The sequence below is a fragment of the Streptococcus oralis genome, from assembly GCF_016127915.1.
In the GTDB taxonomy this organism is placed as follows: domain Bacteria; phylum Bacillota; class Bacilli; order Lactobacillales; family Streptococcaceae; genus Streptococcus; species Streptococcus oralis_BO.
In genome coordinates, this window is sequence record NZ_CP066059.1 from 634,387 (window position 1) to 692,057 (window position 57,671).

The window sequence follows — 57,671 nt, forward strand, 5'->3', positions numbered from 1 at the left end:
CCCCAGCTGCGACGGCTTATCTTTACGCTAATAGCCTAAAGAGCATGATTTTCCTTTCATCAAGTCTAGGGGCTCTGGCTTCTGTTGTGGGACTCCTTATCGGCTATAGCTTCAATCTCGCAGCAGGATCCAGCATCGTGCTCACATCTGCTAGTTTTTTTCTCATTAGCTTCTTTATCGCTCCAAAACAACGATATTTGAAACTGAAAAATAAAAAAATCAATAAATAAGGGGAGACCCTTTCTGGAGGAATCTAATGAAAAAATTAGGTACATTGCTTGTACTCTTTCTTTCCGTCATTGCACTGGTAGCATGTGCTAGCGGAAAAAAAGATGCTACTTCTGGTCAAAAACTAAAAGTTGTTGCTACAAACTCAATCATCGCTGATATTACCAAAAATATCGCTGGTGACAAGATTGATCTTCACAGTATCGTTCCTGTTGGTCAAGACCCACACGAATACGAACCACTTCCTGAAGACGTTAAGAAAACTTCTCAAGCTGACTTGATTTTCTATAACGGTATCAACCTTGAAACAGGTGGCAATGCTTGGTTTACCAAATTGGTCGAAAATGCCAAGAAAACTGAAAACAAAGACTACTTTGCAGTCAGCGAAGGCGTTGATGTTATCTACCTTGAAGGCCAAAACGAGAAGGGCAAAGAAGACCCACACGCTTGGCTCAACCTTGAAAATGGGATGATTTATGCTAAAAATATCGCTAAACAGCTGATCGCTAAGGACCCAAGCAACAAGGAATTCTACGAAAAAAATCTCAAAGACTATACTGAAAAACTAGACAAACTGGACAAGGAAGCCAAAGAGAAATTTAACAATATACCTGCTGAGAAGAAACTCATCGTAACCAGCGAAGGATGCTTCAAATACTTCTCTAAAGCCTACGGTGTCCCAAGTGCCTACATCTGGGAAATCAACACGGAAGAAGAAGGAACACCTGACCAAATCAAGACCTTGGTTGAAAAACTTCGCCAAACAAAAGTTCCATCCCTCTTTGTTGAATCAAGTGTCGATGACCGTCCAATGAAGACTGTTTCACAAGACACAAATATCCCAATTTACGCACAAATCTTTACTGACTCAATCGCTGAAGAAGGTAAAGAAGGTGACAGCTACTACAACATGATGAAATACAACCTTGACAAGATTGCTGAAGGTTTGTCTAAGTAAGCCATTAAAAACGTCGTTCTCACATGAACGGTCGTTTTTTTCTCTTTTAATTTCCAGTCAAATCATTGGAAAAATCTGACAATTCTCGGTAAAATAAAAGAAAAAAGAATGGAGTAGTTTCATGACCACTTTTCTCGGAAATCCTGTAACCTTTACAGGTAAACAACTGCAAGTCGGAGACAAGGCACTTGACTTTTCTCTCACTACAACAGATCTCTCTAAAAAAACGCTAGCTGACTTTGATGGAAAGAAAAAAGTCTTGAGTGTTGTCCCTTCTATCGATACCGGTATCTGCTCAACGCAAACACGTCGATTCAACCAAGAACTAGCCAACCTCGACAATACCGTCGTTCTTACTGTTTCTATGGACCTACCATTTGCCCAAGGACGCTGGTGTGGGGCTGAAGGTCTTGACAATGCCATCATGCTCTCAGACTACTTCGACCATTCTTTCGGGCGCGATTATGCCCTCTTGATCAACGAATGGCATCTCCTTGCACGTGCTGTCTTTGTTCTCGACACTGATAATGTCATCCGTTACGTAGAATACGTTGATAACATCAACACGGAACCAGACTTTGAAGCTGCTATTGCTGCAGTGAAAGAACTGGACTAAAATCAAAGCCATTAGGGCAGAGGCTAGAGAAATCTAGCTTTTTTTGATATACTAGATGGAGAGAAAAGACAAGAGGAAACGAATGACGCCAAATAAAGAAGACTACCTAAAATGTATTTATGAAATCGGTACGGAAATGCAAAAAATCACCAATAAGGAAATTGCTGCCCGTATGCAAGTCTCTCCACCTGCCGTAACAGAGATGATCAAACGCATGAAAAGTGAAAATCTCATCCTCAAGGACAAGGAGAATGGCTATCTATTGACAGATATTGGGCTCAAACTAGTCTCCGAGCTCTATCGCAAACACCGGTTGATTGAAGTCTTTCTAGTTCACCATCTCGACTATACCAGTGACCAGATCCACGAAGAAGCTGAGGTCCTAGAGCACACTGTATCCGATCTCTTCGTAGAGAGACTGGATAAACTGCTTGGCTTCCCTAAAACCTGCCCCCACGGAGGAACCATCCCAGCTAAGGGAGAGCTCCTGGTCGAAATCAACAACCTACCTCTAGCAGATACCAAAGAAGCCGGTACCTATCTCCTGACTCGGGTTCACGATAGCTTTGATTTGCTCAAATACTTAGAAAAGCATGAGATTCATATCGGTGACCAAGTCAAAGTCAAGCAATTTGATAATTTTTCCAATACTTTTACACTGGTCAACAAAGGTGAAGACCTCCAAGTTAGCATCGATATCGCCAAACAACTCTATGTCGAAAAAATCAACTAAGCCCTTATTCCTGAAAGAAATTCCTTTCAGGGATTTTTTATTATTTTAGTTGTAAGTTCCATTCGTTTGGTGTAGAATGAAGCTAGATAAAAGAGGGAGGTCTTCCTATGAAAAAGCTCTTTAGAATCCATTTTGCAGCCATTGTAGTCAGCGATTTGCTACTGTTGGTAACTTTCAGACCCCGATACGAACTTTCTTTGGAGAGAGGCCTGATTTTTTGCTTCATTTTCATCCTTGCTCAGGGACTACTGCTATTTCGCTTGGTCAATCGACTCAAAAAACAGTTCTCTGAGATTTATCCTCAGATAAACAAAAAAATTCGCTTCTACTATTTAGGAGTGCTCATCAGCGATTTTCTATTATTTGTCTTTTTATCCATCACTGGCTCTCAATATTTCTACTCTCTTACTCCAGTCTTTACTTCCTGTCATTCTACTTTATATTATATGACGGCTAGCCACCTAAGAGAAAACTATCCAGACTTTTACAACAAACACATCACCTTCTGGGAGTGTCTATAAACAAAAACCAAGCCAACTGGGCTTGGTTTTCTTATCTACTTTTAGTATCAAAAATGATGGTAACTGGCCCATCATTTACCAGCTCCACCTGCATATCCGCTCCAAAGATGCCTGTCTGAACAGGGACTTCCTGAGCCAGCTTTTGGTTGAAAGCCTCATAGAAGGCAGCTGCCATATCCGGCTTGGCTGCTCCTGTAAAGGCGGGACGGTTGCCTTTCTTGGTATCCGCAAAGAGGGTAAACTGGGAAATAGAAAGGATTTCCCCTTCAATATCCTTGACAGACAGATTCATCTTGCCTTCTGCATCAGAAAAAATCCGCATGTTGACGAGCTTTCTCACAGCATAGTTCAAATCTTCCTCTTGGTCCTCTGGGCCAACACCGACCAGCAATAAGAGTCCCTGATTGATCTTTCCATGAACCTGACCTTCGATACTGACTTGAGCTTTTTTAACCCGTTGGATAATGATTTTCATAATAGCCTTTCTAGTGACTGAAGGAAGAATTAGCCGTTGGTCCTTTTGACGGAGTAAACCTCTGGCACACTCTTAATCTTGTCCACAACTGTGGTCAGTGTAGAGAGGTTGGAAATACCAAAGGAGACATGGATATTAGCAAATTTCATATCCTTAGTTGGTTGAGCATTAACGGTTGAGATATTCTTGGTTGTGTTTGAGAGAACTTGTAAAACATCATTTAAGAGCCCTGTACGGTTGAGACCATAGATATCGATGTGGGCAGTGTATTCCTTGCTTGAGAATTGATCTTCCCACTCCACATCAAGGAGACGTTGCTCGTAGTTTTCTTGGGCGCGGAGATTCATACAGTCCACACGGTGAATAGCCACACCGCGTCCCTTAGTAATGTAACCGACAATGTCGTCACCCGGAACTGGATTGCAACACTTAGCAATCCGAACTAGGAGACCTGAAGCCCCTTCAATGACCACACCACCCTCATGCTTAACCTTGAGGGCTTCTTTGTTCTCGACTTTAACTTCGCCACCTTTGACAAGCTCTTCTGCTTCCGCCTTGGCCTTGGCACGCTCTTCCTCACGGCGTTCCTTTTCGGTCAAACGGTTAAAGACGGTAATAGCACCAATTTCTCCAAAACCAATGGCTGCGTAGAGAGCTTCCTCTGTCTTGTAGCTGGTCTTTTGAAGGACCTCGTCCATATGACGCTTGTCCATAAACTTATTGGCTACATAGCCGTTTTCTTGGAACTGGGCCATCAACATTTCACGGCCCTTGTTAACGGATAATTCCTTGTCTTGATTTTTAAAGAACTGACGAATCTTGTTGCGCGCCTTGCTGGTCTTGACCATGTTGAGCCAGTCACGACTCGGACCAAAGGAGTTGGGATTGGTGATAATTTCAACCTGATCCCCTGTCTTGAGCTTGGTTGTCAGCGGAACCATACGGCCATTGACCTTGGCACCAGTCGCTTTTTCACCGACTTTGGTATGGATTTCATAGGCAAAGTCAATCGGTCCTGAATCTTTTGGAAGGGAGCGAACCGCACCATCTGGAGTAAAGACGTAAATCTCCTCCGCCAGATAGTTTTCTTTAACAGAGTCCACAAATTCCTTGGCATCATCAGCCTGGTCTTGGAGCTCCATCATCTCCTTAATCCAGTTCATCCCAATAGCAGATTCCTTGCTGTTGACCTGCCCTTTAATGCCTTTCTTATAAGCCCAGTGAGCTGCTACCCCGTACTCAGCCACCTCATGCATTTCCTTAGTCCGAATCTGGAATTCAATCGGCCCTTTTGGTCCATAAACGGTCGTATGGATAGACTGATATCCATTGGCCTTACGATTAGCGATATAGTCTTTGAAGCGGCCTGGCATAGGTTTCCAAAGTTCATGCACATAACCCAGCATGGCGTAAACATCACTCTGGGTATCTAAGATACAGCGAATGGCAATCAGGTCATAAATCTCCTCAAAGCGTTTCTTCTTATCCTGCATCTTGCGATAGATCGAATAGATATGCTTAGGACGACCATAGATTTTCCCTTCGAGATTGCGTTCGGTAGCATAGTCCTCCAACTTGGTTACGACTTCGTCGACCAGAGCCTCACGTTCTCTGCGTTTTTCCTTCATCATGTGGGTGATCTTGTAAAACTCAGTTGGATTGAGGTAACGGAAAGATAGATCTTCCAACTCCCACTTGACACTGGAAATCCCTAGACGATGAGCAAGTGGTGCGTAAATTTCCATGGTTTCTCTGGAAATCCGTTCTTGCTTGTCCTTTCGAAGGTGTTTGAGAGTCCGCATATTGTGCAAACGGTCCGATAATTTAACCAAGATAACACGGATATCCTCTGACATGGCCATAAGCATCTTGCGGTGATTTTCAGCCAATTGTTCCTCGAGTGATTTGTACTCAACCTTGCCAAGCTTGGTCACCCCATCAACGATAATCCGAACATCATGACCGAACTCTCTCTCCAGATCATCCAGTGTCGCATCTGTGTCCTCAACCACGTCATGCAAAAAACCACAGGCAACGGTTACGGCATCCAGCTTGAGCTTAGCCAGAATTCCTGCTACCTGAATGGGATGGATAATATAGGGCTCACCTGATTTCCGAAACTGCCCACTATGACAATCAACTGCGTAAATCAATGCTTTTTGTACAAAAGCAACATCTTCCTTTGTTAAATATTCTTTCGTTAAAGCGACTACCTGATCGCCCGTCAAATTCACTTCTTTCGGCATCTATACTCTCCAATTCTTCCTACCATTTTATCACTTTTTTAAGGATATGAAAACTAGAAAAGCTCTGCAGTTCTATAATTTACTCCATTCCTTACAAGGATCTCAAAAAGAACAATAAACTTTAAACTGTTTTATTATTTCTATTTACTTTTATAATTAATGAGTGGATTTTATAAACAAACTAGCTATTTCTTATCATTTTAAACAAATTTTATAAAAAACATTCGTATTTAACTTGATTGATTGGCTTCCATCCTGTATAATAGAGTGAAACTATTTTTGAGGAGATTTTTATGTCATCATTTCGTAAACAAGCAGCCCTTTTAGGTCTGACTGCAGCTATATTTGCAGCTTCTACTGCACAAGCAGATGAAAAAGCTACAAATCTAGATACTAGCACAACACCTACACCAGTAGCAAATCAATCAGAGAAATCTGTTGCAGCTACTGGAAATGAAAAGGAAACGGCATCTGAAAAAACGGACGCCCCTGCTAAGCAAGATGAAAATGCTACTCCAGTAGCAAGCACTGAAACAACCCCTTCTAAAGAAGGAAGCCTTGCAGACGACAAAGCCCTTCAACCAACAGAAGGACAGGAAGTCGATGTCCGCATCCTTGCAACAACTGACCTTCACACCAATTTAGTTAACTATGATTATTACCAAGACAAACCCGCTGAGAACGTTGGACTAGCAAAGACTGCTGTTCTCATCGAAGAAGCTAAAAAAGAAAATAGCAATACACTTCTCGTAGATAATGGAGACACCATCCAAGGAACGCCACTTGGAACTTACAAGGCCATCGTTAACCCTGTCAAAGAAGGAGAACAACACCCTATGTATGCAGCCCTTCAAAAGCTCGGTTTTGAAGCTGGTACACTAGGAAATCATGAGTTTAACTATGGTTTAGACTACCTCAAACGTGTCATTGATACAGCTGGAATGCCGATTGTCAACGCCAATGTTGTAGATCCTAAAACGGGCGCTTATGTCTATGACCCCTATAAAATCATCAGCAAAACCTTTGTTGATAAAACTGGTCGCAAAACGACCGTCAAAATTGGGGTGACTGGAATTGTTCCCCCTCAAATTCTCAGCTGGGATAAGGCCAACCTCGAAGGAAAGATTCAGGTCAATGACTCTGTAGAAGCTATTCAAAAAATTATCCCTGAAATGCGCAAAGCAGGTGCAGACATCACTCTCGTACTCTCTCACTCAGGTATCGGAGATGATAAGTACGAAAAAGGAGAAGAAAACGAAGGCTATCAAATTGCAAGTCTACCCGGTGTGGATGCAGTTGTAACAGGGCATTCTCACGCTGAATTTCCAAGTGGAAATGGCACTGGCTTTTATGAAAAATATACTGGTGTTGATGGCGTAAATGGTAAGATTAATGGTACTCCTGTAACCATGGCTGGAAAATATGGGGATCACCTCGGCATTATCGACCTCAACCTTATCTACAAAAACGGAAAATGGACTGTTGCCAACAGCAAAGGCTCTATTCGTAAGATTCACACTAAGTCCAAAGAGGCTGATGAACGAATCAAAGAAATTGCCAAAACAGCTCACGAAGGAACCATCCAATACGTTCGCCAACAAGTCGGAACAACAACCGCACCAATCACAAGTTATTTTGCCCTTGTCAAGGATGATCCATCTGTTCAAATCGTCAATAACGCGCAAATCTGGTATGCTAAGAAAGAACTAGCAGGAACTCCTGAAGGAGATCTTCCTATTCTCTCGGCTGCGGCACCATTTAAGGCGGGAACCCGTGGAGATGCTACTGCCTATACAGATATTCCAGCTGGCCCAATCGCCATCAAAAACGTAGCCGATCTCTACCTCTACGACAATGTCACGGCTATCCTAAAAGTCACTGGAGCTCAACTCAAAGAATGGTTGGAAATGTCTGCTGGTCAGTTCAACACGATTGATCCAACTAAAAAAGAAGCGCAACAGCTCATCAATCCAAGCTACCGTACTTATAATTTTGATGTGATTGACGGTGTAACTTATGAGTACGATGTCACCCAACCAAATAAATACGACCGCGAAGGTAAGTTGATCCACCCAGATGCTAGTCGTGTCCGCAATCTAAAATACCAAGGAAATGATGTCCGTCCAGATCAGGAATTCATCGTGGTAACCAACAATTATCGCGCAAATGGTAAATTCCCTGGTGTTCGTGATGCTAGTCTCAATCGTCTCCTCGGACTTGAAAATCGCCAGGTTATCATTAACTATATCCTCGATGTAAAAAATATCAACCCAAGTGCAGATAAAAACTGGCACTTCACAAATAGCATAAAAGGGTTGGATGTTCGCTTCTTGACAGCTGATAAGGCCAAAGACTTGGTTGGCACAGATGGTGACATTCAATATCTAGCTAGCTCCGACCAAGAAGGGTTCGGCGAATACCGCCTTCTCTATGTAGAGCCTAAGACTGAACCTGCAGAAACAAATCACCACGAAGTCCAAGATACGCAGGGACAAAATCAAGGCGATGCAATCACTCTTTCAAACGGTGGGCAAACTATTATTTTACCAAGCGCTCATAATCCAGTAGCTACTACGCTACCAAATACAGGTGAGAAAACGTCTATCCTAACTTTCCTAGGTGTCATTCTAGCAGGGCTTGGACTTTCTCTCAAGAAAAAGGAAGAATAACACAATAGAAGCAAGGCGAGACTCGTCCTGCTTCTTTTTAACCACCAAAAACACTGCCAGATTTCTCTAGCAGTGTTTTGACATTTCATTTGCTTAGTAGACTGTTTTTTCAGTTTCTACGTCGAAGAAGTGTGCTTTGTTCAAGTCAAATCCAAGTTCAACTGTTGCACCTGTTTGCAAGTAGTCACGAGCATCCACTTTTGCAACAAATTCGTCTTTACCAACTTGGCAGTAAAGGTGAGATTCTGAACCAAGCAATTCTGATACTGAGATAGTTGCTTTAACCACTGATTCTGGGAATGTTTCAAGGAAAGCAGGTTCTGCATTCACATCTTCTGGACGGATACCGAAAATCAATTCTTTTCCTTCGTAGCCTTTGTCACGAAGAACTTTCAAAGCACCTTCTGGCACTTTCAAACGGAAACCGTCAGAAACAATTTCGCTACCAACCAATTTCACATTGATGAAGTTCATAGCTGGGCTTCCGATAAATCCTGCTACAAATTTGTTAACTGGGTTTTTGTAAACTTCTTGAGGGGTACCGATTTGTTCAACACGTCCGATAGTACCTGTACCAGCAGGGTTCTTAGTTGCTGACATGATAACGATACGGTCTGCAAGTGTCATCGCTTCTGTTTGGTCGTGCGTTACGTAGATAGTTGTAGCTCCGATACGACGGTGGATTTTCGCGATTTCAGCACGCATAGATACACGAAGTTTGGCATCCAAGTTTGACAAAGGTTCGTCCATCAAGAACACTTTTGCATCACGGACGATGGCACGACCCATGGCAACACGTTGACGTTGACCACCAGAAAGGTCAGCAGGTTTACGATCCAAGAACTCTTTCAAGCCAAGGATTGCTGCTGCTTCTTGCACACGTTTATCGATGTCTTCCTTGCTGTATTTACGTAATTTTAAACCGAAAGCCATGTTGTCATATACAGTCATGTGTGGGTAAAGAGCGTAGTTTTGGAATACCATGGCGATGTCACGGTCTTTTGGAGCTACGTCGTTGACAACCACGCCATCGATAGATGCAGTACCTTCTGTGATGTCTTCAAGACCAGCAATCATACGAAGAGTTGTTGATTTACCACATCCTGAAGGACCTACGAAAACGATAAATTCCTTATCTTTGATGTCCAAGTTGAAGTCTTCAACTGAGTAGTGTTCGCTGTTTGGATATTTTTTGTAAATATTTTTAAGATTCAATTCTACCATGAGGTAAACTCCTTTTGTCTTTTGATAGTTTTATTATAGATGAAAACGCTTTACTTTTCTATGGCAAGGTGACCAAAAAAACAAAAAAGTTCTGTGCAACTTGCACAAAACTTTAGAGAATATCTGGTAAAATCAACTGATAACACAAGGTCAGGTCGGTCAATTCCTTCAACTGTAGCCCTGTCAATTCTTCCCATCTATCAATCTTGTATTGGAGAGAATTGCGATGCAGATAGAGTTGCTGGGCTGTTTTAGTCAGAACAGCACTGTTTTCCCAAAGAGAGAGAATGATTTCCTGAATCTGGTCTTGATCCAAAATCATCTGATGCAGGCATTCTTTAATGACTATCAGGTCCACCAGTCTTTCTCCCATACTCCACAGATAGAGTTGTGAAAAGGTGTGTACACCTTGATGACCTTGACGCCACCAAGCCTTAAACAAGTCCCGCTCCGCTTGGATTAAATCTGACAAAGCCTGATAGCCAGTCTGTGACCAGACCTGCCCCAACATGATAGACAGACGAAGACCGAAGTCATACTCCACTGCCTCAATCGTATCGGATAAGATTGAGCGAACAGAACTGTATTTATCTTGCTGGAGAACAAAAACATAGTCCTGAACTCCGACCTGCAACACTGTCTGGCAGCTAGGAAAGAGGGTCTGCATCATATCTAGCCAAGAGGCTAAATTCTCCTGTTGATAATAGGATAGATGGCAATAAACCAGTTGTATCTTTTTAAAAGTTTGAGGCGCCTGCCCCTTACCCTCAATCAGATAGGGATACCAAGGATTGAGCGAACGAGCCTGCTCCTGCTGGGTCAAAAGGGCAACCAACTGCTTTTCACGCTCGCTGAGCCCAGCTTCCTCCAGTAAAATCCACTGCTGAGAAGATAGTGGGAGGGTGAGAAAACCTATTTTATCTATTGGCTGATCTGAAATCTGAGCGTCAGGAAACCAGTCTAGTAATTCTTTTGCAAGCATTTCTAGTCCTCCACTTTTTGGATGCACCAAGAAATTAAGGTCTCAAGACGTTCCAGATTTTCTGTCATATGAAGATAGCCCATGACTGCTTCAAAACCTGTAGACATGCGGTAGGTCACCACATCAGCATTTTTAGCCTTTGTATGGCTATTGGTATTGCGACCACGTTTATAGATTTCTTCTTCCTTTTCCGTCAGAACTTGCTCCTCCAACATGAGGGCAATCAGGCGGGCTTGAGCCTTGGCGGATACATACTTAGTCGCCTCTTGGTGAAGTTTATTGGGTTTGGTCATGCCTTTGAGGATGAGGTGGCGGCGAATATACATGGAATAAACCGCATCCCCCTCAAAAGCTAGCGCAATCCCGTTAATGAGATTGACATCAATCACGAGTCCACCTCACTCCATCCTTGGTGTCAAGGAGCTTAATTCCTTGAGCAGCCAATTGGTCACGAATTTGGTCTGCTGTCGCAAAGTCACGATTAGCACGCGCTTCTTGACGTTTTTGGATCAAGGCTTCAATGTCTGCATCCAAAACTTCCTCAACAAAGACAATCCCAAAGACTTCCAATATAGCCGCAAGAGCTTCCTTAACCGCTGCATCATAGTTACCTGAGTTAATCCATTTGGCCATTTCAAAGACAACTGTGATACCATTTGCGGAGTTGAAATCCTCATCCATAGCGGCAACAAACTTATCTTTAAAAGCCTGTAACTCTTGAGCATCTACAGTCCCAGAAAATGGTTGCTCGTAAGTGTTCTTTAGATACTTGAGATTGGTCTCGGCGTCTCGCACTGCTTTTTCGGTAAAGTTGATTGGTTTACGGTAATGCTGAGTCGCAAAGAAGAATCGAAGCACTTGGCCATCAAGAGTTTTAAGAGCGTCGTGCACTGTAATAAAGTTGCCCAAGGACTTAGACATCTTGACATTATCGATGTTGACAAAGCCATTGTGCATCCAGTAGTTGGCGAAAGTCTTGCCTGTTTTAGCTTCAGACTGGGCAATTTCATTGGTATGGTGAGGAAACTCCAGATCAGCTCCACCACCGTGGATATCAATAGTATCTCCCAAAATCTCTGTCGACATGACTGAACATTCAATATGCCAACCCGGACGACCAGGTCCCCAAGGACTGTCCCAAGAAATCTCGCCTGGTTTTGCAGCTTTCCAAAGGGCAAAGTCTACAGGATTTTCCTTGCGAGCCGTTTCTTCATCGGTACGACCTGAAGCACCCAGCTCCAAATCTTCCAAGGTTTTATTGGCCAATTTAGCATAGTTGTGAGATTTTTCCACGCGGAAGTAAACATCTCCTTGACTCTCGTAAGCATAACCTTTTTCAATCAAGTCAGCGACAAAACGAATGATGTCCGCCATAAACTCTACTACACGCGGATGGCGAGTCGCAGGTTTCACGCCTAAGGCCGTCACGTCTTCACGAAAGGCAGCGATGTACTTGTCCGCAACCTCTTGAGGCGTGATGCCTTCTTCCTTGGCACGGTGGATAATCCTATCATCTACATCGGTAAAATTGGAAATATAGTTGACTTCAAATCCCCGATACTCAAAATAACGGCGAATGGTATCAAAAGCTATTGTTGAGCGGGCATTGCCCACGTGGATATAGTTGTAGACCGTTGGCCCACAGACATACATCTTAACCTTGCCATCCTCAATAGGTACAAATTCTCGCAAATCACGAGACATGGTGTCGTAAATTTTAATCATGCGGTCCACTCCCTTCTCTATTTCTGACTTTTTCGGCTGAAAACCAGCTCTGCAAATGGGCCAAATTGTCTGAGGCTATCCAGTTGGTAAAAGCGCTGCCCTTCCTCTTGGGTAAAGAGGGGAACCCCCTTTCCTAGGATAAGGGGCGCTATCTGAATAATGAGGTGGTCGAAAAGATCCGCATCCAAGAGCGGTCCTACCAAGGAATTACCACCAATCACAAAGACATTTTTACCCTTGTCAATCTGGCGAACAAAGTCCACCACATCCCCAGCTACTGGCTGATAATTGCTGACAGGCAGGTGCCTATCATGCGTAAAGACATAGTTTTCCGTAGCTTGATAAAAACTTTCTACATCTTGCAAATCTTGGATTTCCTCAAAGGTCCGCTTGCCCATGATGGTGATATCCATTTGCCTGTAAAAGTCATCATAGCCTGTATCCTCTACAGAACCAAGCTGATGCAGCCAGTCTATCCTGTGCTGGCTGTCTGCCAAGTAGCCATCCATGGTGATACAGCCGTAAAAATATACTGCCATTCTTGTAGTTACCTTTCTAGTTCCTTGGCTATTGTCAAAGCGATAGTGAAAAAAGTCATGGCATCAGCTGTCCGCTCTTCATGGCGGGCATCCCAGGTTCGGTTATGATGATCCACATAGTCAGCTGTGTAGAAGAACTGATAGACTTTACTCTTGCGAAATTGACTCCAAGCCATGATAGCTGAAGCTTCCATATCCACCACTTGTGCACCAGCAGCCAAGCGACGCTTGACCTTATCAGGCGTTTCTCGATAAAAGGCATCAGTCGTCCAAGACTTGGTGCGGATATGCTCGATATTGTGCTTGTCAAAGATGGCTTCCAGCTCGATCAGCAGAGACTCGTCATAGGCGACTTCGTCACCCGGTGGGGCATAGTGATAGCTAGTTCCTTCATCTCGCAATGCAGCCGCAGGCAGGATAATTTTATCCGCCTCAATTGAGCGGTCCAAAACGCCACAGGAACCTAAAATGATAAAATTTTTGAAGCCTCTGGCCGCCAACTCCTCCAGCTGGCCGACTATCATGGGAGCCCCAATTGGAGCCAACGTAACTGCTAGCTTGCTAGGTCCTTGGCCATAAATATACCATGGATGATGGCCGTTTATGCTTTTCAAATAGCCTCCCGGATAGACATCTTCTGACTCAATCAAACGTTTCAGAATTTCGCCATTAAAGGACAGAATGATGGTTTCGCATACCTCTCCCTTGTCATGGACTGGCTTTTCAGTTGGCTCAATAACTGCTGCTACATCTTCAAATTCCTCTAATAGCATAACTTCTCTTTCTTTAAGGCTCCAGCAAATCCGCCTTCATTTTATTTAGACGGCGCAGTTTGGTCTCATCTTTTTTGGCTTCACTGATATAATGAGCCCATTCACGCTGGTGGCTAGGTGGCAGTTTAATAAAGCGCTCCTTAGCAAGACCATCCAAGCGTTCTTGCAACTCAAGAACTGCCTGATTCAAAATTGCGTCTGATAAATCTGACATAGTTCTTACCTCCTGTCATACTTCACCTCGATAACTTTGCTACCCTATCCTACAACCCTGACGATCTGTGACTGGCTTCTCTAGCCTGCTCTAGTTTATTGACGTAGTACTCTCGTTTTTCTTCGACTTCGTGGATCGTTGGTTCATCCTTCTGTCCATGAACTCGGACGATCTTAGCTGGAATACCGACAACCGTCACATCACTAGGTACATCTGCCACGACTACTGCAGCAGCACCGACTTTGGCATTTTCACCTATTTCTACCGGTCCGATGACTTGGGCATGGGCCGATATGAGAGCTCCTTTACGCACAGTCGGATGGCGTTTGCCAACATCCTTCCCTGTCCCACCAAGAGTCACTCCGTGATAGAGAAGAACGCCTTTTTCAACAATCGCCGTCTCTCCAATCACCAGACCTGAACCATGGTCAATAAAAACACCTGATTCTATCTGGGCACCCGGATGAATCTCGATTTGAGTCCAAAAGCGCCAAAACTGACTGTGCATCCGAGCTAGGAGTTTGAAGCCGTGCTTCCATAGAAAATGCGAGAGACGGTGGGCAGCTAAGGCCTTGACACCTGGATAAGTCAGCAAAACTTCCAAACTGTTGCGTGCCGCTGGATCATTTTCTTTTACAATATCAATGGTTTCGCGCCACCATCCCATACATTTCTCCTTTTCTTATTCTGAATCTTTTGGTGTTTCTGTAAATTCTTTCTTAGGTTTGTGGTCCTTGTGATGACGTGGACGGTGAGGTCGCTCAGACTTTTCACCTTTTTCATCATGCTCAGGTTTTGGAGGACGAGGAAGAAGAACTTTCATAGAGGCATCGATACGGCCTTTTTCATCAATCTTGATAACCTTAACATCGACTTCATCACCGATAGCTACCAAGTCTTCTACACGGTTGGTACGCGTCCAAGCCATTTCCGAAATGTGAACGAGGGCATCTGTCTTGTCAAAGAGGTTGACAAAGGCACCAAATTTCTCGATACGAACAACCTTGGCATGGTAAACTTCATCTACTTTAGCCTCACGGACCAAGCCAGCGATGATTTCTTTGGTTCGGTTAATGGCATCTTGGTCGCTAGAGTAGATAGAAACATTACCTTCTTCGTCGATATCAATCTTAACGCCTGTTTCAGCGATAATCTTGTCGATGGTTTCTCCACCCTTACCGATGACAATCTTAATCTTGTCGACATCGATCTTGATGGTATCAATTTTCGGTGCAGTTGGAGCCAATTCTGGACGAACTTCTGGAATCGTTGCTTCAATCACATCAAGGATTTCAAAACGCGCTTTCTTGGCTTGGGCAAGGGCCTCAGTCAAGATTTCTGCAGTAATTCCTTGGATCTTGATATCCATTTGAAGGGCTGTAATCCCGTCACGAGTTCCTGCAACCTTAAAGTCCATGTCTCCAAAGTGGTCTTCCAAACCTTGTATATCTGTCAATACTGTATAGTTATTTCCATCTGAGATGAGACCCATGGCAATACCAGCTACTGGTGCCTTGATTGGCACACCACCAGCCATAAGGGCAAGCGTTCCCGCACAGATAGATGCTTGAGAAGATGAACCGTTTGATTCCAAGACCTCTGCTACCAAGCGGATCGCATATGGGAATTCTTCCAAGCTTGGCAATACTTGAGCAAGAGCACGCTCACCGAGAGCACCGTGACCGATTTCACGACGACCTGGTGCACCATAACGACCAGTTTCCCCTACAGAATATTGAGGGAAGTTATAGTGGTGCATAAAGCGTTTCTTGTACTCTGGATCCAAACCATCAATGATTTGAGTTTCACCCATTGGAGCCAAGGTCAAGACTGAAAGAGCTTGAGTTTGTCCACGAGTGAAAAGGCCAGAACCATGTACACGAGGAAGATAGTCAACCTGCGCATCCAAAGGACGGATTTCATCGACCTTACGCCCGTCAGGACGTACCTTGTCTTCTGTGATCAAACGGCGCACTTCAGCGTGTTCCATTTGTTCCAAGATTTCAGCCACATCACGCATGATACGATCACATTCTTCGTGGTCCGCATATTTTTCTTCGTAAACAGCAGTCACTTGGTCTTTAACTGCTTGAGTTGCAGCTTCACGAGCCAATTTTTCTTCTACTTGAACCGCTTTTTGGAGGTCACTGTTGTAGGCTGCGATGATTTCAGCTTGCAAGTCCGCATCCACATGAAGCAGTTCCACTTCTGCTTTTTCTTTACCAACTGTAGCAACTATTTCTTCTTGGAAGGCAATCAATTCTTTGACCGCTTCATGCCCTTTAAGAAGGGCTTCCAACATGATTTCTTCTGACAATTCTTTGGCACCAGACTCTACCATGTTGATAGCGTGCTTGGTACCAGCTACTGTTAATTCAAGAAGAGATTGCTCTGCTTGTTCTTGACTTGGGTTGATGATGATTTCACCATCTACATAACCCACTTGTACCCCAGCGATTGGTCCGTCAAATGGAATATCTGAGATAGACAATGCCAATGATGATCCAAACATAGCCGCCATTGGAGCAGAGGCATTTTCATCATAAGAAAGGACGGTGTTGATCACTTGCACTTCGTTACGGAAACCTTCCGCAAACATAGGGCGGATTGGACGGTCAATCAAACGCGCTGTCAAAGTCGCATCTGTTGAAGGACGTCCTTCACGTTTCATAAAGCCACCAGGAAACTTCCCAGCCGCATACATTTTTTCTTCGTAGTTGACTTGAAGTGGGAAGAAATCCCCAGTTGCCATTTTCTTAGACATAACGGCCGCAGTCAAGACAGTTGACTCACCGTAACGCACGACAACAGCGCCATTTGCTTGCTTAGCAACCTGACCAGTCTCTACAACCAACTCACGACCCGCAAAAGTCGTTTGAAACACTTGTTTTGTCATTTTAATCCCCTTTGGATTGATGAAATTATACGCCTTGCCTACAAAAATCAGGATACAAAGGGCGTAAAGAATCCCGTATGAAAATAGGAGATTGACGCAGTGTGCGATGCACACCAGGAAATCTATCTTTTTCACTAGGGATTTAGCCCGTGTTCAACTACCTAAATACCTTGAAAAGTTTAAAAATATTATTCTTTAGCATTTGTATCTTTTATAGCATAGCAGATTTGAATAGCTAAGAATATGTTTATACCCTCATCTTTGTATCAAGTACGTACAGAGTCTATTTTATCATATTTTTCTTAAAAAGTGCGGGCTTTTCTATTAAAAAGGAACCATTCCCCCATAAAAGAGGAATGGTTTGTTGTTTATTTTATTTAGCAAATCCTTCGGCTTTCGCAACTGTCATTTTTCATTTAAAAACAAGTAAATGACAAGCTGTCGTCTCAGTGGTTAAAGAATCGATTACCCTAAAGACTGATGATTAAACAAGGCATGGGTTGCTTGGTGGATGTATTTGGCTGTTTCAGCATTGTTCATGGTGTAGAGATGCACACCTGCGACATCTTGAGTTACCAAGTCCACGATCTGATCCACTGCATAGGCAAGTCCTGCTGCTCTGAGCGACTCAGGGTCATGCTCATACTTGTCCAAGATGGCCTTAAATTTACGTGGAAGATGGATATTCTCACATGTTTTCAAGAGACGAAGCGCTTGGTTACGGTTAAGAATGGGCATGATCCCCGCATGAATGGGAACATCAATCCCTGCCAAGGTACACTTGTCTTGGAAATCGTAGAAACGCTCATTGTCAAAGAAAAGCTGCGTTACGAGGCTGGAACAGCCTGCATCCACTTTCTTCTTGAGATTTTGAATATCTGAGATTTGGTTTGGCGAGTCAGGGTGCCCCTCTGGGTAGCAAGCGCCAATAATATCAAAGTGAGGAGCTTGTTCCTTGATGAACTCGATCAAATCCGTTGCGTAGCGGAAATCCTTTTGTGGTTCCACATCAGGGATAATATCCCCACGCAAGGCCAAGATTTTCTGTACCCCAACCTTATCCAAGTCTGCAATTGTTTCAGCAACCTTGTCCTTAGTCAGATAGATGGCTGGCAAGTGGGCAATGGTTGGAATCGCCAAGTCATTCTGGATAAAGTCAGCCAAACGAACCGTTGTTTCCTTGATATTAAATTTATTATTGCTGGCAGTCACACTGATAAAGTGCGGTGTTAGCTCCCGCATATCCTGCAAAGCTGAAATAATTTTATCATTACCCACAGCTGGGTTTGGAGGGAACACTTCAAATGAAAGTGACGGTGTTTGGCGTGACATATATATTAACCTTTTCTAGTTGATTTCTTACTGATCAACCGTGTAGGGAGAAATGGGTTCTTACAATTTCTCACGCGCAGCTTTAGCTGCTTCTACAAGGCGGATCAAGCTTTCTTTTGTTTCTGGAATACCGCGTGTTTTCAAACCACAGTCAGGGTTGATCCAAACTTTCTTGCTTGGTACTTTGGCAAGAATAGCATCGATCGTGTGGTCGATTTCGCCTTCATTAGGCACACGAGGAGAGTGGATATCGTAAACCCCAGGTCCCACTTCTGTTTGGAAGTTTTTCGCTTTGAGTTCGTCCAAGATTTCAAGGTTTGAACGGCTTGCTTCAAAGGAAATAACGTCCGCATCCATGTTGTCGATAGCTGGGATGATATCTGTAAATTCTGAGTAACACATGTGAGTGTGGATTTGAGTATCTGGTGCAACTGTAGAGTGTACCAAGCGGAAGGCTGGAATAGCCCAGTCAAGGTAGTCTTCATACCAGTCGCTACGACGGAGTGGCAATTTCTCACGAAGAGCAGCTTCGTCGATTTGGATGATTTTCACACCTGCAGCTTCAAGGTCAAGAACTTCATCCTTGATAGCAAGAGCGATTTGAAGAGTTGAGTCCTTGATAGAAATGTCTTCACGTGGGAATGACCAGTTAAGGATGGTAACAGGTCCAGTCAACATACCCTTAACAGGTTTGTCAGTACGGCTTTGAGCATAGCTAGACCATTTGACAGTAATTGGGTTAAGACGAGTGACATCACCCCAGATGATTGGTGGTTTCACCCCACGCATACCGTATGATTGTACCCAACCATTCTTAGAGAAGAGGTAACCGGACAAGTTTTGACCGAAGTACTCAACCATGTCGTTACGCTCGAACTCACCGTGTACAAGCACGTCAAACCCAACTTCTTCTTGCCATTTGATCCATTCGTCGATGGTTTCAGCAAGGAAAGCATCGTACTCTTCTTGAGACAATTCACCTTTACGGTAAGCCAAACGTTTAGCACGAACTTCTTTTGTTTGAGGGAATGAACCAATAGTTGTTGTTGGAAGAGCTGGAAGTTTGAAAGCTTCTTCTTGGATAGCTTCACGTTCAGCAAAGGCTGGCAAACGAGTGTAGTCAGCATCTGTCAAACCAGCGATACGCGCACGAAGTTCTGCATTTTCACCAACACGTTCAGTCGCAAAGAGTTCTTTGTTAGCTGCAAGAGCTTCTGCGCCTTGACCGTTGCGGATAGCATCCAAATCACGAATTTCATCCAATTTTTCAACTGCAAAAGCAAAGTGGTTCAAGATAGCTGGTTCAAATTCTTCATTAGCAGTTGTAAATGGCACATGAAGAAGTGAGCATGAGCTAGTCAAAACAATGTTTTCAGCTGGGATTTGCTCAAGAACAGCCAAGCTCTTTTCGTAGTTGTTGCGCCAGATGTTTTTACCATTGACGATACCTGCATAGAGAGTCTTGTCAGCTGGGAAACCACCTTTAACGAGTTCAAGAGTTTTCTTACCTTCAACGAAGTCAAGACCGATGGCATCTACTGGCAAGTTCACAAGATCAGCGTAGACGTCACGAACGTCACCAAAGTAAGTTTGAAGCAAGACTTCAAGACCTTTTTTATCAGCCAAGAGTTTGTTGTAGATGTTCAAGAAGAGAGCTTTTTCTTCTTCTGTCAAGTCTTTGACAAGAGCCGCTTCGTCAAGTTGGATACGAGTCGCACCAAGCTCCGCCAATTTAGCAAAAACTTCTTGGTAAGCAGCCACTAAGCTGTCTACGAAGTCTTCTGCTTTCACGCCTTCTTCAAAGTCTGACAATTGAAGGAAAGTGAATGGACCTACAAGGACAGGACGAGTGTTCAATCCAAGTTCTTTGGCTTCTTGGAACTCATCGAAGATCTTGTGACCAGCAAGTTTGACTTGAGTGTCTTTTTCAAACTTAGGCACGATGTAGTGGTAGTTGGTGTTGAACCATTTCTTCATCGGAAGGGCACGCACGTCCCCTTTTTCACCTTGGTAACCACGTCCCAAAGCAAAGTAGCGCTCAAGGTCAGACAAGTCCAAGTTTTGAACAGAAGCAGGCACCACGTTGAAGAGGAAGGCTGCATCGAGGAAGTTGTCATAGTGAGAAAAGTCATTTGATGGGATTTCAGTGATACCTTTTTCTTTGACAATGTTCCAGTGTTTCGCACGCAATTCTTTTGCTGCTGCCAAGAGTTCTTCTTCTGAGATTTCTTTTCTAAAGTATTTTTCAGTTGTAAATTTTAATTCGCGGAATTCGCCCAAACGAGGGAAACCGATGATCGTAGTTGACATGATGTGTCCTCCAAAATTTGTTGTTGAAACTATCTTAACAGAAAAGAAACTGTCTGTATAATTGTAAATAATTAGGCTTTGATATAGTTTGAAACTATATCACTCTTTTGGACAAAAGAAAAAGACTTGAGACCAGTGTCTCAAATCCTTTGTATTGCTTGTTTTGTGGCTGTATTTTAGTTGGAAAGCTCAAACGAGCCATTGACGATTCTCATCAGTGACTATGCCATGCTATTAGAAAAGACTATAGCTCAATCCCCTTCTCTCGAAGATTAGCCAGACATTCCTCATAGTATTCTGCATCATGCTCACTATAGATGGGAGTGGTCAGCTTCTCCTCAGACAAATCCTCATAAGCGGAGCAGATTTTCCCACGGTAGTTCTTGTCCAACCACTCTGGACTGACATTATAGCCACGGTTAGCCATCTCCTCCATGATCAAGCGATGATAGGCATAGAGACGATAGGGCGAGTGGGTAAAGACATAGTTCACTGTCGCATGCTTTCTGCCCCAACCATTGCCACGCAGGGCGCAGCACTCTCGATGTTGCCCCAAAAGTTGAGGACGGGGAAGTTGTGAAATCAAAGCCTCATGCCAAAGTCTCATGGGAGTCTCCTTTCAGTAAAGTCGAATGTTGCAAGTAGGTATTGGGATAGCGATCAAGCAACTCTCTAGTCTTAGCAATCAAGTCTTCCTTAGAAGCCTGACCAAAGCGGTAGCGATCCAGTAAGAGCATATAGTCCTTACGCTCAACATCTGTCGCTTTCTTTTTGAAATAGCCCCAAATATGCTGAAAAGCGTTGCAAACCTGACCTCTATGCTCAGGGATTTGACAGGCACGGTCGATCAGTTCTTGAACATGACTCAGCTCCACCTGTTCATTCTTCAAATATTGGCGAATCTCATTGTAAATATTGCTGGAATGGCTCAAAACGAGGTATTTGTTTCTAGCCCAGAGTTGTTGGCACTGGGATTTTTGGTTAATTTGTTCCATGTTTCTCCTTGTTTTCTATCAGTTTCCAGGAAATATGGAAACAAAGCTGTATTTTAATCTCTTTCAAAAAATGTATTATTATTTCTATTTTATCATATTTCAAGAAAAACCACTCGAACTAGGGAGGACGAGTGGGGTATAAACTATTCTTAACTTTATTAAGGTAGTAGAACTTCTTTCATACTATCCTTATCATCACTCTTTATAAATACAACATTCCGTTTCCCTGTTAACTCTATCATTTTTTCCTTACCAAGAATGATTGCGAGATTCTTAATAATCGAACGTTTAGCTGGTTCATCAAAATAAGTGAAAATAAATCTATATGGATAGCCACCTTCCTCAGCTAATGCAAAACTCTTTTGAAATATCTCTTTATCTAAAGGATCTACTGAATGACCAAAAATAATTATATTTTTGGCCACTTTACGTTCGTGAGGGAAACTTTTTTCTATGGCCGATACATGTAAATTTTCAACAAAATAGTTTGATAGAAAGAACATCTCAAATTTATTTCCGGTCTCTTTAACAACTCTTTGGTAATACTTCTGATAAGGAATTAGGTCGCTGTTGATATCATTTTCCTTATCCTCGATTCCAAAGACCATGGTATTAATCCTATTAAACGTTCTTTCTAAATCAATTCGGCCATGTATGAAATGAGTTTTCTTCTCAGAAGTTACGTAGAGATGACCTGATGTGTTGGTATAATTAAAATTTAAAACATAGGTATGTGATAAATTAGGTACTACATCTAAAGCTGTTGGTCTTGGTTCAATCCCTCGAATCTCAAAGTCTATATAATCCAAATACGACAGATAAATTTCCAATAGTTCAATTAATACATCAAGTTGCCTAATAAATTCGTTATTTAATTCATCCAATGCAACTTCTCTTTCTAAAGAACTCCAGCCTTTTTCATCGAATAGGGTGAGAAAAGTGTCTGCAATATATAATTTTGAACTGTAATTAACACCCCTACGCCAATCAAGCTTATGTTGCTTTATAATACTTGCTAGCGGCCTATTAAATTGATTAGAGTACAACAAGCTACTGTTTTCTTTAAAATATACTATTGCATCTGCAAGTTGAGAAATCATGGTTTCAAGATTAGACCAATTTTCTCCAAGTTTATCCCTATTTTCATTAATAAATTTCAAATACAAATTATCCTTGTATTTCTCAATCCTTATATTTTTAACTTTTAGGAACTCCAGTAACTCCTCATTTGGATTAGAGAATAATTGTTTTTCAAAGTCAATAAAATCTGTATACTTTGTTTTTCGCCCCATTGCAATATCAAAGCCATTACCTAAAATTAAAATTGTATCTGCCATAATTCTCTCCGCTATCTAAAGATTATTATCTTTTCAATAATTACATTAATTTTCTCTGTTTCTTCATCAATCATTTTTATAAAATCATCAAAACTCATTTCTACATAACTCTCAATAACTGCTCTGAAATAATATTTGTATCTTAAAAAATTTTTACTAGAAATTTCTGTAAGAGAATAGTGAAAAATGTTGTTTCGAAATTGAGTATTCTCCAAAAAGTATTTCTCCTTACATTCAATAATTTCTTCTATATTTTTCCCTAAAAGAGGATTTAAAAGTTTTGAGAATCTCTTATAAAAATTTTTTATAGTATTGACACTAACTAAATAAGTTTGTAACTTTAAACGATATAATAAACTACCTGTTTTCATAAATATTTCAGGAACTACAATATTGATGAAATTATTTTGACATAAAACATTAAATAACTGCAATTGAGCTTCCAGAGGCACTTTACCCAGTAAGATATTGCGCCTTTTTGTATCCATTAAAAATTTATCCATATAACTTAACTTACAATTTGTGACGTTAATTTCCAAAGTTGGATCAATTAAGAATTTTTCTTCAAATTCTATCGTAATAGAATTAATAAATGTTGTTAATGTTCTAGAATAATCAATAAGAAACTCCCTATTATTTAACACCCATTTATTTAGAGTATCAAAATTATTCTGGACAAATATTTCTTCCAGATAAATACTTAACTGACTGGTGTTCCCATAGGGAATATCGTCAATCGTAAATATTCCTAAATCTTTTTGACCAACAATACTAATGACAAATTTCTGGAAAAAATTATAATCAGTTTCTAATATTTTTTTTCGTTTTTCTGCACTATTATTTAGCATTTTAAAAGCTCTTAGAACTCTTTTATCTGAATATAATTTAAAACTAATTCGAACTTTTTTTAATAATGTGACAAAATCAATACCTTTAATATCTGGTAAATTTACTATTTCTTTATGTTTCTCAAATTTTTCCACCCAAGCTAAACAGATGGATGATAAAATAGGGAGAAATGGTATAGATATTTCAAATCTATCAAAATCATCATTAGAATTGTTTAGCTGATATAACATTTGTTTTAACTCCATAGTTTCTTGCAATAAAATCAAAAAGGATAATTCATCTAATTTTTTATCATCATTCAAATCCGCACCCCTATCTAATGTTTTTAATTAGCCAAACAAAATTATTATATCATTTAAATTATACCACGAAACTACAGAAATCCCCTTAGAAATCAATTCCTAAGGGGTTGTTTTTATCCTGCAACTGTTGCTGCTTCTTCTGTTTTCACTTTCTTCTCCTTCTTATTGAAACCAGTCAATCGTCGCTTACTATCTCGGATTGTATTCAGATCTTTAAGGAGTTGGGTCAGGTGTTCCTTTTCAGGATAGGCTTCTGCACTGGTTGCGGTATAGCGCATAAAGAGGTCATAGATGCTGGTTAGTTCGGTGCGGACTTGTCTGGTCTTGCCGACTTCCTTGGCAGACTTATGCGCACGTGCCTGACTTTCCACCTTATCATACTCCTCTTGAGCACTGATCACCGCCGTCAGCATAGGGGTCAATCCTAGACTAGTCACTGCTGTCTGGTAGGGTTCCTCACTCAGGGTTTTGAGCAGGCTCTTGATTTCTGCCGTTTCCACATCATTGCTGTGCTTGGTGATATCCTTGTACTTGGCAAAGACTGGTTTCAAGGTCTCATTGGCTTCTTTGAGTTTGGTTTCCTTGATCTTAGCAAATCCTCGATGAAGGGTAAAGAGACCGACTAGGGCACTGTCACGATTGCGATCGACTTCGGTCAGGTTCGTCGCCTCTTTCTTTTCCACTGTAGCTAGTTGGGCTTGAAAGTCTGCTAGTCTACTCTTGAAGGAATCGAGATGTTTGCTATACATAGGTTCGTCCTTATGCGCCTTAGCAAAAACTTCTAGTAGTTGACCCGTGTCTACCATGAGACTTTCAAACTCACGGTTGGTAAAGTTGGTATAGCTTAGCGGATGGATAGTGAATGTTTTTGTCATGATGATAACCTTTCTTTTTTCATTATTTCAAAAAGGAGTTTCCCCTTAAATTTATAAATCCATTCTAACAGTTACTTTAAAAGATTTGTCCCACTTCCTCTCAACTGTCAATATTTCCATCTAAAATGTACTTCTCAGGGCAAATCTTTTATTTCTAAAATAAAAAATCCCTATCTGACTGAAAACATATCCGTCTGCCAGCTAGAGATTCTTACTATTTTTAGATTTTAACTTTTCTTGCTTTAGAATACATCTAAACTTTAGGAAAGACGACTATTCGAAAGCTCGAAGACCTCAAAACTTTCTCAGATAGACCATTCGAAGGTTAGAATACTCATAAATTTATGTATTTCTTATCATTCTAAGTTTAGAATACATCTAAACTTTAGGGAACTGACTCATCCGATACTTAGAATAAGGTCTAAAATATCTAGAACTTAGATTAGTCTTTATTATCAAAATATGGTATAGTAGAATCATACTATCTATGAGGAGTTTACATGTCACAGGATAAGCAAATGAAAGCTGTTTCTCCCCTTCTACAGCAAGTCATCAATATTTCATCTATCGTTGGGGGAGTCGGCACCTTGATTTTCTGTATTTGGGCCTATCAAGCAGGAGTCTTACAGTCCAAGGAAACCCTATCAGCCTTTATCCAGCAAGCTGGGGTTTGGGGGCCACCACTCTTTATCTTTTTACAGATTCTACAAACCGTCGTTCCGATCATTCCGGGAGCTTTGACCTCAGTGGCTGGGGTCTTTATTTACGGCCACATCATCGGAACCATCTATAACTATGTCGGCATCGTGATTGGCTGTGCCATTATCTTTTACCTGGTACGTCTCTATGGAGCTGCCTTTGTTCAGTCGGTCGTCAGCAAGCGCACCTATGACAAGTACATCGGTTGGCTAGATAAAGGCAATCGTTTCGAACGGTTCTTTATCTTTATGATGATCTGGCCAGTTAGCCCGGCTGACTTTCTCTGTATGCTGGCTGCCCTGACCAAGATGACCTTCAAACGCTATATGATTATCATCGTTTTGACCAAGCCCTTTACCCTAGTGGTTTATACATATGGCTTGACCTATATCATTGATTTCTTCTGGCAGATGTTTTGAGAATAGAAAAATCCGTTTGGTTTCCCAAGCGGATGTTTTGTTTATTTTATTTTGCGACACTCTTAGCGAGGACAAAGTTTCCAAGTGTTGCGGAACCATTACCAGCGACTGCTGGAGTCACGATGTAGTCACGCACGTCTGGTACTGGTAGGTAGCCATTGAGAAGAGCTGTGAATTTCTCACGCACACGGTCCAGCATGTGTTGTTGGGCCATAACCCCACCACCAAAGACGATAACGTCTGGACGGAACGTCACGGTAGCATTGACCGCAGCCTGAGCGATATAGTAGGCTTGAACATCCCAGACAGAACTGTTGAGTTCGATGTTTTCACCACGAATACCTGTACGAGCTTCAAGACTTGGACCAGCCGCAAAGCCTTCCAAACAACCCTTGTGGAAAGGACAAACGCCGTTAAATTCTTTTTCTACATCCATTGGGTGTTTAGCCACATAGTAGTGCCCCATTTCAGGGTGACCGACACCACCGATAAACTCACCACGTTGGATAACACCTGCACCAATCCCTGTACCGATCGTGTAGTAAACCAAGTTTTCGATACGGCCACCAGCATTGTTACGAGCAACCACTTCACCATAGGCAGAGCTATTTACGTCAGTGGTGAAATACATGGGTACGTTGAGGGCACGACGTAGGGCACCAAGTAGGTCTACATTTGCCCAGTGAGGTTTTGGAGTCGTTGTGATAAAGCCATAGGTTTTTGAGTTTTTGTCGATATCGATCGGACCAAAGGAACCGACAGCAAGGCCTGCAAGATTATCGAATTTTGAAAAGAATTCGATGGTTTTATCGATCGTCTCGATAGGAGTTGTTGTTGGAAATTGTGTTTTTTCCACAACATTAAAGTTTTCATCACCGACAGCACAGACAAACTTTGTACCGCCCGCTTCTAAGCTTCCATATAATTTTGTCATGATAAACCTCTTGTTTTTATTTTCTTTATTATAGCATATTTTGAAAGTCTAGATTTCTCTATATTTTAGATTTTCCTCTGTAAATCTTACCATCCAAGTAAAAACGAACAAACATGATATTTGTTCGTTTTGTTTTTAGATTTGATTTTTGAAGAGGATTAGGCTTTCACTTCGATGATCGCGTCGCCCTTGACAACTGAACCACTTGCGACTGGTGTCACAGAAGCGTAGTCAGCCGTGTTTGTAACGATAACCATTGTTGTATCATCAAGACCTGCAGCAGCGATTTTGTTTGAGTCAAAGGTTCCAAGAACATCACCAGCTTTAACCTTGTCGCCTTGAGAAACTTTTTGTTCAAATCCTTCACCGTTCATAGTCACCGTATCGATACCAACGTGGATCAAGATTTCAGCTCCGTTTGCTGTCTTCAAACCGTAAGCATGTCCTGTAGCAAAAGCAATCGATACTTCTGCATCAGCTGGTGCGTAAACCACGCCTTGGCTTGGTTTCACTGCAATCCCTTGTCCCATTGCACCACTTGAAAAGACTGGGTCATTAACATTCTCAAGAGCAACTACGTCCCCAACGATTGGAGTTTGGATTGTTTCATTTTGAGGAGCTACTGGAATGTTACCAGTTGTTTCTTCTTGAACCAAACGTTCTGTCGCTACTTCAGAAGCAACTTCTTTTTCGTCCTCGTAACCAAACATGTAAGTAAGGGCAAAACCAAGAACGAATGATACAGCTACCATAAGAAGGTATTGGAACAATTGACCATTCCCAACGTACAACATTGTACCAGGGATGATGGTGATACCATTACCAGTACCAGCAAGTCCAAGGATTGAAGCCAATCCACCACCGATAGCACCAGCAATCAATGAAAGGAAGAATGGTTTACGGAAACGTAAGTTTACCCCGAAGATAGCAGGCTCAGTAATACCGAGGAAGGCAGAAAGAGCAGCCGGGAAAGCAAGTGTTTTTAGTTTAGGATTCTTCGTTTTAACACCAACGGCAACAGTTGCAGCCCCTTGAGCTGTCATAGCAGCAGTGATGATAGCGTTGAATGGGTTGGCATGGTCGGCAGCAAGCAATTGTACTTCAAGCAAGTTGAAGATGTGGTGTACACCTGATACGACGATCAATTGATGAACCCCACCGATGACCAAACCACCAAGACCAAATGGCAAGGCAAGAATCGCTTTTGTTCCAAGAAGGATGTAGTTTTCAACGACGTGGAAGACTGGTCCGATGACAAAGAGTCCAAGGATAGACATGACCAAAAGTGTCACGAACGGTGTCACCAAGAGATCCAAGACATCTGGAACCACTTTGCGGAGAGCTTTTTCAAACTTGGCTCCGACCACCCCAATGATAAAGGCTGGAAGAACGGAACCTTGCAAACCAACAACAGGTATGAAGCCAAAGAAATTCATAGCTGTTACTTCACCACCTGATGCTACTGCCCAAGCGTTTGGAAGCGAACCAGAAACCAGCATCATACCGAGGACGATACCAACAGCTGGGTTACCACCGAATACGCGGAAGGTTGACCATACAACTAAACCTGGCAGGATGATGAAGGCTGTATCTGTGAGGATTTGGCTGTAAATGGTAACATCTTCTGGAAGTGTCATCCCAAGAGCGTTCATGAGACCACGAAGACCCATGAAGAGACCAGTTGCTACGATAACTGGGATGATTGGCACGAAGACGTCACCGAAAGTACGGATAGCACGTTGGAACCAGTTTCCTTGTTTAGCAGCTTCTGCTTTCATGTCTTCTTTAGAAGATGTTGGCAAACCGAGTGCAACCACTTCGTCGTACATCTTGTTTACTGTACCAGTACCAAAGATGATTTGGTATTGACCTGAGTTAAAGAAAGCTCCTTGAACTTTATCCAAGTTCTCAATCACTTCCTTATTGATTTTCCCTTCATCTTTGACCATGACACGTAGACGAGTCGCACAGTGGGCTACACTGTTGACATTTTCACGTCCGCCAAGGGCTTCGATGACCTTTTTTGCAATATCCTGATTGTTCATTTGCAAAAATCTCCTTATAAAATTTTGTTCTTGTTTGAAAGCGATTTTATTCGCCCTACGACTATTATTTTATCACGTTTCCAAAATATGTCAAGCGTTTTGCAGAATTTTTTATTCCCTTTCTTTTTTCTCTGATTAATTTTGCTCGTTTTTGAGGGATATTCTCTTTTTCCTCAAAAAAATATCTTAATACTTGAGGAATCAAGGCTTTTATTTACATTTTCTTTCATTTTTTCGTGAAAATTTGCCAGATTTCCTTTACTTGATTTCTGGCAATCGTTTGACATATTTTTCTCTTTTTTAACATAAAAGACTTGCTTTTTTTGTCGAAAACGTTTACTATTATTATAGAATAGAACTTATGGAGGAAAGATAAAATGGAATGGACAACTGAGCGCCGTTACAGACGCTATGAAGACTGGTCTAGTGATGAAATCAAGCAAATTAAGGAAAAGATGGCACAATCTCCTTGGCATACTCGTTACCATGTCGAGCCTAAAATGGGGCTTCTCAATGATCCAAATGGCTTTTCTTATTTTGATGGCAAATGGATTCTCTTTTACCAGAACTTCCCTTTTGGCGCAGCCCATGGGTTGAAGTCTTGGGTGCAGCTTGAAAGTGATGATTTAGTGCGCTTTACAGAAACTGGAGTCAAAGTTTTGCCAGATACTCCATTGGATAGCCACGGTGCCTACTCTGGTTCTGCCATGCAGTTTGGCGATCAGTTGTTCCTATTTTATACTGGAAATGTCCGTGATGAAAACTGGATCCGTCACCCATACCAGATTGGCGCTTTGATGGACAAGGATGGCAAGATTACAAAGATTGACAAGATCTTGATTGACCAGCCAGCAGACTCTACTGACCACTTCCGCGACCCACAAATTTTTAACTTTAAAGGTCAATATTTTGCCATCGTAGGTGGACAGGACTTGGAGAAAAAAGGCTTCGTCCGTCTCTACAAGGCTGTGGACAATGATTATACAAACTGGCAAGCAGTTGGCGACCTTAACTTTGCTAACGACCGCACTGCCTACATGATGGAATGTCCAAATCTAGTCTTTGTAGGGGAGCAACCTGTCCTTCTCTACTGCCCACAAGGATTGGATAAGGCTGTTCTAGACTATGACAATATCTATCCAAACATGTACAAAATCGGGGCTTCCTTTGATCCTGAAAATGCTAAAATGGTAGATGTGTCTCCATTGCAAAATCTAGACTATGGTTTTGAAGCCTATGCAACTCAAGCATTTAACGCTCCAGATGGACGTGCACTAGCAGTAAGTTGGCTTGGGTTGCCAGATGTTTCTTACCCATCTGACCGTTTTGACCACCAAGGAACCTTCTCATTAGTCAAAGAACTCACTATCAAAGATGGCAAACTATACCAATATCCTGTCTCAGCCGTCAAAGAACTTCGTTCTTCTGAAGAGGTCTTCTCAAATCATACCCAAACCAATAACACCTATGAACTGGAGCTCAACTTGGAGGCCAATAGCCAAAGCGAGATTGTCTTACTTGCTGATAAAGAAGGCAAGGGGCTTTCAATCAACTTTGACCTTGTCAATGGACAGGTGACAGTGGATCGTAGTCAGGCTGGTGAACAGTACGCCCAAGAATTTGGTACGACTCGTTCTTGCCCTATCGAAAACCAAACTACTACTGCCACTATCTTCATTGACAAGTCAGTCTTTGAAATTTTCATCAATAAAGGAGAAAAAGTATTTTCTGGTCGTGTCTTCCCACATGCGGACCAAAATGGTATCCTCATCAAATCTGGAAACCCAACTGGAACTTACTATGAATTAGATTATGGTCGCAAAACTAACTGATGTCGCAAAACTTGCAGGCGTCAGCCCCACTACCGTCTCACGGGTCATCAATAAAAAGGGGTATCTATCTGAGAAAACCATTCAAAAGGTTAATGAAGCCATGCGAGAATTGGGCTACAAACCCAACAATCTGGCTCGAAGCCTCCAAGGAAAATCTGCCAAGTTGATTGGACTTATTTTTCCAAACATCAGTCATGTCTTTTATGCGGAGTTGATTGACAAGTTGGAACACCAACTCTTCAAGAATGGCTACAAGACCATCATCTGTAACAGCGAACATGACTCTGAAAAAGAACGGGAGTACATTGAAATGCTGGAGGCCAATCAGGTCGACGGTATCATTTCTGGAAGTCACAACTTGGGAATCGAAGACTACAATCGTGTGACGGCACCGATCATTTCCTTTGACCGAAACTTGTCACCAGACATCCCTGTCGTCTCCTCTGATAACTACGGTGGCGGAGTCCTCGCCGCCCAAACCTTAGTCAAGACAGGAGCTCAGTCTATCATCATGATTACAGGAAATGATAACTCGAATTCACCGACTGGACTGCGCCACGCTGGTTTTGCATCTGTTCTCCCAAAAGCGCCTATTATCAATGTTTCGAGTGACTTTTCTCCCGTCCGAAAAGAAATGGAAATCAAGAATATCTTGACCCATCAGAAACCAGATGCGATTTTTGCTTCGGATGATTTGACAGCTATCCTAGTGATTAAAATCGCTCAGGAGCTGGGAATTTCTGTTCCTGATGAGCTCAAGGTCATCGGCTATGATGGGACTTACTTTATCGAAAACTACTATCCTCACCTGACAACGATTAAGCAACCTATGAAAGAGATTGCCCAACTCACTGTTGATCTTCTCTTGCAGAAGATTGAAGGCAAGGAAGTAGCGACAACTGGTTACTTCTTACCAGTCACCCTATTACCAGGAAAAAGTATTTAATACTCTTCGAAAATCTAAAAGCACAAGAAAACTCAGACGAATTCGTCTGAGTTTTTTTATGATCTTAAGTTTTCAAGATAGCGCTGAGCTGTCTCTAGGTTAAAGGTTTTGTCTGCAATAAGGCGCTCAACGAGGGGAGCAACCTCGGACTCACTAGCACCTGCTAGGAGAGCTAGGGATTTGGCAGAAGGATTTTAGTCTCGTTTTTCCAATCAAAAAATGTTGAACATTTAGTTCTGAAACACTCTAAGGCAACAGATACAAGAAAAATTTTCTTATGCTCTTCTACAAGTTTTTTACCCAACTGATGTTATTGTTACCAAATGTCTCCATGATGACTTCATTCGATTTACTTGTCTTCTCCTTTGTTATGTAAGATATCTTCATTTACACAGAATATGCTTTTTCCCTATATTAAAACACTCCTATCTCTAATTTATCAGTTTTCAATAGGGATATTTTTCTTATATCTCATTTTATGTAGTCAATCTCCTACGTATGCGGGAAAAACAACTCTCAAATCGAGCAATTCGGAAAGATGCGGGGATCACACCCGCTTGTGCGGGAAAAACAATGTGTTTAAGTCTTTATCAGTCATGCTGATAGGATCACACCCGCGTGTGCGGAAAAAACGGGCTGTAATCTGTCATTAAGCGGAAGGTCACGGGATCACACCCGCGTGTGCGGGAAAAACTAATGCAGATAATAATAAAGCAAATCCATAATGGGATCACCCCCGCGTGTGCGGGAAAAACTTCCTAAATGTTTTTGAAATTGCTTTAGGCTCAGGATCACCCCCGCGTGTGCGGGAAAAACACCAGGTCTTTTTTTGAGACCGCAAAAGACTACGGATCACCCCCGCGTGTGCGGGAAAAACGGATTTTAAATTTAAGCGTTTATGTCGCGAAAGGGATCACCCCCGCGTGTGCGGGAAAAACTTTTTCAAAATGACCAAGCGGACGGCTCCGCCAGGATCACCCCCGCGTGTGCGGGAAAAACCACTTGAAGCTGGAGCAGTTCCTGATGTAGCTGGGATCACCCCCGCGTGTGCGGGAAAAACTCACTGAGGCCCCACTTAGCCCCCAACTCTTCCAGGATCACCCCCGCGTGTGCGGGAAAAACTTGACGAAATCAATACAGCTTTACCTGAGTTTGGGATCACCCCCGCGTGTGCGGGAAAAACAAACGCCTTTGAGAGCTTGATGTCAAGGCAAGAGGATCACCCCCGCGTGTGCGGGAAAAACACTTTTGCCGTCATCTCTTGTCCATTGACAATAGGATCACACCCGCGTGTGCGGGAAAAACTCAGGCAGTCAAAAAAACACTATGACTTTGACAGAATCACACCCGCGTGTGCGGGAAAAACTTTGACTTGTAGCGACGGTCTGAGATTTCTTTAGGATCACACCCGCGTATGCGGGAAAAACTTAGGACTTGAGAGCAAACCTGCCTCAAGCTCAGGATCACACCCGCATGTGCGGGAAAAACGTGGGTTACACGGAAAGTTACGCTTGTGGACTGGGATCACACCCGCGTGTGCGGGAAAAACTTAAAAATAGAAAGGAAAATTTCTAAAATATTGGGATCACACCCGCGTGTGCGGGAAAAACGGCTTCAAGCGCCTTATTTTGCGTTTTAAGACGGGATCACACCCGCGTGTGCGGGAAAAACCGTTCATGAAATCCTTGAAAGACTTTCGGGGCAGGATCACCCCCGCGTGTGCGGGAAAAACGTAAGGATTGCAGCACTTGAAACGTCTTGCGTAGGATCACCCCCGCGTATGCGGGAAAAACTCACCCTCATGGTCATTGATAGTCATAATCATGGGATCACCCCCGCGTGTGCGGGAAAAACCTACCGTCATTCTTACCGATGACCAAGCCCTCAGGATCACCCCAGCATGTGCGGGAAAAACAAAGGCATTAAAAAGCCCTCTTTACTATACCCAGGATCACCCCCGCTTCTGCGGGAAAAACCACGGTTTCTATTTCAACGGTCAGAAGCAAATGGGATCAATCCCACGTCTGCGGGAAAAACACAACCATTCAAAAGGTCATTTTCTTAGACCCAGGATCACCCTCGCATATGCGGGAAAAACTTACTTGTTTCTTTCTTATTATCTTCAATCGTAGAATCACCCCCGCGTGTGCGGGAAAAACTTCAAGTGCCTTGATTTGCTTATCCTGGTCTTGGGATCATCCCCGCGTGTGCGGGAAAAATATATCAGACATCTTGAAGATGGTAAGAGTCTTGGGATCACCCCCGCTTCTGCGGGAAAAACGGATATCCACCCCGTTCGTACAAGTGAATTGTGGGATCACTCCCGCGTGTGCGGGAAAAACATTTGACTCAATATGGGAATGTCAATCGTGTTAGGATTACCCCCGCTTCTGCGGGAAAAAACCTGCCAAAATGACAAGGATGCTGACTGCACCGGGATCACCCCCGCGTGTGCGGGAAAAATAGGCTATAATCAGTCACCAAACGGAAAGTCACGGGATCACCCCCGCGTATGCGGGAAAAACAGATTGGCAAAGAATATCGCAAGAGCAGTGGTAGGATCACCCCCGCGTATGCGGGAAAAACGTGGTACAGAATACGTCGCTGAAAAAGATTTGGGGATCACCCCCGCGTGTGCGGGAAAAACTGTTCTACGTAAATAAAGCTGACACGATCACTTATTTTAGGAAGTTCTCGCAGAGATGTTTTCTTCGTTCCACTTTTTTTTACCATGATTCGTTTCCCAATGGAATAACGGTCATTAAACCAAAACCGTATGCTTTTTTCTTTCCCATTCCTTCAGTCAAAAGCTTCTTAAAAAGATCTGCATCACTAACTGTTAAGACCCCTTCATAAACAACCTTTATCAATCGGATAGGTTTAACAGCTTTTTTAAACACCTCATAACCACGTTCAACGATTGAAAAATCTTCTTTTATCAGTGAGAATCCATTTTTGTCAGAGCGTTCTACTAGATAATTCATCTGATGTTCACTCGTAATATGAGGTTTTACAATACCTCTTTTAAGATTATCTGGTGATACTAAGGAAATAACTGGATTAAGCACCACTCGAAATTTCATTCGGCTACCAGTATAGATGTTATCTAAAAATTGTTGATAATCCTTGGTTTGAGCACTACCAGCAACCCCATATTTTTCTAATCCTTGTAAATCAGGTTTATTTTTACTAACAATAATCAGGTAATCTTTATCTTGGATACGATCTATACGCCATAATTTTCTTGTTCGAATAGATTGTTCCATTTCTTCTGGAAAACTCTCTTCTACCCAAGCATGATATGCGCCTATATGTGTTAAGCGCCTAATTTTTCGGCGATTGGTCCGATCAATTTCTACTCTTGAGATATACATACCATCAATCTCCTATACTCTTAAAAACATCATGTGCCGTATTTTTATCTCGAAACGAATTCCGAACTTGAACCAGTTCTCTAGTTTCATACCTATAGCCAAATCTTCTCCCCTTTTGTGAAAAAGACTTGACAACATCTTGTCTCAATTGATAAATACCTCTATCGGTTAAATGTCTATCAGAATAGATTTCTAAAGTTACGGCATCCATAAACTTTCTCTTCATAAACCATGGTGAAGCTTGCCATTCAAGAGTTCTCAAACTTTCAACTGCTCCAATCTCAGTTTCACCTAAGATAAAATCTGCAGTCAACGGCAGAGCCCTTCTTCCCATAAATGGTTGGAAATAGGGATTTCTCAAAGCTTGTAAAATCATTTCCAAAAACTGCTCATTATTATGAGAAAGAGCCACTACAAAAACAGCATCTTCTAAATAATAACGATTTGTGACATAATTTCGTTCAAACTTTCCTTTTTCTGTATACTTCTGTGCAATATGAAAATCTCTGAGTAAATTTCCTTGTTGATCCACTCGAACTGCAAAATCCAGCTCGTTTAAACGAACAATTTTTTCATCATCGTCTCGACGATATCCTAGACTTGAAGCAATCAACCCAATAACAGAACTCTTAGAAGGATAAAAATCCGTATGTCTTGTTTCGAAATGTGAACTTGTCCCCCAAGATTGCAAAGGACCAGCAAATTTCAACAAAATAGTCTTCATGCCATTCACCTATTTTTTGAGGAATTGTTCTAAGGTTTCCGAAAAATCTTTTAATAATTCTGAAACTGAATATTTTTCCTCACCAATTTGTTTTAAACTCTCATTTTCATCCAAAGTCACATAGAAAGTCAAAAGTGGTTTATTCACGAATTTTTCAACTCTTGTATACTCTTTAGACAGTTTTTCAATAGATTTCGCCACATAACCATCCGTTGATTTAACTGGTTCTTCAAAAGCACTGACAAGATTAACAGGACGATCATCACGCAAAGAAACGATTAGAGCCTGCGGTAAAGTTTGATTGGCAAAAGTATTCACTTTTCCTGTCGGGAGGGAATTTGCAAATGCTTCGATGAATAAATTCAAACTGTTCTTTAAGGATTTCTCATCCTCTAGTTGTTTTGATAATTCATGAATCGCAACATTGGCATAACGATAGAGCGTAGAAGAGTTAAATTCGATGGTTCCCAGCATACCTGCACCTGCATTATCCTCTGGAGCTAAATCATCAATAGCAGTAAAGAAATCAAATTCAGTTTGTACAGCATGTGTTGAAATAGCATGAGCAACTTGAGAGGAAGCATCCTCGTTTAGAACTGGATCTTCAGCTACCATTCGACCGAACATAGCAACATCAATGGCTGGATTTGAGTTAGCTAGTTTTTGAAGTTCCTTTTTATCAGTCAGATTTTCATAGGCTGCTTGAGCTAATTTCTCAGCTTGTCTATCCCCCATAAAGTAAAGTGCCTTGACTTTACCTTTTTTCTTAATTCCAGTAGCTATCAAGACTGTATCTGCTTTGGTTAGTGCATCTTCAAAACTGATAGAATTATCTAGTTCTACAATTTTACCCGCAACATACCTTACAATGTCTTTTGTTCGGACACCGACATTTGACTGTTCTCCATAAGTATTAAAATAGTCTCTTATAGCTCTCTTCCAAGCTTGAGAACTCACGCGCGATCTTTTTACGCCACCGTACTGAGCAGTCTTTGGGCTACCTGTATCATCTCTATTCATATTTGAAGGTGGCAAGGTTTGTATAGCATGAATATCTAAAAATAAGCGTTGGTTAGTTGTCATTGTGTTTTTCTCCTTTGATTTGTTTATAATATGATCTTGCCCAATTTAGGCGAAGATTTTCTTGTACATTTTTTAAAAACCAATACAAGTCTTCAGCTAACTTAGCATAATCAACCTTTGTAGCAGGAGACTTTGTTTTGAGCAACATCATCATGTGGCGTAAATGGTAGATCAACTCTTCAAAAGTTGATGATGTAATCATAACATTGAACCTTCTGTCAATGGCTGTCGTGTCATCTCCTTTTCGAAGTTGACTAAGAGCAGAACCGATATTTTGATAAGTATCGGGCTCATCTAACATCACACTGGTTGAAGTTCCTTGTTGATGTAAGGCGTAAAATTGGATAGCTGTATAAATCGCTAACTCCTCATAGCTAGGCTGCTGGTATGAATTGACGAACTCCTCTGGTAAATGCTCAAATAAAATCGGCCAGATATCTGTTGCATCGCTCAAGGGTTTACCCAACGTTTTTCTAATTTTGGCCAGTGCGGCTTTACTCAATGGTGACTCCAACTCATAACTCAATTGTCTAATAATTCTTTTTGTGACAGAACCAACTGTCTGTTTGGATTGTTCCAACACACACACCTCCTATTTTAATTGTTGATGAAGCAAATATTCAAATGAATTATAGGCAGTTGCAATATTTTTTATTCGACCATCTTTTTCAATGCCGAGGTAGTCCCTAGTTCCTCCGTGACCTAAGATGCTCTTTGCTTCAGCTTTAACCATTTTTTTCAGCAAATCTCTCCATTCTTTGATTTTAGGATCCTTTTCATCATCTGGTAGGATACTGGATAACCATTCTCGAAAAGGGTGATCGATTTTGAAATAGAGCATTTCAACCATCTGATTAGTATAATTGTTGTTTGAGATATTCCTGATTTCTTTTAGTTCCTCTATATAGCGTTTATATACTTTGGAAATGACAGTTTTTGTTTCTTCTACCACCTCATTAATACGTGGTACCCAACCACTCTCATTAAAATCCGCCAAAACTAAATCATTGATAAGTATAGAGTCAATAACTTCATCAGTTGGAAGCCATGAAGTAGCATTTCCATCATCCTGCATACTAATGGAAATAATATTAAATAATCTATTTCCTATTATGTCACCTATATCTCCGAGCCAATCAATAATTCCCGGTTTTCTAAAGTGCCCTGTTCTATCTTCTACTGCTAGCAAACCAAATGACCGCCACAACGATTGATTCAAGAGATGTTTCCTAGGAGTATAGCTATCTTTATTTTCTCCTGTAGTATTATATTTCCATGTTGTCATCGGCTCTAAAAAATTGTCCCGATGATTAATTTCGGGTAATTTTACAATCTCAAAAGAGAAAGGCTTATTTAAATCATATTCTGGATCAATATAAATCCCTCTGCTCCAAATCGTATACAGATTAGCTAAATCTGTACATTCACTACCAAACAAATAGCGATTAATATTATCAGAACTAGCAAATTCCCAACAGGGACATTGAATACTTTCTAAATTACCATGATCATAGAATGGCAAGATACAATTTAGTAACAGCGTTTCAAATAAAGAAGTTCCCTGTATAAAAACTGCCCCGATATCAAACAACCAGCCCTTTGACACTTTATATTTTTCTTTTCCAAAAATAACTTTATCGGATAATCCTGAGTACCCTTGAAAAGTTAAAAGCCATCGTGTAACTTCGGAAGCAGTCAGTTGTTCTTTATTTTTACTATTCTTTGGGGAAAATAAGGCTAACTTATTCTCACTCTCTGAAATCGTTCTATTGATATTTTTCCCAGAGATACTGCTTGCTTTTGCTTTACTAATTTTGTCTGCTACAATATCCTCTTTTCTAACTTGAAAAAATGGATATTCCTTATCAAATAAGTAGAAGCGATCCCGCCATTTTTCTAGGTAATGACTAACAATGTCTGGGAACTTACCACTTTCCCAAAGATCTATCCATGTATCATATAAATCATCCTGATAGTCAGCAATATCAGATTCTTCCACAGGCTCAATTTGTTTAAACCGCTCATCTACTGCCAGATACTCATAGACATTACCATCTGCATCAAAGCGTGAAAAGACAGTATGTAACACAGCCAGCAAAACTCGCAGCACAGCAAAATCTTGCGTTTTTGTATCTCCTGCTAAATCTTTGTACTGATGAGCATTTATAAATAATTCCTGCAAGGAAACTTCTTTTGTTGTTCCTTTTTCATCATAAACGACAGAAATCCAGGGTTCATCTAGTAAATTAAATCGACTCATTCTTATTTAACCTCTCCGTTGTAATCCCATATTTTTTATCATATAAGAGTTTAAACCCATTGAGAATAAACTCATTGTTTTCATCAAAAATAATCCCGAGAGCTCCTTTTAACCATGATGAATTTCGCCATTGACTTAAATAGCTGTTGTTATACCTTTCAAGCTCTTCAATAGTTTGATCGATATTATAGCCCTTGGATAAACTCATAGGAAGTCGTAAAGTATTTTGTGCTACTTTTTTAGCGACCAAAGGATTATCAATATTCTGAGATATATCTTGATTTTCAATAAATAAGCTATAGCCATCAGACATTTTTTTTAAAGCAATCACTTCAATTGTATCTTCAACATCACGAACCTGAGCATTAGATTTTTCTTCACTATCGTTTGGATGCAGGTTCTTCAACCAACCAATCAGACTATTGTTTCTATGTCTCGATATTTTTAAGACAGGATCATTGATACGGTATGTTCTTGCCTTTGTTTCCTTATTCTTAATCGTGACATCATGCTCCGTCTTAGCATCTAAATATTTTTGCTGAAATTCCTGACTTGAAAACTCAATTGTAAAATCTGGACTATAAACTTTCTGGACTAATGGTGAAATATCATCTGGTAATCTCATGATATCTGGTAAAAAGTGCTGAGTTCTGGCTAACAGATAATCACCATAAACAAAACTACTTCCTTCTTCAAAATCCAACTCTTGGGAAGTTCCTAAAACGTAAAACCTAGCTATTTTATGCTTTTGAGGTCGGTCTATTTGGTGTCGATGAAGTCGTCCAATACGTTGTATTAGCAAGTCCATAGGTGCCAGATCACTTATCATCACATCGAAATCAATATCCAAGGATTGCTCAATCACCTGAGTTCCAATGATAACTTTCTTATGTGGACGGTCTACATTTTTTCCGATTTGTTGTAATAATTCTTTCTCTTTTTGGATTCTTTCGGTCGCAATAAAACTGGAATGAAGTAATTCCACCATATCATCTCCAAAAATTTCCGAAAAGTTTCTTGCCAACTCTTGGGATCTTCTCACTGTATTGACAATGATTCCAACTACTCCACCGCCCTCAAGGGCATCTTTAACAGTTCCCAATAACTGCTCTTCTTGTAAACGAATGATGTGAATGTCTTTTATGTTTTGCTTATTGAATGTTGTAACTTGATAAATCTCTGAGCCATCATTATAAGTGATTAAAGGATAAACGTCTGTCTTTAATTGGTCCGTATTTTCAATATCTCGCCATTTGATCCCCATCCCAGACATATAGCTTTTAAGGATATTTTCTCTTTGTTGAGAAGGTAATGTCGCTGACAAAATGACTACTGGAACACCATAGGCTCCCATCCATTTTATCGCCTCCATCAAATATTGACTCATATAAGCATCATAGGCGTGAACTTCATCAATAATAACAACCTTTTTACTAAAACCTAGATGACGCAAAGCTAAATGTTTTTGTTTCAATGCTAACATTAAGAACTGATCAACAGTCCCCACTACAAAATCATCTAAAGCCGAAGTCTTTCTCCCAGAAAACCATCCATTAATGATAACGCTACCATTTTCTACATCGTCAAAATTAAATGTATTAGCTTTAAGTTTTAAAAAATCTTCGTTTAGAGCTGCTTTCCCGTGTACCAACTGAATAGATAGTATGTCTTCAGAATCATCTTTTAAACTTTCAACCCATTTTTCAATACGATTAAAAATCCCATTCGATGTCGCCTGAGTTGGTAAACCAAAAAAAAGACCGCTTCTTCCCGTCTTAGTAGCTAACTGCTCTGCTGTAATCAATGAAGCTTCTGTCTTCCCTAACCCCATTGGTGCTTCTAGAACTACAATCCCAGGTTTAGATATTTGAGTAATAACATGAGATAAGGTTGATTGAACATTATTAGGTTCAAATCCAAATCTTTCCTTATAGAGACTATCTGGTTTTGAGATATATTTAGGTTGCCACAAACTAGTTTTTTTCCACCTTTCAAACCCATCTTGAAGGCGTCTTAACTTATCTACCTCCTCTTTTTCATTGACACTCAATAAAGGAAAGTAGTGCTCGTTACTAGCGATCCAGTCAGCCATAATCAGCAATCCTGATAAGATAACTTGAGCTGGCTGTTTAATTTTAGGAAGCTCTCTCACAGAGTCAAACCCCAACTCATCTAAAGCACAGTTGAAGATTTCTTTTTGAACCAAATCCCAATTCTTATGGATAGCACTCTCCTTACTTTCATTTTGAAAATAGTTTGAAAGATAGCTCCCTTGATTTTTTACATCCTCAATCGTATCAATCGGTCGTCCATGGTGTCCACCAATAATAGTCGAAATATCCTCTTGAACACCATAACTAGATAGCAAATATTGACCTGCAAGGCTGTGATGACTCTTTTTTGGTGATGATAGTTGAAGTGAACTAATTTTAGTAAATCCTGACTGCTCCAATTTTTCTAATAGTTGAATATCCAAATCATCTGAATTTGCAAATCCTCTTTGAGTTTGAAAAGCTGGAGTTGCTTTCCCGATATCATGAACAGCAGCTAAAAATTGTGCAAGTCGTTTCCCTAAACCGCCATCATGTGTTACTGAATCCAGAGAATCCTCAATCAGTTTTTTTTGCCCCTCACTTAACCAATGCTCCCAGAGAAGTCCAATTATATTTTTTGTATCTTCTAGATGCTGAGACAAGGGTAACCAAAAAAATCTACCATTTTCTTCCTTTTTCTTAGCCCAAAGAGTATCGGACTTTTTCTTAGACATGATTCATCCCCTCTTCATCCCATTTTATATATTTCCATTTTATACCTAAAAGTTTTAAAATACAACAACAAACATGGAAGGGGTTACAAAAACATGCTGTTTTCTAAAGTAGTGTAAACATAAGAATGGGAAAATCCCTTTTAGAGGAGTTTTAAAACATTACTAGAATGATCTTTATTACTATAAAACCATTCACCATAGAATTGCTTCACTTCCATACCCTAAAGTAAGAAATGGATGATATTTCCCTTAAATTAACTGTAAAGGATTGTATTGTTGAAAATGGGTACATTCTCTGTGATTCAAATATCAAAAAAGAGAGAATAATGTAATCCTCTCCTGTTCTTCGTTCTATGTGAGACTTTTCAATTGACAATGAACTTGTTTTCCTTATGTTTCATTTTTTGAGACTAATACCACGGTTTCAACTGGTTAAGACCGCCAGACTTTTAAATATTGCTGGGCTGTCTCTAAGTTAAAGGTTTTATCTGCGATGAGGCGCTCAACGAGGGGAGCAACCTCGGACTCACTAGCACCTGCTAGGAGCGCTAGGGATTTGGCCTGTAATTTCATGTGACCTTGCTGGATTCCCGTACTTACCAAGGCTTTGAGGGCCGCAAAGTTTTGGGCAAGGCCGATGGACACGATAATCTGAGCTAATTCTTTGGCAGAAGGATTTCCTAGTAGTTCATGACTGAGGGCTACACGAGGGTTGAGTCCGATAGAGCCACCCTTTGTCGCTACCGGCATGGGCAGGGTCATCTCACCGACCAATTCTTCTGTGTCCCTATCTAGACTCCATCGACTGAGACCTTGATAGTGTCCATCTCGACTGGCAAAGGCATGGGCCCCAGCTTCGATGGCACGCCAGTCATTACCAGTGGCAATCAAAATGGCATCAATACCGTTAAAAATCCCTTTATTATGAGTAGCCGCTCGGTAAGGATCAGCCTGCGCAAACTGGCTAGCCAAGGCTATTTTCTCCGCAATTTCTCGTCCTTGGTCCCTTTGGGGACTCAAGTAGCGAAAGGCGATACGACAACTTGCTGTCACCAGAGAATCAGTCGCGTAGTTGGACAAAATTCCCATAAGACTCTGTCCTTGACTGAGTTCTTCTAAGACTGGCTTCAAGGCTTCCAGCATGGTGTTGAGCATATTGGCTCCCATAGCTTCCTGGGTATCGACATGGAGATAGACAACGAGAAAGTCTGTTTCACCTTTGATCTGCTCTACATGCAAATCACGCGCCCCGCCACCACGTTTGACGATGGAGGGATAGGCTTGATTGGCAAGTTCCAAGAGTTCGGCTCTCTTGCTGGCAATCTTCTCTTGCGCTTGTTCAGGGTCAGCAACTTGATAAAGGGCTACCTGACCAATCATCTGGCGCTCATGTACTTGAGCAGTAAAGCCACCTGCTCGCTTGATGATTTTGCTGGCATAGCTGGCCGCAGCAACCACAGACGGTTCTTCTGTCACATAGGGAACTGTGTAGTCCTGACCGTTCACCAAAAGCTCTGGAATGATGGAATAAGGCAGAGAAAAAGTTCCTACCACATTCTCACTCAGCTGATCTGCAACTGCCAAGCTAATTTGTTCATCCTGCTCCAGACTGGTTTGCTTTTCAGGACTAAGGAGCGCCTGAGCTCGCAACAACTCCAGGCGCTCTTGATATGATTTTTTAGAAAATCCATTCCAACTTATCTTCATTATTTTTCAACCTTGCTATAACGGCGTTGGTGGTCGACAATTTCAACCAAGGCATAGTCTTGATGTTCATAACCTGCAAATTGAGCTGAGCCAGACTCATCCAACTGCAATTCTTCGAAGAAGACTTTTTCATAGTCTGTAACAGACAATGCTGTACGTTGCTTGAGCTTGCTCAAGCGATCCTTATCAAGGTAAGCCTCATAGCCTTCGACCAGCTCTCCACTAAAGAACTCTGAAACCGCTCCACTTCCGTAACTGTAGAGGGCAATTTTATCTCCAGCCTTCAAAGTCTCTGCATTTTCCAAAAGAGAGAGGAGGCCGAGGAAGAGGGAACCTGTGTAGATATTCCCAATCATCTGACTGTAGAGAATTGATTTGTCAAAGTTTTCTTGCAAACTATCCTGTTTTTCTTTAGACAAAGTTTTGTCCATCATCTTGCGCAAGCCTTTTAGGGCCAACTTAGGATAAGGCAAGTGGAAGCAGATAGCTGCAAAGTCATCCATAGTCCAATCATAGCGTTTCTTGTATTCATCCCAAGTCGTTGTCAGGCAATCAAGATACTGTTGGGTCGAGTACATGCCGTTTACATAAGGAGTACTTGAATAGTTCGGACGCCAGAAATCCATGATGTCTCTCGTTTGGGCAACATTATCATTGTTAAAGGTCATGATGCGTGGATTTTGAGTGATTAGCATCGCTACACTTCCAGCACCCTGAGTTGGTTCACCTGGAGTTCCCACACCATACTTGGCAATATCACTGGCAATTACCAAAACCTTAGACTCTGGAGAATTTTCTACATGCAATTTAGCATAATGAAGGGCAGCTGTCGCTCCATAGCAGGCTTCTTTGATTTCAAAGCTACGGGCGAAAGGCTGAATGCCTAATAGGCCATGAACAAAGACTGCCGCTGCCTTACTCTGGTCAATCCCTGACTCGGTCGCCACGATGACCATATCGATTTCTTCTTTTTCTTTGTCTGTTAAAATAGAGTTGCTTGCACTAGCTGCCAAGGTAACAATGTCCTCAGTCAGTGGCGCAATACTAATTTCATTTAACAAGAGTCCCTTGCTAAATTTTTCGGGGTCAACTCCCCTCGCTTCTGCTAAGTCTTGTAATTTCAAGACATATTGACTGGTCGCAAAACCAATCTTATCAATACCGATTGTCATATTTACCTCTGTTTTTTCATTCATTGTAAAAAATCGTTTCATTCTATTTTATCACAAATAGGAACAAAAGAGAGAAAAAAGACTTGATTCAACAAATCAAGTCTTTGCTTTGATTGTATTAGGAAGAGATTCCTCGTTGTTTTCGGATGTAGTAATAAAGCTTTAGAATTACCGTTCCACTTGCCATTCCAATAGAAATAACAAGAGCTAACATAACCACCAAAGTCGCGCTAGCAATTGCATGGCTGTAATCGCCTGTCACAAAGAAAGCTGTCGTTCGATAGGATAAATAACCTGGCACCAAGGGGGCAAGAATGGCCAAGACAAAGACCACCGCTGGTGTCTTGTAGACAATACTTAAAATCTGACTGATGCAAGAGCCAATTACTGCTGCGATAAAGGTCGCGACAATAACATTGGTTGGTTCTTTGAGGACGAGATAGAGGAGCCAAACACCCATTCCCAAAATACCACCAGGTAGGAGCATGGAGCGTTGAACATTCAGTACGATTAGAAAGGTGATAATGGCGAGTAAACTCGCCACTGCTTGGAGCAAAATACTTGTTAGAGTCATCTTATGTCATCAAAACCAGGGCGACAGAGGTGCCTGCCCCTAAAGCAAGGGTAATGAGCAGAGATTCAAACATCTTGCTCATACCAGAGTTGATATGGTTGGTCATGATATCCCGTACCGCATTTGTCAGAGCAATCCCTGGAACAAAGGGCATGACCGCTCCTGCTATAATCAGGTCTGCCGTCGAAGGAAATCCTGTATAGCGGGCCCAGAACTGGGCGATCAATCCAAAAACAAAGGCACCCGCAAAGGCCGTTACAAAAGGAATGCGAACAAACTTCTCTACATAGAGAGAGAAGGCAAATCCAAATAAAGTCGCAATAGCCGCACCAAAAGCGTCATAGACATTGCCCCCAAACATAATCGAGAAGAAAGGGGCACTGAGGGTCGCTGCTACAGTCACTTGGAGCTTGCTATAAGGAAGGGCTTGATTGCCGATTTCTTTGAGCTTTTTAAAGGCTGTCGAGAGATCAATCTGCCCTCCAACAAGTTCTCGTGATACTTGGTTGACATCACAGACTTTTTCGATGTTATAGGAGGATGATGTCACCCGTTTCATCCGAGAAATATTGGTGTTTTCAATCGAAAAGAAAATAGCTGCGGGCATGGCAAGAACATTGCAATCCACTATTCCCTGTGAATGGGCAATGCGAATCATGGTGTCCTCAACCCGATGAATCTCCGAACCACTTTTCAAGAGAATGGTTCCAGCTAGCATAATCACATCAATGACAGCATTTAACTCTCTCGATTCGTCCATTTTCTCCTCCTTTTTCCTACTTCCTATATTTTATCACAAAATCTTGTGAAAAAAAATCTTTGTCATGAAATCATGACAAAGATTCGTTTAATCTCGAGAACTTTCGTGAGTTCCTTCACTATTGGATGAACTGCTAGAAGGAGTATTCCCTTGTTGATTTCCTTGTTGGTTCCCCTGGTTTGGACTTGTAGGAGAACCCTGGTTCCCACGTTGGGCAGGGTTAGAGGATGAAGTTGATGGTGGTGTTTTTGGTTTGTAGATAGAAAGTTTGATACGCGTACTTGCAAGATCAACCTGTTCTCCTGCTCTTGGCGTTTGGCTTACAACAGTTCCTTCTGCCGTTCCTTCAGGAGCAGTCGATACTTCTACAACCTCAATATTTGCTTCCTTCACACCGACAATCTGAGTCAAGTTATTCTTTGTAAACTCGAGACTTGAACCAATGTAGTTCGGCATGCTGACACTAGTCACCTTCTTAGCTACTGTTAAAGTAATCGTAGTGGCTTTTGAGAGATCATAGGTCGAACCCGATGCAGGGGTCTGTCTGAGGACGGTTCCAGGTTCGCTTTCATTGGATTCTTCCTCTTCCATCTTGATTAGATTTTCAGGAACCTTCTTCTCCTTGAGTTCAGCTACAACTTCCGTATACTTGCGTCCGACATAATTGCTTAATTGGAAGGATTGCTTACCAGAAGAAACGATCAAATTGACCTTGGTTCCTTCTTTTCGGCCACTACCAGCTTCTGGATCCGTTCGAATAACACGTCCTTCTGCTACGGTATCGCTGGCTTCTGACTTTTCTTCACCGGCTTCAAACTTGGATTTTTTAAGAGCTTCCTTAGCCTCTGCAACGGTTTGTCCAGCCACGTTAGGAATAGCAATCGTTGCTGGTGTTCTTGACAAAATCCAGACCAAAGAGGCTGCAACCAATAGAAGACTGGCCAAAAGAATCATATAGCGAGCCTTAAACTTCCGTTTCTTGGCTGGCTTTGGCGCTGGAGCCGGCTCTGCCACTGGTTGAGTTGGTTTCTTTGGCTGAGGGCGTTCTTCCTGCGCCGGAGCTTTAGGAATCGATGTCAGTGTACTTTGTGGAACTTTAGGTAAAGTCTTAGTGTCTGCCTTACTCGCATCGTCAAAGACCAGTTTCGGTTCATTCCGACGATTATAAGACAAGCTAGTTGACAAGTCCACATACATTTCTGAAACAGACTGATAACGGTCTGACAACTTCTTAGCAGTTGCCTTGATGACAACATTTTCTAAAGCCTGAGGGACAGATGGATTTTCAGCTATGACGGACGGTAGTGGCTTCTGGAAATGCTGGAGGGCAATCGTAACCGCACTATCCCCATCATAAGGGATATGTCCCGTCAGCATCTCATAGAAGATAATCCCCATTGCATAGATATCACTCTGGAAGGTCGCTTTAGAACCACGTGCTTGCTCAGGTGACAAATAATGAACAGAACCCAGCATTGAGTTCGTCTGGGTCAGACTGGTCTCCGCAAAGGCTACTGCAATCCCAAAGTCCGTGACCTTAGCTGTGCCGTCTGGTGTCAAGAGGATATTTTGAGGTTTCAAATCCCGGTGAACAATTCCTCGAGTATGGGCTAAGCGCATGGCCAAGAGGATTTGCCCCATGATCCGAACTGCTTCTTCATTTGAAAGAGGATAGTGTTCTTTGATATAACGCTTGAGGTCAAGACCTGCTACGTATTCCATAGCTAGGTACTGTTGACCGTCTTCCTCACCAATATCTGTTATCCGAACGATATGAGGATGGTCCAGATCCGCCATGGCCCTCGCTTCACGCTGGAAACGTGCCACAGCAATCGGGTCCGTCTGGTAGTTGGTCCTCAGGACCTTCACTGCCACTTCTTCCCCGTCTAGGATCAAATCCTTGGCCAAGTAAACATCTGCCATGCCTCCTCGACCAATCTGCTTGACAATCCGATACCGCCCGGCAAAAATCTTGCCGATTTGGATCATTCTGCTGCCTCCTCGTTCATGTAAACAAGGGCAACCGTAATGTTGTCTAAACCTCCTGCATTGTTAGCGAAACGAATAAGGGTTGCCGCCTTGTCTGCTAGGGAAATATCGCTGGTTACGATATCATAAATCTCGCTTGCCGAAATCATATTGGTCAAACCATCACTATTGAGCAAGAGATAATCTCCTGACTCCAGTGTAATCATCCCAAAATCTGGCTGGATTTCATCTTTTTGTCCGATAGACTGGGTGATGATATTCTTTTGAGGGTGAGTTTCTGCTTCTTCTGGAGTCAATTGACCAGCCTTGAGCAATTCATTAACCAAGGAATGGTCACTCGTCAACTGGTGGTATTCTTCTCCACGAATCAAACCGATACGAGAATCTCCAATATGAGCATAGATGGCTTGGTTGTCAATAAACGCAACAGCTTCTAGCGTTGTTCCCATACCTCTGTAGGCTTCGTCCTGACCTAGTTGATGAATTTTTTGATTTTCAATCTCCAGGTAGTGGGCAAACCACTCACGAACTTCATTGACTGAGTCAATTTGGGTATCCACCCAAGCCACACCAAGGTCTGTTACCGCCATCTCACTAGCGATATTTCCTGCACGGTGCCCTCCCATCCCGTCAGCCAAGATGATCATAGTGCGTCCTGCTCGGTTGACAAAGTGATTGACATAGTCCTGATTATTTGTCCGTTTCTGACCAACATCTGTTAATAATGCTATTTCCATTGTGTCAGTTCCTTCCTATTCTGATATCTTGCGAAATTGGCTGATAAAGAATCCATCACTTCCATACAATTCAGGAGTGATCAGGATGCAGCCATCTTTCAGGATATCTTTACATTCGTGTTCTAGTTTAACCTGCTCGAACTCGGGATGACTTTCTAAAAACGCCTCAACGACTTGAAAGTTCTCCTCAGAGACAATAGTACAGGTACTATAAGTTATTATACCACCTTTTCGTAGCGTTTGACAAACACTACCTAATATTTCCAGCTGAATTTCCTGTAAGGACGTGAAATCTGCTGTTTCTTTATTGTATTTGATGTCTGGTTTGCGGCGCAAGAGTCCAATCCCAGAACAGGGAGCATCTACCAAAATCTTATCAAAAGAGTCCCTTTCAAAAAACTCATGCACCTTTCTGGCATCCAATTTTTGCGTTTGCACTTGATCTGCCACACCTAAACGCTCCGCATTTTCTTGGATCAAGTCCAACTTATGGTCATAAAGATCCAAAGCCGTCACCTTTCCAGATGTGAGGTAAGAAGCAATGTGGGCTGTTTTCCCACCCGGAGCCGCACAGGCATCTAGAACCTGTTCATCACCTTGTAGATCAAGAGTCGGAGCAACCAATTGACTGGACTCGTCTTGGATGGTTATAGCCCCTTCTGCGAACAAATCATGACCTGCAAAGTGGCCTTGCTCCTTGACCAGACCAGTGGCCGCCAAAGGGGAATCAGTCGTCTCTAACACAGCTTTGAATTCCTCTTTTCGGCTCAAGTCAGTCACCCGGATGCTGGCTTTGTTACGCACCAAAAGGCTTTCAAAAATGGCTTGGGCTCGCTCTTCCCCGTACTCTTCCTTGAGCTTAGATACTAGCCAAACTGGGAGAGAATAGGCAATGGAATCACGCTTGTTTTTGCGTTTGATGCTGTCAACATCTGGCCAGCCTTCTCGTAAAATACGACGAAGGACTGCGTTGACTAATTTCTCACTGCCTTTTTTACGTAATTTAGCCAATTCCACTGCTTCATTAACCACAGCATGATTAGGAACCTTATCCAGATAGCGGAGTTGGTAAGCACTCAGAAGGAGCAGGATATAGAGCCAGTTATCAAGCTTATCCCGGTCTTCGATAAAGTGGGATAGGTACCATTCCAGAGTCAGTTTTCGGGCTACCGTTCCATAGACCAGCTCGGTCACCAAGCCCTTGTCTGCTGCTGAGAGTTGACTCCCTTTGAGGTGTTTATTTAAGGCAATATTGGAGTATGCTTGATGGACAAAAACATCCTCTAGCACCTCAAGAGCGACACTTCTAGCTGTTTCTACTTTAGTCACCAAATCGTTCTCCTACAGTCAATGTCCGTCCAACTCCATTGAGGAAGGAAGCAATGTCCATCTTAGGCTTCCCAGCTGGCTGCACTTGCTTGAGAGACAGAGCTCCTTCAGCCGTTGCGACGATCAATTCCTTTTTGCCAATAGAGAGGATTTCACCTGGAACTCCCTGACCTTCTACTGGTAGGGCCTCATAAATCTTAAAGCGGTCTCCCTTGAGAAAAGTATGGGCAACAGGCCAAGGATTCATCCCTCGGATTTGGTTGAAGAGTTGGCGATTGGTTTTAGTCCAATCGAGTTTCTCTTCTTCTGGCTTGATATTTGGCGAGAAAGTGACTTGACTAGGATCTTGTGGTTCAGGTTGGATTTCTCCTGCTAGGTAGCCAGGTAGCGTATCCAAAAGCAAGTCACGACCAACAATCGCTAATTTCTCAAACAAGGTGCCGACATTGTCCTCATCTGTGATAGGAATGCTACGACGAGAAATCATATCTCCTGCATCCATTTCCTTAACCATCTCCATAATGGTCACACCAGCTTCCTCATCCCCTTGAATCAAGGCATAATGAATGGGGGCGCCACCACGGTGTTTTGGAAGAAGGGAAGCGTGAACGTTGACCGCAAAATCCATGCTATCAAGGAGTTTACTTGGGAGAAATTGTCCAAAAGCAGCAGTCACAATCCCATCCGCTCCTAGCTTCATAATGGCTTCCATCTCTGGACTTCCAGATAATTTTTCAGGCTGGTAGATAGGAAGATTTGCTTCTTTGGCAGCCTGCTTGACTGGGGTTTCTTGGATGACTTTTTTACGGCCGACAGCGCGGTCTGGCTGGGTTACAACAGCTAGAATCTCGTAACGATCATCTGATAACAACCCCTTCAAAACTGTTGCTGAAAAGTCGGGTGTCCCCATAAAGATTAGTTTTGTCATTTTTTCTCCTTCTTATAAAAATTGCTGCGGTTCGTGGTCAATACTGAGACGAAGATCGCTATTTTCACGTTCTTGAGTCAAGGCCAAAACTCGGTTGAGAGTCTGTTCCAGCTCATCTTCTAAACGGTATTTAATCAAAATCTGGTAATGATAAAGGTTGTGGGTGCGGGCAATGGGTTTTGGTGTCGGTCCAAGGATTTTACTAGTTTCCGATAAACCTGAGCGCAAAATTCCCATGACTTCATAGGCACGTTTGACAACCTCTTCTTCTTTCTTGTGAGAGAGGGTAATCCCAATAGTGAAATAATAAGGCGGATAGCCGAGTTGGCGTCTGATACTCATTTCATAGGCATAAAAACCTTCATAGTCTTGGTCTTTGGCAAATCGAATGGCATAGTGCTCCGGATTGTAAGACTGGATCAAGACCTGCCCAGCTTTTTCCGCACGGCCTGCACGGCCTGCCACCTGAGTTAAGAGTTGGAAGGTTCTCTCGGAAGAACGAAAATCAGGTAGATTCAAGGCCGTATCCGCATTGAGCACTCCAACCAAAGTCACATTTGGAAAATCCAAGCCCTTGGCAATCATCTGAGTTCCCAACAAGATATCTGCTTCCCCTTGACCAAACTGGTCAAGAAGAGCTTGGTGACTGCCTTTCCTACGGGTTGTATCCACATCCATTCGCAGAATGCGGGCCTGAGGAAAGAGTTCTGCCAGCTCATCATAGGCCTTCTGCGTCCCTGTCCCATAATAACGAATACTGCGACTCTGACAGTTGGGACAGACATGGGGAATCCCCTTAGAATAACCACAATAATGGCAGTTCATGGTCTTGGTATCCATATGCAGGGTGAGAGAAATATCACAGTTGGGACAGCTATCTACCGTTCCACACTCCCTACACATAACAAAGCTAGAATAGCCTCGACGGTTGAGCATGAGGACTACCTGTTCTTTTTTATCCAGACGGTCTTGGATGGCTTCTAGCAAAGGGGGCGTAAAGTTTGATGTCTCATTCTGTCCGATATAGTCCCGAAAGTCAATCACTTGAACCTCAGGAATGGTGGCTAAAGGATTGGCTCGTTGGGTCAGACGTAAGTGTTGATAGACGCCTTTTCCAGCACGCGCACGGCTTTCTAAGCTCGGTGTCGCTGAGCCAAGGACCAAGGCTGCTTGATTGTACTGGGTCCGTAAAATGGCGACCTCTCTCGCATGATAACGGGGATTGCTGTCTTGTTTGTAGCTGGCTTCATGTTCTTCATCGATAATGATGACACCTAGATTTTTTATAGGTGCAAAGATGGCCGATCTGGCTCCAACAACAACCTGAGCATCTCCACGCTCGACCTTGCGCCATTCATCGTACTTTTCACCATTAGACAAGCCTGAGTGAAGGATGGCTACTTTCTCGCCGAAACGAGCAATGAAACGTTCCGTCATCTGTGACGTCAGGGAAATCTCAGGTACCAGCAAAATGGCTGTCTTGCCCTTGTCCAAGGCTCCTTGGATGATCTGTAAGTAAACCTCTGTTTTCCCACTTCCTGTAATCCCTTGAAGGAGGAAAGGAGGTTGCTTACTGCCAATAGCACTGATAACCGCATCACGCGCCTGTCTTTGCTCTGGGTTCAGCTCCAAAGGTCTACTTGCTTCAATGCCTTCGAAATAAGCAGCTGAACGTTGCAATTCCTTTTGGACTATGGACACAGCACCTTGTTCCACAAAGAATTTGACTTGCTCCCGCGAATAAGATTCTAACAAACTAGCCAGAGGAGCACTTTCAGGATGAGACAGCAAATAGTCTCTCAGTTCTGCCTTTTTCTTAGCACGCGTAGAAATCTCAATCTGCTCTAGTCGATTAGCATCAACCTCATACCAAGACTGGGTCTTGACCTTCTTTTGATCGACAGCCTGGTATTCCAAACGGAGCAACCCTTTTCTGGTCAAGCGCATCATTTCTGCCTGCTTGGCTAAATCTAGAGAAGAAAAGGCTAGCGAATCTTCTAAACCGAACAAGCGCTCTTTGTCTGCCTGACTTAGGCCTTCTAAAGGATAGAGAATCTTATCATAGCTGGAGTTTAAAAATCCTGGAAGCATGGCTTTTAGAATGGAGATTTTGTAAGAAAAGACAGACTTACGTAATTCCTCAGCCAGCCAGAGTTGCTCCTGAGTCAAGACGGGAGAAAAGTCTAGCACCTCCGCAATCTCTTTCAAGTCCTGATCTGCCACTTCTTCATCCAACTGGGACTCCAAGCCCAACACAATCCCTTGGATCAAACGATTGCCCTTGCCGAAGGGGACATGGACCCGCATACCGACTTCCAGCATGTCTACAAATTCCTCAGGGATCTTGTAACTGTATGGCTGGTCCGTCTGCATCAGGGGAACATCCACGATAATCTTTGCGATAGCCATTCTCTCACCTCCTTCTTGTCAGTAAATTCTTGCAATAGAAAAAATAAGATTGAGTCCCCCCAACCTTAAATTTTTTCACCATCTTCTTTTTCTTTAGCGATTTGCTCTTTGATTTTCTTTTCTTCTTCTTCTCTGCGGCGTTTTTCTTCTTCGATACGGAGACGAACCGCTTCACGTTTTCCTTCTGGATCTGGGTGAATGGTTACATTTCCAGACTCGATTTCTTCTAAAGCACGAAGAGTTGATTTTTCAGACTTAAACTCTTGAGTTGCTGGCGCGCCTGCTTCTAGTTCGTGGGCACGCTTTGCTTCCAAGATTACGAGTGAATATTTTGATGGTACCTTGTCTAGCAAGGTATCAATAGAGGGTTTTAACATCATTTGCTTGTACCTGTTTCCTATAGTTTATCGAGTAGTTGGAGATTTTGGCAACATCTCCTGGTAGTGACCAATGACACGGTCCACACGGAAGTGTTCTGCTTCAATTACACGCTTGACACGTTCAGCAGCGAGGGGCACCTGATCGTTGACAATGGCATAATCATACTCACGCATGAGAGCAATTTCTTCCTTAGCTTTTTCGATTCGTTGGGCAATCACTTCTGCACTATCTGTTCCACGACCTACCAAACGATCTTGCAATTCATCCAAATCTGGTGGCGTTAGAAAGATAAAGACAGCGTCTGGAACCTTTTTCTTAACCTGAAGGGCTCCTTGGACTTCAATTTCAAGGAAGACATCAATTCCCTTATCTAGGGTTTCATTGACATAGGTTAGAGGAGTTCCATAGTAGTTACCGACATATTCTGCATATTCCAACATCTGACCTTGACGGATCAGCTCTTCAAACTCTTCACGAGTACGGAAGAAATAGTCCACTCCGTCCACTTCGCCAGGACGTTGCGCACGTGTCGTCATCGATACAGAGTATTGAAATTGATTCTCAGAACTCTCAAAAATCTCTCTTCTAACCGTTCCTTTCCCAACTCCTGAAGGACCAGAAAAAACGATTAGCAAGCCTCGGTCTGCCATTATGTCTCCTTTAGTTAGTCTGTGAAATAAAGTAAAATTTCTCTCAGATACTGGTGATAGTGTCAGTTATCCTTCCACAGTCTTTCTATCTAGTGTAACAAAAAAGCAGTAATATTTCAACTGCTCTTTCTTATTTATTTAGCATAATCTACTGCACGAAGTTCGCGAATCACAGTTACCTTGATATTTCCTGGGTAATCGAGATTGTTTTCAATTTTCTCACGAACTTTGTGAGCCAAGATTGTGACTTTGTCGTCTTTGATTTGTCCTGGATTTACCATGATACGGATTTCACGTCCTGCTTGAAGGGCGAAGCTATTTTGCACGCCTTCAAAGCCATTGGCAATTTCTTCCAAGTCATGGAGACGCTTGATATAGCTTTCAAGAGATTCACTACGAGCACCTGGACGCGCTGCACTCAAGGCATCTGCTGCAGCAACAATCACTGCAATGACGCTTTCGGCTTCCACATCGCCGTGGTGGCTAGCAATAGTATTCACCACAACTGGGTGTTCCTTGTACTTACGAGCCAATTCCGTACCAATCTCAACGTGGCTACCTTCAACCTCGCGGTCAATAGCTTTCCCGATATCGTGAAGGAATCCAGCACGACGGGCAAGAGCTGCATTTTCACCAAGTTCACTGGCGATAATACCAGATAGCTTAGCAACCTCAATCGAATGACGCAAGACATTTTGTCCATATGAGGTACGGAACTGCAAGCGTCCCATGATCTTCATCAAGTCTGGATGAAGATTTGGCGCACCAATCTCATAGGCAGCAGCCTCACCGTATTCACGGATTTTATTGTCAATCTCCTGACGGTTTTTCTCCACCAACTCCTCGATACGAGCTGGGTGGATACGGCCATCCTTGAGCAACATTTCCATGGTCATACGAGCAATTTCACGACGAATCGGATCAAATCCTGACAAGGTTACCACTTCTGGCGTGTCGTCAATGATGACATCTACCCCTGTCAAACTTTCAAAGGTACGAATATTTCGCCCTTCACGACCGATAATGCGCCCCTTCATAGTATCATCTGGTAGGTGAACTGTCGAGTTTGTTGACTCTGCTACATAGTCACCAGCGATACGCTGCATAGCCTGAACCAAGATATCTTTCGCAATCTTGTCTGAACGTTCCTTCACTTCTTGCTCAGCCTCACGAATACGGCTAGCAATTTCCTTGCTCAAGTTTTCCTCTGTTTGAGCCAAGATAATATCTCGAGCCTCAGTTTGGGAAAGGGAGCCGATACGTTCAAGTTCAGCTTCTTTTTGTCTTTCGACTTCCTCTAATTGCTCTTCACGTGCATCAAGGTTTTTTGCTCTATCAGAAATACTTTGTTCTTTTTGTTCAAGTGTTTTTTCTTTGTTCGTCAAATTGTCGTCCTTACGGTCAAGGCTCGTAGCTCTCTCCGTCAAACGACTTTCAATTTGCTTGAGCTCCTGACGTTCTGACTTAAATTCAGCGTCCACTTCTTCACGGTATTTTCTGGCTTCCTCTTTGGCCTCCAATAGTGCTTCTTTTTTAAGAGACTTGCTTTCGCTCTTGGCTTCATTTAGTAATAAATCCGCTTCGCGCTCAGCTTGTCCTCGTAAATTAGTTGCTTCTTGTTCAGCATTTAGAAGCATCAACTCTGCAGCCTCTTGAGATGATTTCATCTTAGCTGAGATGCTGACATATCCAATGACTAAACCAATGATGACGGCAAAAACAGCAATCGCAAGTGTCATGATTTCCATGTTTTTACCTCATTAAATTTGTTTATCGAATGACATACATTCCTTAATATTCTATCATAAAAAACCGATTTTCACAAACCCAAATTGAAGAGTTTTGTGTGAATTTTAGAAGAAAGTTCTGAAATCGCCAAACAAACTTTCTAACTCTTAAAAATGACATTTTCATTAAAACATACAATAAAAAAGCCTACCTTTCAATAGACTTAGTAATGATCTTTAAAGGACAAGAAAGCCACGCTATCTCCATCTATCATATAAATCAAGCGATTTTCTGCATCAATGCGCCGTGACCAAGATCCTTGATAGTCATACTTGAGTGGTTCTGGTTCCCCCATTCCTACAAAAGGATCGCGTTGAATATCTTTGATTAATTTATTGACCCTTTTTAATGTCTTCTTATCTTGGTTTTGCCAATAGCAATAATCCGCCCAGGCATCTTCTGTAAATTTGAGCATCATTTCTCACTCCTCAATCACATGTACCTGAGTGCCTCCAGCACGAACTTGAGCCATTCCTCGCAAGACCTTGTCAGAAAGTTCCTTATTTTGAGCGATTCTCAGGGTTTCCTGAATACTATCCCACTCGCTCTTTGAAAGGACTACAATATCCTCATCTGGATTTTTATTGACCACCGTTAAAGGCTCAAATTCATCATTTACCTTCTTCATGTAGTCTTTTAAATGATTTCGGAATGTTGAGTAAAGAACTACTTCCATAACCATACCTCATTTTACCTCTTTTCCACTATTATACACAAAAAGAAAGAAATTGTCAGGAACTTGTACAAGATTCTTCTTTTCTATCTATTTATTCGAAAATCTTCTAAAAAAGCCTACCTTTCAGTAGACTTAGTTTGTTTCTATCCTAATCGGGACTCTGCCGAAATTCTGCTCTACGATGCTTGGGTGTCCTAGTTGGTAAATCTGGTCTGCCTTTTGAATCATAGCATCCCAAGGTTCTTTGCCAATTCGGCTAACTAGATGGACCTGCCCTTTCAGAGACTTGAGGTGTTGTCTGCCTTTTTCGGTAAAGCCAAGGACATGGATGGCTTCTGGCAAGTCACTTTCTCTAGCTTGCACCAAGATATAAGTCAATAGGCGTCTGACACGCGCCTTGGTATAACGCTTGGTCGCAACCGCCTCGACCAATTCCTCCACAGACTGGGCTGTTTTGATAGCTTCCTTGATGCGCACAGCCATTTCTTGATTGACCTGATAGATCGTTGTTAAATCTGGATTTGACAAAATTTGATAGCGGAGCAAGGGAAAATAATCATCCCAACTCACCTTATTAGCATTTTCAAAGAGGGCAACAGAAGGCATAAAGCGTTCTAAAAAATCTTTGTCTGATTGGTACTGACGGAGGGATGTCGCTGAGGCAAAGTCCACATTCTTATCCACAGAAT

50 protein-coding genes (2 of these 50 only partly in view) are annotated in these 57,671 nt (G+C 42.1%); 9 read left to right on the plus strand and 41 right to left on the minus strand.

Going from position 1 to position 57,671, the window contains the following annotated elements; all coding sequences use genetic code 11:
* From I6H78_RS03080 to I6H78_RS09370, 5 genes are all read left to right on the plus strand, one after another.
* Window positions 1-230 carry the end of a metal ABC transporter permease gene (locus tag I6H78_RS03080; protein ID WP_198459983.1) on the plus strand. It extends 619 nt beyond the left edge of the window, so the window shows 230 of its 849 coding nt (coding positions 620-849); its start codon lies off the left edge, out of view; the stop codon is at window positions 228-230.
* A 26-nt stretch (window positions 231-256) separates the two neighbouring features.
* Entirely contained in the window at window positions 257-1,186 is a 930-nt protein-coding gene (locus tag I6H78_RS03085; RefSeq protein ID WP_198459984.1) for a metal ABC transporter substrate-binding protein, read from the plus strand.
* 121 nt (window positions 1,187-1,307) lie between these two features.
* Window positions 1,308-1,802, plus strand: coding sequence for a thiol peroxidase (tpx, locus tag I6H78_RS03090; RefSeq protein WP_000206539.1), 495 nt, complete (start codon window positions 1,308-1,310; stop codon window positions 1,800-1,802).
* A gap of 82 nt (window positions 1,803-1,884) precedes the next feature.
* Entirely contained in the window at window positions 1,885-2,535 is a 651-nt protein-coding gene (locus tag I6H78_RS03095; protein ID WP_125389364.1) for a metal-dependent transcriptional regulator, read from the plus strand.
* A 107-nt stretch (window positions 2,536-2,642) separates the two neighbouring features.
* Entirely contained in the window at window positions 2,643-3,056 is a 414-nt protein-coding gene (locus I6H78_RS09370) for a hypothetical protein (RefSeq protein ID WP_232619944.1), read from the plus strand.
* Window positions 3,057-3,087: 31 nt separating this feature from the next.
* Here I6H78_RS09370 and dtd read toward each other — a convergent pair whose 3' ends face one another.
* Both dtd and I6H78_RS03105 read right to left on the minus strand, forming a co-directional pair.
* Window positions 3,088-3,531 carry a D-aminoacyl-tRNA deacylase gene (gene dtd / locus I6H78_RS03100; RefSeq protein WP_198459986.1) on the minus strand — a complete coding sequence of 148 codons (444 nt, stop codon included), beginning with the start codon at window positions 3,529-3,531 and terminating at the stop codon, window positions 3,088-3,090.
* A gap of 29 nt (window positions 3,532-3,560) precedes the next feature.
* A complete protein-coding gene (locus I6H78_RS03105) occupies window positions 3,561-5,777 on the minus strand; it encodes a RelA/SpoT family protein (protein ID WP_198459988.1) in 2,217 nt (738 codons plus the stop codon).
* 293 nt (window positions 5,778-6,070) lie between these two features.
* On the opposite strand from I6H78_RS03105, the gene I6H78_RS03110 reads away from it, so the two are divergent.
* Window positions 6,071-8,446 carry a bifunctional 2',3'-cyclic-nucleotide 2'-phosphodiesterase/3'-nucleotidase gene (locus I6H78_RS03110; protein ID WP_198459990.1) on the plus strand — a complete coding sequence of 792 codons (2,376 nt, stop codon included), beginning with the start codon at window positions 6,071-6,073 and terminating at the stop codon, window positions 8,444-8,446.
* Window positions 8,447-8,539: 93 nt separating this feature from the next.
* Here the strand turns inward: I6H78_RS03110 and I6H78_RS03115 are convergent, their stop codons facing one another.
* The 16 genes from I6H78_RS03115 to I6H78_RS03190 form a co-directional block, all read right to left on the minus strand.
* Window positions 8,540-9,670 (minus strand): ABC transporter ATP-binding protein, encoded by a 1,131-nt coding sequence (locus I6H78_RS03115; protein WP_000229944.1) that lies wholly within the window; start codon window positions 9,668-9,670, stop codon window positions 8,540-8,542.
* A gap of 112 nt (window positions 9,671-9,782) precedes the next feature.
* A complete protein-coding gene (locus I6H78_RS03120; protein WP_198459992.1) occupies window positions 9,783-10,652 on the minus strand; it encodes a helix-turn-helix domain-containing protein in 870 nt (289 codons plus the stop codon).
* Window positions 10,653-10,654: 2 nt separating this feature from the next.
* On the minus strand, window positions 10,655-11,041 hold the full coding sequence (locus I6H78_RS03125; protein WP_198459994.1) for a Mini-ribonuclease 3: 387 nt from the start codon (window positions 11,039-11,041) through the stop codon (window positions 10,655-10,657).
* Window positions 11,034-12,377, minus strand: coding sequence for a cysteine--tRNA ligase (cysS, locus tag I6H78_RS03130; RefSeq protein WP_198459996.1), 1,344 nt, complete (start codon window positions 12,375-12,377; stop codon window positions 11,034-11,036). The genes I6H78_RS03125 and cysS overlap by 8 nt, the downstream gene beginning before the upstream one ends.
* A 17-nt stretch (window positions 12,378-12,394) precedes the next feature.
* Entirely contained in the window at window positions 12,395-12,916 is a 522-nt protein-coding gene (locus tag I6H78_RS03135) for a dihydrofolate reductase family protein (protein WP_000301981.1), read from the minus strand.
* Between the two features lie 8 nt (window positions 12,917-12,924).
* Entirely contained in the window at window positions 12,925-13,689 is a 765-nt protein-coding gene (locus tag I6H78_RS03140; protein WP_198459998.1) for a nucleoside phosphorylase, read from the minus strand.
* Between the two features lie 13 nt (window positions 13,690-13,702).
* Window positions 13,703-13,903 carry a YdeI/OmpD-associated family protein gene (locus I6H78_RS03145; protein ID WP_002882686.1) on the minus strand — a complete coding sequence of 67 codons (201 nt, stop codon included), beginning with the start codon at window positions 13,901-13,903 and terminating at the stop codon, window positions 13,703-13,705.
* A gap of 49 nt (window positions 13,904-13,952) precedes the next feature.
* Window positions 13,953-14,570 carry a serine O-acetyltransferase gene (gene cysE, locus I6H78_RS03150; protein ID WP_000539964.1) on the minus strand — a complete coding sequence of 206 codons (618 nt, stop codon included), beginning with the start codon at window positions 14,568-14,570 and terminating at the stop codon, window positions 13,953-13,955.
* 15 nt (window positions 14,571-14,585) lie between these two features.
* On the minus strand, window positions 14,586-16,799 hold the full coding sequence (pnp, locus tag I6H78_RS03155) for a polyribonucleotide nucleotidyltransferase (RefSeq protein WP_198460000.1): 2,214 nt from the start codon (window positions 16,797-16,799) through the stop codon (window positions 14,586-14,588).
* 465 nt (window positions 16,800-17,264) lie between these two features.
* Entirely contained in the window at window positions 17,265-18,131 is an 867-nt protein-coding gene (metF, locus tag I6H78_RS03160) for a methylenetetrahydrofolate reductase [NAD(P)H] (RefSeq protein WP_002877494.1), read from the minus strand.
* Between the two features lie 60 nt (window positions 18,132-18,191).
* The gene (metE, locus tag I6H78_RS03165; RefSeq protein ID WP_198460002.1) at window positions 18,192-20,441 is read right to left on the minus strand and encodes a 5-methyltetrahydropteroyltriglutamate--homocysteine S-methyltransferase; all 2,250 of its coding nucleotides are present in this window, start codon (window positions 20,439-20,441) and stop codon (window positions 18,192-18,194) included.
* Between the two features lie 244 nt (window positions 20,442-20,685).
* Window positions 20,686-21,048 carry a TIGR02328 family protein gene (locus I6H78_RS03170; RefSeq protein ID WP_198460004.1) on the minus strand — a complete coding sequence of 121 codons (363 nt, stop codon included), beginning with the start codon at window positions 21,046-21,048 and terminating at the stop codon, window positions 20,686-20,688.
* Window positions 21,032-21,436 (minus strand): YbgA family protein, encoded by a 405-nt coding sequence (locus I6H78_RS03175; protein ID WP_198460006.1) that lies wholly within the window; start codon window positions 21,434-21,436, stop codon window positions 21,032-21,034. The genes I6H78_RS03170 and I6H78_RS03175 overlap by 17 nt, the downstream gene beginning before the upstream one ends.
* Before the next feature lie 158 nt (window positions 21,437-21,594).
* Window positions 21,595-22,773, minus strand: a complete 1,179-nt coding sequence (locus I6H78_RS03180) for an AbiH family protein (RefSeq protein ID WP_198460008.1) — start codon at window positions 22,771-22,773, stop codon at window positions 21,595-21,597.
* A gap of 11 nt (window positions 22,774-22,784) precedes the next feature.
* Window positions 22,785-23,924 carry a hypothetical protein gene (locus I6H78_RS03185; RefSeq protein ID WP_232619945.1) on the minus strand — a complete coding sequence of 380 codons (1,140 nt, stop codon included), beginning with the start codon at window positions 23,922-23,924 and terminating at the stop codon, window positions 22,785-22,787.
* A gap of 113 nt (window positions 23,925-24,037) precedes the next feature.
* Window positions 24,038-24,799, minus strand: coding sequence for a DUF6261 family protein (locus I6H78_RS03190; RefSeq protein ID WP_198460010.1), 762 nt, complete (start codon window positions 24,797-24,799; stop codon window positions 24,038-24,040).
* A gap of 500 nt (window positions 24,800-25,299) precedes the next feature.
* Here I6H78_RS03190 and I6H78_RS03195 point away from each other — a divergent pair, with 500 nt between their 5' ends.
* Window positions 25,300-25,917, plus strand: a complete 618-nt coding sequence (locus I6H78_RS03195) for a TVP38/TMEM64 family protein (RefSeq protein ID WP_061421318.1) — start codon at window positions 25,300-25,302, stop codon at window positions 25,915-25,917.
* A gap of 46 nt (window positions 25,918-25,963) precedes the next feature.
* Here I6H78_RS03195 and scrK read toward each other — a convergent pair whose 3' ends face one another.
* Both scrK and I6H78_RS03205 read right to left on the minus strand, forming a co-directional pair.
* Complete coding sequence (scrK, locus tag I6H78_RS03200) at window positions 25,964-26,851, minus strand: fructokinase ScrK (protein WP_084860218.1); 888 nt, start codon at window positions 26,849-26,851, stop codon at window positions 25,964-25,966.
* Between the two features lie 158 nt (window positions 26,852-27,009).
* On the minus strand, window positions 27,010-28,896 hold the full coding sequence (locus I6H78_RS03205) for a sucrose-specific PTS transporter subunit IIBC (RefSeq protein WP_198460012.1): 1,887 nt from the start codon (window positions 28,894-28,896) through the stop codon (window positions 27,010-27,012).
* A 377-nt stretch (window positions 28,897-29,273) separates the two neighbouring features.
* Between I6H78_RS03205 and I6H78_RS03210 the strand changes: the two genes are divergently transcribed.
* Both I6H78_RS03210 and I6H78_RS03215 read left to right on the plus strand, forming a co-directional pair.
* Window positions 29,274-30,728: a sucrose-6-phosphate hydrolase gene (locus I6H78_RS03210; protein ID WP_198460014.1), complete on the plus strand. Its 1,455-nt coding sequence runs from the start codon at window positions 29,274-29,276 to the stop codon at window positions 30,726-30,728.
* Window positions 30,709-31,674 carry a LacI family DNA-binding transcriptional regulator gene (locus I6H78_RS03215; RefSeq protein ID WP_049479116.1) on the plus strand — a complete coding sequence of 322 codons (966 nt, stop codon included), beginning with the start codon at window positions 30,709-30,711 and terminating at the stop codon, window positions 31,672-31,674. The genes I6H78_RS03210 and I6H78_RS03215 overlap by 20 nt, the downstream gene beginning before the upstream one ends.
* A 2,726-nt stretch (window positions 31,675-34,400) precedes the next feature.
* Here the strand turns inward: I6H78_RS03215 and cas6e are convergent.
* The 21 genes from cas6e to I6H78_RS03320 all read right to left on the minus strand — a co-directional run.
* Window positions 34,401-35,048 (minus strand): type I-E CRISPR-associated protein Cas6/Cse3/CasE, encoded by a 648-nt coding sequence (cas6e, locus tag I6H78_RS03220; RefSeq protein ID WP_000275970.1) that lies wholly within the window; start codon window positions 35,046-35,048, stop codon window positions 34,401-34,403.
* A 4-nt stretch (window positions 35,049-35,052) separates the two neighbouring features.
* Window positions 35,053-35,772: a type I-E CRISPR-associated protein Cas5/CasD gene (cas5e, locus tag I6H78_RS03225; protein WP_000849181.1), complete on the minus strand. Its 720-nt coding sequence runs from the start codon at window positions 35,770-35,772 to the stop codon at window positions 35,053-35,055.
* Between the two features lie 9 nt (window positions 35,773-35,781).
* Window positions 35,782-36,855 (minus strand): type I-E CRISPR-associated protein Cas7/Cse4/CasC, encoded by a 1,074-nt coding sequence (cas7e, locus tag I6H78_RS03230; RefSeq protein ID WP_000210568.1) that lies wholly within the window; start codon window positions 36,853-36,855, stop codon window positions 35,782-35,784.
* The gene (gene casB / locus I6H78_RS03235) at window positions 36,845-37,438 is read right to left on the minus strand and encodes a type I-E CRISPR-associated protein Cse2/CasB (protein WP_000893380.1); all 594 of its coding nucleotides are present in this window, start codon (window positions 37,436-37,438) and stop codon (window positions 36,845-36,847) included. The genes cas7e and casB overlap by 11 nt, the downstream gene beginning before the upstream one ends.
* A 9-nt stretch (window positions 37,439-37,447) precedes the next feature.
* A complete protein-coding gene (locus I6H78_RS03240) occupies window positions 37,448-39,115 on the minus strand; it encodes a type I-E CRISPR-associated protein Cse1/CasA (protein ID WP_000086037.1) in 1,668 nt (555 codons plus the stop codon).
* Window positions 39,102-41,882 carry a CRISPR-associated helicase/endonuclease Cas3 gene (locus I6H78_RS03245; protein ID WP_000038362.1) on the minus strand — a complete coding sequence of 927 codons (2,781 nt, stop codon included), beginning with the start codon at window positions 41,880-41,882 and terminating at the stop codon, window positions 39,102-39,104. The genes I6H78_RS03240 and I6H78_RS03245 overlap by 14 nt, the downstream gene beginning before the upstream one ends.
* 432 nt (window positions 41,883-42,314) lie before the next feature.
* A complete protein-coding gene (locus I6H78_RS03250) occupies window positions 42,315-43,589 on the minus strand; it encodes a hydroxymethylglutaryl-CoA reductase, degradative (RefSeq protein ID WP_198460016.1) in 1,275 nt (424 codons plus the stop codon).
* Window positions 43,589-44,761, minus strand: coding sequence for a hydroxymethylglutaryl-CoA synthase (locus I6H78_RS03255; protein ID WP_198460018.1), 1,173 nt, complete (start codon window positions 44,759-44,761; stop codon window positions 43,589-43,591). Before I6H78_RS03255 ends, I6H78_RS03250 begins: the two co-directional genes overlap by 1 nt.
* A gap of 118 nt (window positions 44,762-44,879) precedes the next feature.
* On the minus strand, window positions 44,880-45,335 hold the full coding sequence (locus I6H78_RS03260; RefSeq protein ID WP_044021233.1) for a threonine/serine exporter family protein: 456 nt from the start codon (window positions 45,333-45,335) through the stop codon (window positions 44,880-44,882).
* Between the two features lies 1 nt (window position 45,336).
* On the minus strand, window positions 45,337-46,095 hold the full coding sequence (locus I6H78_RS03265) for a threonine/serine exporter family protein (protein WP_049519326.1): 759 nt from the start codon (window positions 46,093-46,095) through the stop codon (window positions 45,337-45,339).
* An 87-nt stretch (window positions 46,096-46,182) separates the two neighbouring features.
* Complete coding sequence (pknB, locus tag I6H78_RS03270) at window positions 46,183-48,084, minus strand: Stk1 family PASTA domain-containing Ser/Thr kinase (protein ID WP_198460020.1); 1,902 nt, start codon at window positions 48,082-48,084, stop codon at window positions 46,183-46,185.
* Window positions 48,081-48,821, minus strand: coding sequence for a Stp1/IreP family PP2C-type Ser/Thr phosphatase (locus tag I6H78_RS03275; RefSeq protein WP_000401527.1), 741 nt, complete (start codon window positions 48,819-48,821; stop codon window positions 48,081-48,083). The genes pknB and I6H78_RS03275 overlap by 4 nt, the downstream gene beginning before the upstream one ends.
* A 15-nt stretch (window positions 48,822-48,836) precedes the next feature.
* Window positions 48,837-50,150, minus strand: a complete 1,314-nt coding sequence (gene rsmB / locus I6H78_RS03280) for a 16S rRNA (cytosine(967)-C(5))-methyltransferase RsmB (protein ID WP_198460022.1) — start codon at window positions 50,148-50,150, stop codon at window positions 48,837-48,839.
* Window positions 50,143-51,078, minus strand: coding sequence for a methionyl-tRNA formyltransferase (gene fmt / locus I6H78_RS03285; RefSeq protein WP_198460024.1), 936 nt, complete (start codon window positions 51,076-51,078; stop codon window positions 50,143-50,145). The genes rsmB and fmt overlap by 8 nt, the downstream gene beginning before the upstream one ends.
* Before the next feature lie 12 nt (window positions 51,079-51,090).
* Window positions 51,091-53,487, minus strand: coding sequence for a primosomal protein N' (locus I6H78_RS03290; protein WP_198460026.1), 2,397 nt, complete (start codon window positions 53,485-53,487; stop codon window positions 51,091-51,093).
* A gap of 65 nt (window positions 53,488-53,552) precedes the next feature.
* Window positions 53,553-53,867: a DNA-directed RNA polymerase subunit omega gene (gene rpoZ / locus I6H78_RS03295; RefSeq protein WP_002875802.1), complete on the minus strand. Its 315-nt coding sequence runs from the start codon at window positions 53,865-53,867 to the stop codon at window positions 53,553-53,555.
* A 24-nt stretch (window positions 53,868-53,891) separates the two neighbouring features.
* Window positions 53,892-54,518, minus strand: a complete 627-nt coding sequence (gene gmk, locus I6H78_RS03300; RefSeq protein WP_000775041.1) for a guanylate kinase — start codon at window positions 54,516-54,518, stop codon at window positions 53,892-53,894.
* 134 nt (window positions 54,519-54,652) lie between these two features.
* Window positions 54,653-56,266 (minus strand): ribonuclease Y, encoded by a 1,614-nt coding sequence (locus tag I6H78_RS03305; RefSeq protein ID WP_000404957.1) that lies wholly within the window; start codon window positions 56,264-56,266, stop codon window positions 54,653-54,655.
* Window positions 56,267-56,469: 203 nt separating this feature from the next.
* Entirely contained in the window at window positions 56,470-56,724 is a 255-nt protein-coding gene (locus tag I6H78_RS03310) for a Txe/YoeB family addiction module toxin (RefSeq protein ID WP_198460028.1), read from the minus strand.
* A gap of 3 nt (window positions 56,725-56,727) precedes the next feature.
* Entirely contained in the window at window positions 56,728-56,982 is a 255-nt protein-coding gene (locus tag I6H78_RS03315; protein ID WP_198460029.1) for a type II toxin-antitoxin system Phd/YefM family antitoxin, read from the minus strand.
* A gap of 132 nt (window positions 56,983-57,114) precedes the next feature.
* Window positions 57,115-57,671, minus strand: the 3' portion of a protein-coding gene (locus I6H78_RS03320) for a nucleotidyltransferase (RefSeq protein ID WP_198460031.1). It continues 541 nt past the right edge of the window; the window shows 557 of its 1,098 coding nt (coding positions 542-1,098); its start codon lies off the right edge, out of view — the gene reads right to left on this strand; it ends in the stop codon at window positions 57,115-57,117.

Bases quoted from the DNA above. Each gene is read 5' to 3' on its own strand.
- I6H78_RS03085 (WP_198459984.1), top strand. From the start codon at position 257: ATGAAAAAATTAGGTACATTGCTTGTACTCTTTCTTTCCGTCATTGCA.
- tpx (WP_000206539.1), top strand. From the start codon at position 1,308: ATGACCACTTTTCTCGGAAATCCTGTAACCTTTACAGGTAAACAACTG.
- I6H78_RS03095 (WP_125389364.1), top strand. From the start codon at position 1,885: ATGACGCCAAATAAAGAAGACTACCTAAAATGTATTTATGAAATCGGT.
- I6H78_RS09370 (WP_232619944.1), top strand. From the start codon at position 2,643: ATGAAAAAGCTCTTTAGAATCCATTTTGCAGCCATTGTAGTCAGCGAT.
- dtd (WP_198459986.1), bottom strand. From the start codon at position 3,531: ATGAAAATCATTATCCAACGGGTTAAAAAAGCTCAAGTCAGTATCGAA.
- I6H78_RS03105 (WP_198459988.1), bottom strand. From the start codon at position 5,777: ATGCCGAAAGAAGTGAATTTGACGGGCGATCAGGTAGTCGCTTTAACG.
- I6H78_RS03110 (WP_198459990.1), top strand. From the start codon at position 6,071: ATGTCATCATTTCGTAAACAAGCAGCCCTTTTAGGTCTGACTGCAGCT.
- I6H78_RS03115 (WP_000229944.1), bottom strand. From the start codon at position 9,670: ATGGTAGAATTGAATCTTAAAAATATTTACAAAAAATATCCAAACAGC.
- I6H78_RS03120 (WP_198459992.1), bottom strand. From the start codon at position 10,652: ATGCTTGCAAAAGAATTACTAGACTGGTTTCCTGACGCTCAGATTTCA.
- cysS (WP_198459996.1), bottom strand. From the start codon at position 12,377: ATGATTAAAATTTACGACACCATGTCTCGTGATTTGCGAGAATTTGTA.
- I6H78_RS03135 (WP_000301981.1), bottom strand. From the start codon at position 12,916: ATGGCAGTATATTTTTACGGCTGTATCACCATGGATGGCTACTTGGCA.
- I6H78_RS03140 (WP_198459998.1), bottom strand. From the start codon at position 13,689: ATGCTATTAGAGGAATTTGAAGATGTAGCAGCAGTTATTGAGCCAACT.
- I6H78_RS03145 (WP_002882686.1), bottom strand. From the start codon at position 13,903: ATGTCAGATTTATCAGACGCAATTTTGAATCAGGCAGTTCTTGAGTTG.
- cysE (WP_000539964.1), bottom strand. From the start codon at position 14,570: ATGGGATGGTGGCGCGAAACCATTGATATTGTAAAAGAAAATGATCCA.
- pnp (WP_198460000.1), bottom strand. From the start codon at position 16,799: ATGACAAAACAAGTGTTTCAAACGACTTTTGCGGGTCGTGAGTTGGTT.
- metF (WP_002877494.1), bottom strand. From the start codon at position 18,131: ATGTCACGCCAAACACCGTCACTTTCATTTGAAGTGTTCCCTCCAAAC.
- metE (WP_198460002.1), bottom strand. From the start codon at position 20,441: ATGTCAACTACGATCATCGGTTTCCCTCGTTTGGGCGAATTCCGCGAA.
- I6H78_RS03170 (WP_198460004.1), bottom strand. From the start codon at position 21,048: ATGAGACTTTGGCATGAGGCTTTGATTTCACAACTTCCCCGTCCTCAA.
- I6H78_RS03175 (WP_198460006.1), bottom strand. From the start codon at position 21,436: ATGGAACAAATTAACCAAAAATCCCAGTGCCAACAACTCTGGGCTAGA.
- I6H78_RS03180 (WP_198460008.1), bottom strand. From the start codon at position 22,773: ATGGCAGATACAATTTTAATTTTAGGTAATGGCTTTGATATTGCAATG.
- I6H78_RS03190 (WP_198460010.1), bottom strand. From the start codon at position 24,799: ATGACAAAAACATTCACTATCCATCCGCTAAGCTATACCAACTTTACC.
- I6H78_RS03195 (WP_061421318.1), top strand. From the start codon at position 25,300: ATGTCACAGGATAAGCAAATGAAAGCTGTTTCTCCCCTTCTACAGCAA.
- scrK (WP_084860218.1), bottom strand. From the start codon at position 26,851: ATGACAAAATTATATGGAAGCTTAGAAGCGGGCGGTACAAAGTTTGTC.
- I6H78_RS03205 (WP_198460012.1), bottom strand. From the start codon at position 28,896: ATGAACAATCAGGATATTGCAAAAAAGGTCATCGAAGCCCTTGGCGGA.
- I6H78_RS03210 (WP_198460014.1), top strand. From the start codon at position 29,274: ATGGAATGGACAACTGAGCGCCGTTACAGACGCTATGAAGACTGGTCT.
- I6H78_RS03215 (WP_049479116.1), top strand. From the start codon at position 30,709: ATGGTCGCAAAACTAACTGATGTCGCAAAACTTGCAGGCGTCAGCCCC.
- cas6e (WP_000275970.1), bottom strand. From the start codon at position 35,048: ATGTATATCTCAAGAGTAGAAATTGATCGGACCAATCGCCGAAAAATT.
- cas5e (WP_000849181.1), bottom strand. From the start codon at position 35,772: ATGAAGACTATTTTGTTGAAATTTGCTGGTCCTTTGCAATCTTGGGGG.
- cas7e (WP_000210568.1), bottom strand. From the start codon at position 36,855: ATGACAACTAACCAACGCTTATTTTTAGATATTCATGCTATACAAACC.
- I6H78_RS03240 (WP_000086037.1), bottom strand. From the start codon at position 39,115: ATGAGTCGATTTAATTTACTAGATGAACCCTGGATTTCTGTCGTTTAT.
- I6H78_RS03245 (WP_000038362.1), bottom strand. From the start codon at position 41,882: ATGTCTAAGAAAAAGTCCGATACTCTTTGGGCTAAGAAAAAGGAAGAA.
- I6H78_RS03250 (WP_198460016.1), bottom strand. From the start codon at position 43,589: ATGAAGATAAGTTGGAATGGATTTTCTAAAAAATCATATCAAGAGCGC.
- I6H78_RS03255 (WP_198460018.1), bottom strand. From the start codon at position 44,761: ATGACAATCGGTATTGATAAGATTGGTTTTGCGACCAGTCAATATGTC.
- I6H78_RS03260 (WP_044021233.1), bottom strand. From the start codon at position 45,335: ATGACTCTAACAAGTATTTTGCTCCAAGCAGTGGCGAGTTTACTCGCC.
- I6H78_RS03265 (WP_049519326.1), bottom strand. From the start codon at position 46,095: ATGGACGAATCGAGAGAGTTAAATGCTGTCATTGATGTGATTATGCTA.
- pknB (WP_198460020.1), bottom strand. From the start codon at position 48,084: ATGATCCAAATCGGCAAGATTTTTGCCGGGCGGTATCGGATTGTCAAG.
- I6H78_RS03275 (WP_000401527.1), bottom strand. From the start codon at position 48,821: ATGGAAATAGCATTATTAACAGATGTTGGTCAGAAACGGACAAATAAT.
- fmt (WP_198460024.1), bottom strand. From the start codon at position 51,078: ATGACAAAACTAATCTTTATGGGGACACCCGACTTTTCAGCAACAGTT.
- I6H78_RS03290 (WP_198460026.1), bottom strand. From the start codon at position 53,487: ATGGCTATCGCAAAGATTATCGTGGATGTTCCCCTGATGCAGACGGAC.
- rpoZ (WP_002875802.1), bottom strand. From the start codon at position 53,867: ATGATGTTAAAACCCTCTATTGATACCTTGCTAGACAAGGTACCATCA.
- gmk (WP_000775041.1), bottom strand. From the start codon at position 54,518: ATGGCAGACCGAGGCTTGCTAATCGTTTTTTCTGGTCCTTCAGGAGTT.
- I6H78_RS03305 (WP_000404957.1), bottom strand. From the start codon at position 56,266: ATGGAAATCATGACACTTGCGATTGCTGTTTTTGCCGTCATCATTGGT.
- I6H78_RS03310 (WP_198460028.1), bottom strand. From the start codon at position 56,724: ATGATGCTCAAATTTACAGAAGATGCCTGGGCGGATTATTGCTATTGG.
- I6H78_RS03315 (WP_198460029.1), bottom strand. From the start codon at position 56,982: ATGGAAGTAGTTCTTTACTCAACATTCCGAAATCATTTAAAAGACTAC.